Source organism: Nonomuraea sp. NPDC001636 (assembly GCF_040298265.1).
Lineage (GTDB): Bacteria > Actinomycetota > Actinomycetes > Streptosporangiales > Streptosporangiaceae > Nonomuraea.
The window spans coordinates 112,929-170,257 of sequence record NZ_JBEOZT010000017.1 but is presented as its reverse complement, the minus strand read 5'-3'; the positions used below and the strand labels follow the sequence as shown (position 1 = coordinate 170,257).

Sequence of the window (57,329 nt, the reverse complement as noted above, 5' to 3'; positions counted from 1 at the left end):
GCGCGACTGCGTCCCCCTGTCGGACCTGCTCACCGCCCTGTCGGCGCGGCTCGGCGGCCGTCCGCGCATCGCCCGCTACCTGTCCGGGGCCGCGGGGGCCGTGCGCGGCGAGCACACCGCCGACCTGTCCGTCATGCTGCGCGATGCGACGCCCCGCGTGCCCGGCCACACCGTGCTGCCCGTCGCCGCCCTCACCGCCCCCGCCCAGTGGGACGCGCCGCGTGGCGAGCAGGCCGGCGAGTGGCTGGCGGCCTTCGCCGGCGTGGCGACGGCGGCGGCGCTCGGCCTGCTGGCCCTCGGGGTCGCGCTGGAGGCCCACGGCCAGAACCTGCTGGTCGTGCTGGACCGGCGGGGCCACCCGGTCGAGCTGGTCTACCGCGACCTGGCCGACGTGCGCATCAGCCCGGCCCGGCTGGCCCGCAACGGCTTCGAAACGCCGCCGGTCAGCCCCCGGCTGCTCAGCGACGACCCCGGCGTCCTGCACGCCAAGCTGTTCGGCTCGCTCGTCGGCACCACGTTCGGCAGTCTGGTCTCCCTGCTGGGAGAGGGCGACCGTACCGCCGAGTCACGTCTGTGGGCCGTCGTGGCACGGGCCGCGCGGCGGGCGTTCGACGCGCTCCCCGACACCGCCGACGTGCGCTCCGACCGCGCGGCCCTGTTCGGCGAGCGGATCCGGGTGAAGGCCCACCTGCTCGCCCAGCTCGCGGGCGCCCCGCCCGGCGACAGCTGGACGACCCTGCCCAACCCCCTCAGCCAAGGAGCCTCCTGGACCCTCGCTCACGCACGGTGAGCGCCTGGCTCTTTTCCCGCAGGAGGAGGAGTATGGGGCATGCAGCCGGACCCTGCTGCGCGTCGATCTTCGATCACGCAGAGTTCAGGGAAGGAGCGAATCCGATGATGCAGCTCTCAGTACGGCTCGTGCCCGTGGGCGACACCACCCTGGTGGTCGCCCTGGCGGGCGAGCTCGACTCGACGACCAGCCCCATCCTGGCCGCCTTCCTCGACCCCCTGCCGCGCTCGCGGGTGAAACACGTGATCGTCGCGGCGGGCGACCTCTGGTTCTGCGACCTGAACGGCCTCGAACAGCTCGCGATCACCCACCGGGCCATGCAGGAGAAGGGCGGCCACCTGGCCGTCGCCGAGGCCCAGCCCGCGCTGTGCCGCCTCATCGCGCTCATGACCGAGCACGGCGGCACCGCGATCCCCCTGTTCGGCACGATGCCCGACGCCCTGGCCGGGACCGGCGTCGAGATCTACGAGCAGACCGGCCCGCCCAGGCCGGTCAGCCGCCACCTGGCGTGCTTCCGCCGGGCCCGCGACCCCCGCTCCGAGCAGCACCACGGCACCCGCAGGCTGCGGCCACAACGGGACGAGACGCCCATCATCCCCGACCGCCAGGAGAACCTGCCGCCGCCCGGCCGCTGGTCCGCGATCGTCGGCCGGCTGCGCGCGGCCAACGCCGACCTGCAGCGCGCGAACGACGAGCTGCGCTCGGCCAACGCCGAGCTGCGCCACACCAACGACGCGCTCACCGCCCGCGCCGCCGAGCTGCGCCGCGCCAACGACGCGCTGGTCGCCCGCACGGCCGAGCTCGACGAGGTCGGCCGGATCACCGCCTCGCTGGTCCACGGGCTGGGCGACGCAGCGGTGGTGCTCGACGCCGACCTGCGGGTGCTCATCTGGGGGGCGGGGGCCGAGGAGTTATGGGGGGTGCGGGCCGGGGAGGCGGTGGGCCGTCCGCTGGCCTCGCTGGGCACGGGGTTGCCGGTGGAGCGGATCGTCCCGCTCGTGCGCGACACGCCGGCCGGGGGCACGGCCCGGGGCGGAGCCAGGAGGGTCGCGCTCGACGTGGTCAACGGACGGGGCCGGCCGACGCGGCTCACCGTCGAGCTGTCCCGGCTGCGTCCCGGCGACGACTCCGGGCACGGCCTGATCATCGCCATGAAGGTGCCGCGCCCCGGCGACTCACATGATCGCTAGCTGACCGCCGTCGATCACCAGCTCGGTGCCGTGCACGTCGATCCGGTCGGTCGCGGTGTCCACGTAGTACATCAGGCGCTCGTCGGGGCTCCAGCCGACGCCGTTCGAGATCGTGACGCCGTCCAGCACCTTGTCGCACGTGAGGTCCTGGGCCAGGCGGTAGAGCGAGCCCGCGCCGGGGGTGTCGTCCTCGGCCTTGGTGCCGGCGAAGAAGCGGCCCGCGCGGTCGCAGGCGCCGTCGTTCATCCGGTTGCCCTCGGGCTCGGACGGCCGGGCGACCAGTTCGGTGCGGCCGTCCGCGTGCCGGGCGAAGCCGTCCCTGAGTGCCAGCATGAGGCCGCCGGAGGCGTGCGGCACGGCGACGCCGACCGGCTGGCCCAGCTCGATCGTCTCCCGCTCGTCGCCGGCCGGGTCCAGCCGGTGGACGTGGCCGGCGGGGATGTCCACCCACAGCAGGGTGCCCGTGGCGGCGTCCCACCTCGGGCCCTCCGCGAGGGCGGCGCGGGGGACGGGGACCTTCTCCAGCTTCATGCCCATGTGCCCTTTGGTCCGTGATACGGAATGGGATTCCGCGTACTGTCCGACCGTAACTGGTTGAGGTCCCTTTGGGGAGAGGGGGAAGTAGCCGACGCCACCGCCCGATGCGGGGGGCTGGCGCGGCAGGGGCGGGTGGCTTGGGGGTGGGTCAGACCTGGGCGGAGATGGCGCGGCGGAGGCCGTGGCCGACCTCTTCGAGGCGGGCGACGGACATGCGGTCCTTGATCGCGGTCACGCTCACCGCCGCCACCGGCGCGGTCTTGCCCAGGAAGACCGGCGCCGCCACGCACCGCACCCCCGGCTCGTTCTCCTCCAGGTCGAGCGCGTATCCCTGCTGCCTGACCTGGTCGAGGTGGGTGGCCAGCTTGGCGGGGTTCGTGATCGTGTTCCTGGTCCTGGCGGCCAGCGGCCCGTAGCGCTCGGCCCACGCCTTGACCGCCTCGTCCGTCGGGTACGTCCAGGCCAGCAGCGCCTTGCCCACGCCCGTGCAGTGGGCCGCGTTGCGCCCGCCGACGACCGAGGTCATGGTGATCGACCGCACCGCCTCGACCTTGTCCAGGTAGACGACCTCGTCGCCGTCGAGCATGGCCATGTGCACGGTCTCGGAGAACTCCTCGCTCAGCCGCAGCAGCAGCGGCCGGACGAGCGTGCGCAGGTCCATCGTCTCGTAGAACCGGAAGGCCGTGGCCAGCATCTCGGTGCCGAGGAAGTACGGCCCGCTCGGCTCCGGCTGGGCCGCGAAGCCCCGGTGCTTCAACGCGCCGAGCAGGCGGTGCAGCGAGCTCTTCGGCAGCCGCAGCCTGGTGGCCAGCTCGTCGAGCGTCACTCCCCTGCTGTGTCTCCCGATCTCCTGCAGGATCAGCAGGGCACGATCGACGCTCCCCACAGGGGACTGGGTCTCAGCCACTGAACTCTCCCTCGCCTGTTCCGCTGATCGGAATGCTAGCGCGTAATACGGAACACTCCGTACACGCGGTCGCACAGTGGTCGTCTCAGCGTAGTCAGCACAGCCCTGTGTCAGCACAGAGCTGCGGGAAAGGAACGGGCGGCTACGCCCGGCGGGGGTCGAGCCCGGCGACCGGGATGCGGCGGAAGGCGATGCTCTCGTACGGCCCGAAGTCGCCGGTCTCGAACAGCAGCCCCACCGTGTCGCCGTCCACCCTGACCAGGTCGGAGTAGGCGGCGGGCAGGCCCGACACGGTGTGCACCGGATGCCAGGTGACCCCGGCGTCGGTGCTCGCCCGTACCGTCATCAGGGCCCGCGCGTCGGGCGCGGCCGGGCCGGAGAACAGCAGCACGCCGGGCGGCTCGCACCACAGCACGCTGCCCTCCACGACCGGCCCCGTCAGCCCGGCCTGGGGGCGGAAGGGCAGGTCGAGCCGCTGCCCGCCGTCGGAGGAGCAGGCGTCGGCGCGGGTGCCCGGCGCGGCGGAGTCCGTCCTGGCATTGAGGTAGAGGCGGCCGTCGGGCAGCTCGGTCGCGGTGGTCTCGTTGACGTTGACGTAGCCGTCGGGGTTGTCGTCCACGTAGCCGATGCGCCAGGTACGGCCGCCGTCGTCGCTGAGCAGCGCGTGGCCGCCGTTGTAGCGGCCCTCGGTGCCGTCGTCCGAGCCGGACGGGGGCAGGGAGTGGTTGCCCGGCACCACGACGCGCCCGCTGCGGAGCCGGACGGCGTGCCCGGGGCCGGTGGCGTACCAGCGCCACTCGGGACGCTTGACCTGGGCGGTGATCTCGCGCGGGGCCGGCCAGCTGACCCCGTCGTCCGCGCTCACCTGGACGAACACCCGCCGCCCTTCAGCCGCCTGCACCTGACCCCGCCTGATCTTCTCCTCGGTCGCCGACGGGCCCTGCCGGACCGTGACGAGCAGGATCCGGCCGTCGTCCAGCACCACGGGCGCGGGGTTGCCGACGGTGCCGCGGTTCGGTTCCGTGGCGACCACCTGGAGCGGACCCCACGTCAGCCCGCCGTCGGCCGACCGCCTGAGCACCAGGTCGATGTGCCCCGAGTCGCCGGCCGACCCGCGCCGCCCCTCGGCGAAGGCGAGGAGCGTCCCGGCCCCGGTCACCACGACCGCCGGGATGCGGAAGGTGTGATAGCCCTCGGACGCCGCCCGGTACACCACCGACGTGGGGTGAGGAGTCATGCGCGAACGCTAGGCGCCGCAGGTGAACGTCTCCCGACCTCCGGCGGACGTCCCGGTGCCAGCCCGGCGGCCAGGCAGGCCAGCGGGAGAGCCGGCACGACGTACCGCACGTCGTACCCGCTCAGGAAGGACGGCGCCACGACCAGCACGGCGGCGGCCACGCCGGGCAGCAGCGCGTCCGGCCGCCGCCGTACGGCCGCCACCGCGAGCGCGCCCCCGAGCAGCGCCAGGAGCACCGGGTACGGCAGGTAGCCGAAGCGCTGGTAGGCCCGCAGCCAGCCCGCGTAGGGCTCGACGATCCGGGTGTCCGCCGGCCCGCCCTCGTACGCCCCGGCGATCCGCCGTACGGACGCGCGCAGCGGACGCTCCTCGTAGGGGAACCAGTACGGATTGACCTTCCTGTCCGACACCTTCCTGGCCGTGGTGCGCTCCCAGCGCAGCAGCCACCGCAGGTCGCGCCCGACGGCGGCCAGGTAGGCACCGGGCTGGGCGAGGACGGCCTCGCGGGCGAAGCGGCCGGCCAGCGCGTTCCGGTCGCCGGGGACGGCGTCCAGGGTGGGCCCCCACATCCAGTGGGCGGGAGAGGGCCGCCCGGCCACCGGCGTCCTCGGGCAGAGGGGGGCCAGCTCGGGCTCCGGCCTGATGACCGAGCAGTCGGCGAAGGTCATCGTGCGGGCCCACAGGAACAGGCCGTCGGCCTTGGTCAGGCCGAAGGTGCCGCTGGTGGCCCACATCCAGGAGGCGTACCCGAGCAGCGGCGCCGCGCCCGCCAGGACCAGGCAGAGCAGCGCGCGCGGCCCGGGACGGCGCAGCAGCAGGCAGGCGGCGGCCACCACGAGGACGGCCACCCCGATCGTGCGGGTGACGGCGGCCAGGCCGAGCAGCACGCCGCCGGCGGCCGCCGTGGCCGGGGTGAGCCGGCCCGACAAGGCCAGGATCCCGGCCGTGACCAGCACGGTGAACAGCGCGTCCGCCATGATCATGTGTTCCAGCAGGATCAGGAACTCGTCGTACAGCAGCGGCGCGACGGCGGCCGTCGCGCCCCAGCCGGGCAGTCCGCGCCGCCGCAGCAGGGCGTAGACGGCCACGGCGAGCGCCAGCCCGAGAGCGTGCTGCACGGCGGCCACCAGCGCCAGGCTCTTCCCGGGCCCGAGCGCGGCCAGGAAGATCGAGTACCCGAGCGGCCGGAACGTCCCGGGCACGAGGTCGCCCGCGGCCTCCAGATAGGAGAACGAGTCCGCCCAGAACCACAGCGCGGGCCGGTACCCCGCCATCGCGAGCAGCCGCAGCGCGACGGCGGGCACCAGCGCGACCAGCAGCGCCCGATGCCGCCCCAGGCCGTTTCCGGGCAGCACGAACACAGGAGACGGCGCCGGCATGGGGAAGCTCCTTCATGGGGGGCCGAGCGGGCTCCCCCGGACGGCGCGGGCATCTACCCGGTCTCTCCGTCGCGGGCCGAAAGGGTTCACGCCCGTGGCCACCGCGGGTGGCGCGAGCAGGGCATGAAAGAGTGCGAATCGAAGACGAGTGTGGGGAGGCAGCGTGGCTGAGGAGTTCGACGTCATCGTGATCGGGGCCGGTCCGGCGGGCGAGAACGTCGTCGCGCGGGCGGTGCGCGGCGGGTTGAGCGCCGCGATCGTCGAGGAGCGGCTGGCCGGCGGCGAGTGCTCCTACTGGGCGTGCATCCCGAGCAAGGCGCTGCTGCGCCCGGTCGACCTGGCCGGCGAGGTGTCCCGGGTGCCGGGGCTCTCGCTCGGACCGATCGACGTGGCCGCGGTGCTCGCCCGGCGCGACGAGGCGGTCTCGCGCTACGACGACTCCGGGCAGGTGAGCTGGGTCGAGGGCGTGCCGGCGGAGTTCGTCCGCGGCCGGGGGCGGCTCGACGGCGAGCGGCGGGTGGTCGTCACGACGCCCGACGGCGGCGAGCGGGTGCTCACGGCCCGGCAGGCGGTCGTGCTGGCCACCGGCAGCACGGCGGCGGTCCCGCCGGTGCCGGGCATGGCCGAGGCGAAGCCGTGGACCAGCCACGAGGTCACCGCCGCGACGAAGGTGCCAGAACGCCTGGTGGTGATCGGCGGCGGCGTGGTCGCCTGCGAGATGGCGCAGGCCATGCACGGGCTGGGGGCGCGGCAGACGACCGTGCTGGTGCGCGGCGGCGGGCTGCTCGGCCGGATCGAGCCGTTCGCGGGCGAGCTGGTGGCCCGGTCGTTCGGCGAGGCGGGCATCGACGTGCGCCTGCACACCGACGTGGTCAGGGTCGAGCGGCCCGAGCCGGGCGGCAAGGTGACCGTGCACCTGTCGGAGGGGCCGCCGCTGGAGGCCGACGAGCTGCTGGTGGCCACCGGCCGCAAGGTCGCCACGCGCGGAATCGGGCTGGACACGGTCGGCCTGCCCGACGACGCGCCCGTCGAGGTGGACGACAGCATGCGTGCCACCGGCGTGCCGGGCGGCTGGCTCTACGCCGTCGGCGACGTCAACGGCCGCGCGCTGCTCACCCACATGGGCAAGTACCAGGCCAGGATCTGCGGCGACGTGATCGCGGCGCGGGCGCACGGCGACGACCTGCCCGCCATGCGCGACCTGGCCGGCGGCTTCGGCGCGCCGCAGGTGGTCTTCACCGACCCGCAGGTCTGCGCGGTCGGCCGTACGGAGGCCGAGGCCAGGAAGGCCGGCTTCCGGGTGCGCGCGGTCGAGTACGACCTCGGCTCGGTCTCAGGCGCGTACCTGCTCGGCGACGGCTACCGGGGCCGTGCCAAGGCCGTGGTGGACGAGGACAGGAAGGTGCTGCTCGGCGTCACCTTCGCCGGTCCCGGCGTCGGCGAGCTGCTGCACGCCGCCACGATCGCGGTCACCGGCGAGGTGCCGCTCGACCGGCTGTGGCACGCCGTGCCGTCGTTCCCGACCGTGAGCGAGATCTGGCTGCGGCTGCTGGAGACCTACGGGTTGTAGGCGACGTCCGACGTCCCCCCGGACCATGTCGGGGGGACGGGCGGCGGGACGGCGCCCACCGTCAGCTCCGCCACGGTCTCCTCGACGCTGCCGCGCAGCTCGACGTGTGAGAGCAGGTCCGTCAGCCGCAGCACCGACAGCAGGTGCTCGGACGGGCCGACCACGATGATCCGGCCGCCCGGCTCCGCCTCCATCCGCTGGATCGCCGTGGCCAGCACGCCGATGGCGGAGGAGTCGTAGAAGACCAGGTCGGCCAGGTCGAAGACGAGGACGGGTCCGGGCGACCAGTCCCACACCGCGTTGATGTGGGCGCTGAACCTGACCCGTCCCGCGTGGTCGAGCTCGCCCGTGGCGCGCACGACCGTGCACTGCTGATGCCGGATCGTCTCGATGCTCAAACCGTTCCCGCCCACCCATGACAACTGCCCTCAGAGCGGTGTTATCACCGGTGATCGCCAGTTTTCCCGCCGAAACGGCCGACTTTCACCGGCTGTCGCAGGTCACACGGGTCAAGGGGCTCCCGCTAGTCCGAGGTGCCGGACTCCAGCGTCGGCAGGACGCCCGGCACCCGCTCGATCACCACGAGGAACGGCGAGACCGTCGGGCTCGGCAGGACCAGCTCGGTGACGTTCCCGTGGACGGTCTGCCCGAAGGGCCCGGCCACGCCGTCCCTGAGGCTGTAGACGCGCTCCACCGTGGGGGCCGCCGTGCCGAGGAGCTTCCTGGTGGCGTGCCGCAGCCAGCGCAGCTCGCTGTTGACCCGCCGCCAGGTCGCCGGGATCATGCTGGCCGCCTCCGCCTTGGTGCCCAGCCGGAGCGTGATCCGCCCGCTGGCCCCGAACGTGTCGCGCAGCACCGGGTTGACCACGAACATGCCCGCCCGCAGGACGCGCACGCCCTGCCGGTTGACGTTGGCCAGGCCGCCGCCGCTGATCAGCGACGACAGCTCGCAGCGGGAGCCGTCGAGCGTGTCGGGGTCGTAGTCGACCTCGGGCGGCTCCTCGAACACGATCTTGTTCAGCCGCAGCCCGGCCGCCCCGTCCTCCTGGATCCGGCCGGACAGGAACGTGCGCACCTCGTCGCAGACGCCGTCGCCCTCCATGACGTCCAGGGCCTCGACGCAGATCAGCCCGTCGTCCGGGATCTCCTCGGGGGTCAGGTCGAAGGCCACGCGGGCGTGCGGGTTGCGGCCGCGCAGCAGCACGCACTGGCGCAGGCGGCCCTGGGAACGGATCTGGACGCATCGGGGCGTCGTGAAGTCGGGGCCCGTCCTGCCGGTGTGCCAGCCGCTGACCGACCGCTCGTCCATGGACAGCGACATCTGCACCCGCAGCGGCCGTCCCTGCGCGGACACCTTGAAGCCGACCAGCCCGGACGTCTCGAACCTGCCCACGATCTGGCTGCCCCGGTGCAGCCGGTCGATCACCTGCAGCGCGGGGAACCGCCCGCTGGTCACGTGGACGGGCGGGATCGCGGGCAGGATCACCGGGTCGAGCTCTGTGATGGGTCCTGTTCCGGTCATCGGGCGCTCCTCGCGGGGGTCAGTGTGGTCTTGGCCAGGTCCTGGAAGTCGAATCGGGTGAGTACGGGGTCGCGGCGCTCCCACATGCGGCGCACCGCCTCGAAGAGCGGGTCGCCGTCCGGCTCGGCGTGCCGCAGGGAGACCGCCAGGGCCCGCGGATAGTCGGGGCCGAGCTCCCAGCGCGGCAGGATCTGGGTCGGCACGTCGGCGCCGCAGCGGCGCAGCCACAACCACAGGCGGGCGCGCTCGCGCTGCTCCGGGCCGAGGATCGTCTCCGCCTTGCCGTGCACGGCGACGGCCTCGGCGAGCCGGTCGCGCAGCTCCTCCGGCGTGCGCGCGAGGTGGGTGGCCCCGCAGGCGGCGCCCTCCGACCAGCCGGCCTGGATGACGGGGACGCCGAAGGCGGGCAGGTCGCTGCCGCCGAACGTGACGGCGACGTCGGTCATGCTCCACAGGATGTTCGGCGACAGCAGGCCGGAGCGCAGGCGGTCGAGGAACAGCCAGTTGGCCGACTCCTCGGCGGCCGCGTACCGCTCGGTCTCCTCGAACAGCTCGGTGTCGCGGCCCGGCATGTGGCCGAACACCGTGACGGTGGGCCGGCCGGGGTCCAGGCACAGCCTGGAGCAGCCGTAGAGGCGGAGCTGGCGGCGTTCGGTGTCGGTGCGGACCTGGTAGCCCTCCTTGGCCCGCCAGGCCGTACGCTCGGCGCTCGGCCGGATCGCCTCCCTGTTGGGCCAGATCTGGTGCTCGAAGAACTCCGCGACCCGGCCGGGCAGCTCCTCGCCGAAGGAGACGGGCGTCTCACCAGGGAAGAGCGCGTACGCCTGCAGCGACCCGGTGCCGTGCACGTGCACGACCGGGATGTCGGTGCGCACGCCGGGATCGATCCGGCTGGTCACCAGCGCGTCGGGCGGCCCCAGGTCGGCGGCGGCCCCGAACGCCTCGGCCAGCGGCCGCCACCGCGGGTCGGTGAGCACGACCAGCCGGGCCGACAGCAGCCCGCACACGGCCTTGGCGACCAGGACGGTGCGCACGACCGCCCGGACGTCCTCGTCGAACGCCTCGGCCACCACGCATCCCGTGTCGCCCGCGCCGTCCCCCCAGTACGCCCTGGCGGCCGAGACCAGTTGATCGACCTGCTCCTCGTCGTCCACGACACGACGCATGAAACCCTCCACCAAGGCCAGGAAGAATCGCCCCGGTGAACGTTGCCAGACCCTCGCGCGCGCACCCGCGCGACAACACGCTTCTTTGCCCGGCGCTGCCCGAATCTCAGACGGCCTCGACCTGGTCGATGACGAAACGGCTGTTGGGGACGGCCGGAGCGCGCCACGACGGCATGCGCAGGTCCTGGGCCGGCACGCCGTAGGTCATCCAGCGGGTCAGCGCGGTCACCGCCAGCTTCATCAGGTCCACGGTGATCCACTCGCCGGGGCACCGGTGCCCCTCGTAGTGGTCGCCGCCGCCCTGGGGGACGAAGTCGTACTCGCCGCCGTCCCATTCGGCGAACCGTTCCGGGCGGAACTCTCCTGGGCGGTCCCACAGGCGCGGGTCGTGGTCGATGCCGTACAGGTCGAGCAGTGTCCGCCGGCCCTGCGGGAAGTGCTCGCCGTTCCAGGTGAAGGGCTTGGCCACCTTGGCGGCGACGAACGGGAAGAACGGGTAGAACCGGCGCACCTCCTGGACGAAGTGCTCGACGAACTGCCCGTCGCCCTCGCGGACGCGCTCGTAGTACTCCGGGTGGGCGTGCAGGGCCATGGCCGCGAACGTCACGAACCTGGCCACCGCCACCGTGGGCCGCAGCACGTTGTGCAGCTCGACGGCCGCGGTCCTGGCCGGGAGCAGGGTGCCGTCGGGGTCGCGGTAGCCGGCGATCAGGCCGGTCACCGTGCCGGCGAAGCGGCCGGGGTCCTCGCGGGCGAAGCGGATCAGGCCGGACAGCCACAGGTCGCCCTTGATCCGGGCGTACCGGCCGCGCAGGTAGCGGGGGCCGAGCCCGCCCGCGCCCTCGATGGCCGCCTGGAGGGTGGCGGTGACCTCGGGCACCCGCGCGGGCGGCAGCGGCACGCCCGTCCAGTCGCAGACCGCCTGGCACAGCAGCCTGCTGACCTCCTCGTACAGCATGACCCGCGGCCTGCCCTGCCAGGCGCGGATGCGCTCGCGCCAGCGCCGGCCGGCCAGCTCCGCCAGCCGGTCGCGGCCCTCCCGGTTCATCAGGGACATGAACATGGCCTTGCGCGCCCGGTGGGTCTCGCCGTCGAGGGCCTGCACGCCGTTGCGGCCGAACAGCGTCGCCTGGAGCCGCCGGGGCGCGGCGCCGTCCCGGACGAACAGCTCGGGGTCGTAGAAGACCTCGGCGGCCTGCGCGCCGGTCATGCAGATGGTCGGCTGGAGCAGCAGCCGCGTCTCGAAGACGTCGGAGCCGAGCCGCCGCGCCCGGTCGCCGATGAAGCGGTACGGGTCGAGCAGCAGCGGCAGGGTGTCGTCCAGGACCGGCTTCCGGCGGGGAGCGGTGACCGGCTCACGGACCCGCGTCTGCTCGCGTGGCAACACTCGGTGAGAAGTCATGACCACGCCCTATCCCCGCAGACCCACAGGAAACGAATTCGACGGGAAACCCGGCGAACCAAATCCCGTGCTTCGGCGTCTCACCCGGGGTAGAAGCATCCACCGCCGGCGTGCGCTTCGTCTTTTTACAGAGAGCAGGTCATGGGCGGGTTTAGGATGCACCCAAAAGCCGAGATGGGGAGGTTTTTCCGCATGGGTTCCCGAATGTCGAGCATCGTGCGCCTGACCGGGGCTGCGATGGCCGCGGGAGTGGTGGCCGCGGCCATCGCGTTGCCGGCGGTCGGCGGCACCGGAGCGATGTTCGTCTCGGCATCCGAGGAACTGAACATCAAACCGGAAGACCTCAAAGAACCGCCCCTCGCCGAGAAGACGACGGTCCTCGACGCCAAGGGCAACCAGATCGCCCAGTTCTACGAGGAGTACCGCGAGAACGTCTCGCTCGACCAGGTGGCCGACATCATGAAGACGGCCATCATCTCCATCGAGGACTACCGCTTCTACGAGCACGGCGCGATCGACATCGAGGGCACCGTGCGCGCCCTCGCCAAGAACCTCAGCAGGGGCGGCATCGCCCAGGGTGGCTCCTCCATCACCCAGCAGTACGTCAAGCAGGTGCTGCTCAACTCGGCCACCACCGAGAAGGAGAAGAACGCGGCCCTCGAAGCCAGCTACGCCCGCAAGCTCAAGGAGCTGCGCTACGCGATGGCGGTCGAGGAGAAGTACAGCAAGAACGAGATCCTCGGCAAGTACCTCAACATCGCCTACTTCGGCGCCGGCGCGTACGGCGTCGAGGCGGCGGCCAAGCGGTTCTTCGGCGTGTCGGCGGCCGATCTGACGCTCTCCCAGGCGGCCACGCTGGCCGGCGCGGTCCAGGACCCCAACCGGACCGACCCCAACCTGGGCAAGGAGTCGCGCGCGCAACTGCTCAACCGGCGCAACGTGGTGCTCGACCGCATGCTGGAGCTCAAGAAGATCACGCCTGAGCAGCACGAGGAGGCCAGGGCCAAGAAGCTCGGCTACAAGGGCACCCCGCTGCCCGGCGGCTGCGGCGCCAGCCAGTACCCGTACTTCTGCATGTACGTGCGCAACGAGATCCTGAGCAACCCGGCCTTCGGCAAGACCAAGAAGGCCCGCACCCAGTTCCTCAACCGGGGCGGCCTGGAGATCAAGACCACGATCGACCCGAAGATGCAGGAGGCCGCCGAGGAGGCCATCAAGAAGCACGTCTACGCCTCCGACAACCCGGTCGCCTCCGAGGCCCTGGTCAAGCCGGGCACCGGCGAGATCAAGGCCATGGCCGCCAGCCGCAAGTACGGCAACTCCAGGCGCAAGCACGAGATGTCGTACAACGTGGTGGCCGACGCGGTGCACGGCGGCGGCGTCGGCTTCCAGGCCGGCTCGACGTTCAAGACGTTCACCCTGCTCACCGCGCTCAAGCAGGGCATGAAGATCAACGACGGCTTCAACGTGGGCAGCGGCTACACCGCCCCCAACTACTGGGCGTTCAAGAACTGCAAGGGCCAGAACGTCGGCGACCCGAGCCACACCGTCACCAACGACGAGGGCGGCGGCGGCTTCAAGTCGCTGGCCACCGGCACCTGGGGCTCGGTGAACACGTTCTTCATGACGCTGGAGCAGAAGGTCGGCCTCTGCAAGGTGGTCGAGACCGCCAAGTCGCTCGGCATCAAGCGCTCCGACGGCGGCAAGCTCCAGGAGTTCGAGACGTTCACGCTCGGCATCAACGAGATGGACCCGGTGACCGTGGCCACGGCCTACGCGGCGATCGGCGCGCGCGGCAAGTACTGCCCGCCGACGGCCATCACCCAGATCACCGACCGCAACGGCAAGGTGACCGAGTACAAGCCCAAGTGCACGCAGGCGTTCGACCCCGAGGTCGCCGACGCGGCGGCGAACATCCTGTCCGGCGTCTTCACCAAGGGCACGATGCGCGCGGTCGGCGGCATCGGCCGTCCGGCGGCGGGCAAGACCGGCACCACCGACGACCAGGCCACCGCCTGGTTCGCCGGGTTCACCCCCGACCTGGCCGGCGCGGTCAGCATCGGCGACCCGCGCGGCTCGACGACCCACAAGCTGAACGGCATCACCATCGGCGGCCAGTACTACTCCTCGGTCTTCGGCGCCTCCATCCCCGGCCCGATCTGGAACGCCACCATGAAGGCCGCGCTCAAGGGCACCCCGCCGACGGCCTTCACCCCGGTCGACTCCTCCCGCTTCGGCGGCTGCGGCCAGGGCTGCGCACCCCGCAGGCAGGAGCCCGACGACAACAGGGACCAGGGCCTCACCGACGTCAACCCCGACGGCGACTTCGGCCCCGGCCAGGGTTACCAGAACGGCGACGGCAACGGTCACGGCCGCGGCCGGGGCAGGCGCTAGAGACGGACGTCCAGGGGTATCCGGCGCGTCCCGGATACCCCTAACGGATGGTCAATATGTCGTGATCGACCTGCGGCGGGAAAACGTCCGGCGGTGACCACCGCCCCCACCTGAGCAGATTCGGCGGGCGTCCGCACACCGGGACGCACCCCCTGCAAAGGCCCTGTTAACAGCGGCGAAACATTGGTAACGTGGGAGCGCTCCCAGGATCTTTCCGCGAGGTGCTCCATGACCGAGCAGCCCACACTGGCACAGGTGGCGGCCGCTGCAGGGGTTTCCCCCGCGACCGCATCTCGAGTCCTCACGGGCTCGGTGCGGGTCAGTACCTCGACCCGCCGGCAAGTCTACGACGCCGTCTCCCGCATGGGCTACGTCCGACAACGCGCGCCCAGGGGCAGCGCCGCCAAGACGCTGACCGACGGCGTCACGGCGGTGATCTGCGACCATCTCCCCCGCCTGTTCTCCGAGCCCTACTACGCCAGGCTCCTGTCCGCCGCCGGAGCGGTGATCGCCGAGCACGGCACCCACCTCATGGTGACGACCGTGACGCCCACCTCCTCCACGCTCCCCGCGCTGTCGGGCGCCGTCCTCATCGTCGGCGCGCGCGAACGCCATCCGCTGGCCATCAAGCTGTCCACCGCCGGCATCCCGGTCCGCAACATCGGCCGGCCGCCCCACGACCTCAAGCTGCCCTACGCCGACGTGGACAACCTCGACGGCGGCCGGCAGGCGGCCGAGCACCTGCTGTTACAGGGCCGCAGGAACGTGGCGGCCATCGGCGGCCCGCCCTCCCTGCCCGCCGCCCGCGACCGGCTCGAAGGGCTCGTCCGCACCCTGCAGTCGGCCGGCGCCCCCGACGTGCCCGTGGCCTACGGCGACTTCACCGCGGCCTCGGGCACGCACGCCATGCAGTGGCTGTTACGCCACGCGCCCGGCCTCGACGCCGTCTTCGTCGCCTCCGACCTGATGGCGGCCGGCGCGATCCAGGCGCTGCGCCGGGCCGGCCGCAAGGTGCCCGCGGACGTCGCCGTGATCGGCTTCGACGACGCCCCCGTGGCCCGGCACACCGTCCCGGCGCTGACCACCATCCGCCAGCCCGTCGAGGAGCTCGCCACGGTCGCCACCCGCCTGCTCCTGACCGGGGCGACGGGGATCGACCCCGTCCTCCCCACGGAACTGGTCATCCGTGAGTCAGCTTGAGCCGGGGGACGTGCTGGCCCGGCGGTACCTGCTGCTGGACCCGCTGGCCCACGGCGGCATGTCGGTCATCTGGCGTGCCTTCGACCAGTCGTTGCAGCGGCTGGTCGCGGTCAAGGTGCTGACCGCCTCGCTGCACACCGACCACGGCGAACGCGTCCGGGTGCGCAGCGAGGCCCGCGCCGCGGCCCGGTTCATCCACCGGGACTCGATCGAGATCTACGACTACGGCGAGACCGTCACCGCGAAGGGCGGCGTGGCCGCGTACGTGGTGATGCCCCTGCTCGACGGCACCCCGCTGGCCGAGCGCATCGCCGAGGGGCCGCTGCCGTGGACGGAGGCGGCGGCCATCGCCCTGCGGCTGGCCCGCGTGCTGATCGCCGGGCACGCCCGCGGCCTGGTCCACCGGGACGTCACCGCCGAGAACGTGCTGCTCACCGCCGACGGCCCCAAACTGCTCGACTTCGGCATCGCGGCCTGGGCCGGCGACCCCGACGACGACCGCGGCACCCCGCCCTACGTCGCCCCCGAACGCCTCCTCGGCGCCCCCACCCACCCCGCCGTGGACGTGTACGCCCTGGGCGTGCTGCTGTTCGCCATGCTCACCGGGCGCACCCCGTACCCGGAGACGACGTGGGAGGAGATCGAGGCGGCGCGCCGGACCGATCCCCCGCCCCGGGTGACCGGCGTGCCGCACGGCGTCGCCTCGCTCTGCCAGAGCTGCCTGGCGCACCTGCCCGAGGAGCGGCCCACGGCCGAGGAGATCGTCGCCGCGCTGACCTCGGCGCTCGGCACGGCCGGGATCGCCCGGCAGGTGCGGCGCGGGCTGACGATGGCCGGGTCGGCGCTGCTGGCGCTCACCGTGCTGCTGTGGTTCCAGCGGTCCGAGCCGGAGCCGGTGCTGTCGCCGCAGGTCACACCGTCCGTCACGCCCTCCCTCACGCCGTCCGTCACGCCGTCCGCCGGGGCGTCGGCCTCCCGGGCGTTGCGGAGCTCGGCGGCCGGGTCGGTCACCGTCGAGCAGGCCGTGGACGGCTTCCACGACTCGCTCGAAGACGGCGAACCGTGCGACGCGACCGACGCGGACGTGGTGCTCGACCTCAAGCAGGTGCTCGACTCCCTGGTCCGCGGCCCGGCGGTCACCGGCACGGCCGAGGTGCGGCGCAAGGTCGCCGACCGGGCCAGGGAGGGCCGCCTGGCCCCCGCCTGCCGGGCGGAGCTGGAGGCCAGGCTCAAGGTGATCGACCGGGCCATGGAACCCGGCTGAGGGGCACGCCGTGATCGGCGCCCCTCGCGCCCGCCGGGACAGGCGCTGACCAAGATCGGCTGAAACTTTCACACCGCGTTGTCGGGACGGCGCCGCCCATGGTTCAATGCGCTGGCCGGGCGGGCTGATCGTGGGCGTTCCTGTGTTCCCCTGCACGAAGGAATCCCCATGAAACACTTTCGAACGGCGGCGCTCACCGCCGCCCTGGTCCTGCTGGCCACCGTCCTGATCGCGCCGCCGCAGGCGCAGGCCCACGGCGTGTCCATGTTCCCCGGCGCCAGAACCTTCCTGTGCTGGCAGGACGGCCTGCGCGAGAACGGCCAGATCCAGTCCTACAACCCGGCCTGCGCGGCGGCCGTCGCCCAGAGCGGCGCGACCCCGCTCTACAACTGGTTCGCCGTGCTGCGGTCCGACGGCGCCGGGCGCACCAGCGGCTTCATCCCCGACGGCCAGCTCTGCAGCGGCGGCACCGGCGGCCCCTACGACTTCACCGCCTACAACGCCGTCCGCTCCGACTGGCCGCTGACCCACCTGACGTCGGGCGCGAGCATCCAGATGCGGCACAGCAACTGGGCCCAGCACCCTGGCACCTTCGTCTACTACGTCACCAAGAACGGCTGGAACCCCGACGGCCCGCTCAAGTGGTCGGACCTGGAGTCGTTCGGCAGCGTCACCAACCCGCCCGCCAGCGGCGGCCCCGGCGGGCTCAACTACTACTACTGGAACGCCCAGCTCCCCTCCGGCAAGACCGGGCGGCACATCATCTACACCCACTGGATCCGCTCCGACAGCAACGAGAACTTCTACAGCTGCTCCGACGTCGTCTTCGACGGCGGCAACGGCCAGGTCACCGGCGTCGGCCCCGGCGGCGGCACGCCTTCGGGCACGCCTACGTCCACCCCGACCGTCACCCCGACGGTGACCCCGACGGTGACCCCGCCCCCCGGCGGCTGCACCGCCACCTGGAAGGCCACCGACACCGGCTGGGCCGGCCACTTCCAGGGCGAGGTGACGGTGAAGAACACCGGCACGACGTCACTGAACGGCTGGACGGTCAAGTGGACCTACCCCGGCGGCCAGGGCTTCGACGGCGCGCCATGGAACGGCGTGCTGTCCGCCCAGCCGCCGAACGTCTCCGTCAAGAACGCCTCCTACAACGGCCAGCTCGCGCCGAACGCGTCCACCACGTTCGGCTTCAACGCCACCGGCTCGATCCCGAGCCCCGCACCCGCGCTGACCTGCACGAGCCCGTGACCGGACCACGTCGCGGGAAGATCGCGGCAGGCGTCGCCCTGGCCGGCCTGGCGCTGGCCGGGGCGGCGCTGTTCGCCGCCCACCAGGAGTCGGCGCGGCTCGACCAGGAGCTCGCCGCCCAGGTGACGCTGATCCTCGAACGGGCCACGCCCGAGGAGCACCACGAGCACGGGCACGGGTTCGGGTCGCGGGTGGTGTGCGCGGTGGAGCCGTTCGGCACGGACCCGCCGGACCCCGCCGGCCTGGCCGAGGTGCGCTGGGTCTACGCCCGGCACCTGTGCGCGATCGTCGGCGAGAGCCGCGACTGGGCGATGTCCGTCCGGGCCTCGGGGCCCATCGCCGTCCGGCTGGGCGTGCCGCCGCAGGTCAAGGTGCCCGCCGCCGGACCCGGATATCCGGAGCGGGTCCGGGCTCTGATCCCCGCCCGCTACCACGACCAGGCGTTCGCCGACTTCTCGGACGAGGCCGCCATCGACGCGGCCCGCGAACGCTTCTCCCACGCCCAGGACCCGCGCTGACCGCCGTGCTGGGCCGAGCCGGTGGGCGGCGCAAACGGACGCGGCCGGCTGGGGGTTCGCCGGCCGCGTCCGTCCCATCCGGGCGGGATGGTGTCGCGGGCAGGATCAGTTGATCGGCCTCACCTCCTCCTTCGCTAGCCGGCGCAGGTGTAGCCGGACGGAACGGACGTGTCGCCGTCCGGACGACCGGCCTGGACCCCGAAAGCGGTGGCCGCGCCGGGCGAGAGCGTGCCGTTGTAGCTCAGGTTCCGCGCGGTCACGGTCCGCCCGCTGACCGTCACCGCGGCGTTCCAGAAGCCGGTCACGGTGTGACCCGCGGGCAGCGTGAACGTCACCGTCCAGCCGTTCCTGGCGGTCGTGCCGGTGTTGGTGACCGTGACGGGCTGCAGGACGTACCCGTTGCCCCACTGGCTCTGGACGGTCCCCACGGCCGTGCAGCCGCCGTCGCCGCCGCCGGCCAGGGTGGTGAAGGAGGCCGTGGGCGAGGCGGCCGACTGGTTGCCCGCCGCGTCCCTGGCCTTGACGTGCACCTGGTAGGCGGTCGAGGGCGACAGGCCGGTCAGGGTGATCGAGGTGGTGGCCGTCGCCCCGAGCGGGACGCCGGCCGAGGTGTAGACGTCGTAGCCGGTCACGCCCACGTTGTCGGTGGCGGCCGGCCAGGTCAGGGTGGCGCCGGACGAGGTGACGTTCGAGGCCGCCGGGGCGCCGGGGGCGCTCGGCGGGGTCGGGTCGGTGGTGCCGCCGCCGTAGACGGACGCCTGCCTGGCCGTGGCGGCGATGCCGTCGGCGCCGTTGAACAGCCGCTGACCCCACGAGGTGAGCCGGGTGACGTCGAAGCCGGTGACCTGGTCGAGGTACTCGACGCCGCCGCCGTTCCCGCTCCACGACCAGCCCAGGTAGCCGAGGCCGCGGCTCACGGCCTGGGCCATGATCGTGTCCTCGTCGGGGTCGCCGTCGGAGTGGTTGAACCCGAACTCGCCGATGACCAGCGGCAGCCCGGCCGTCCGGAACGCGTCCAGGTACGAGGTGATCTCGGCGGCGGTGTCGTAGACGCCGTACATGTGCACCGAGAAGATCGTGTTCTTGTCGGGGTCGGCGGCGAGGACGGACGCGGCGTTGTCCCGCATGACGTTCTGCCAGTCCTGGCCCCAGGCGGGGGCGTCCACCATCAGCGCGTGGTGGATGCCGTTGGCGCGCAGCTTGGCGATCGCGGCCTTGGTGGCCTCGGCCCAGCCGGGCGTGGTGGCGTTGTTGCCGATCGGCTCGTTGCCGATGTTGACGACGACGTAGTCCTCCTGTCCGGCCAGGGCGCTCTTGACGCTGATCCAGTAGTCGGCGGCCTGGTCGAGCGTGTACGCGCCGCTCTGCTCGCCGTACCCGGTGGTGTCGTGGTCCTCCAGCACGCAGATGAGCTTGTTCTGCTTGCACAGGGAGACCACGCCGGCCACGTCGGAGGCGGAGTTGGCGCTCCACCGGCCGCCGCTGAGCACGACGCGCACGGTGTTGGCCTTCAGCGACTTGATGTCGGCGAACGCCTTGGTCTGGGCCGGGTACCAGGTGTGGGCGTGGCTGGTGCCGCGCATCACGAACTCCTGGCCGTTGCCTTCCAGGATCTTCGTGCCGCTCACGTGGATGCCGGTGGCGGCCCGCGCCGCGGTGCCCGGCACGATCAAGGAGGCGGCCACGAGCGCGGCGGCGAGCGCCGGCGCGGTGAACAGTGATCGCATGTGCTGCCTTTCCCTGAGCCGGTGGATCCGCCCCCGCCCCTGCTCGGCAGCCGGGGCGAGGGCGGGGTCGGCAGGCTCAGGCGGGGGTGCAGGTGAGGTCGGGGGTGGACGGGGTGCCGTTGGCGATGAAGCCGAACGTGGTCGTGGCGCCGGCGGCGAGCCCGCCGTTCCACGCCTCGTTTTTGACGGACACGGACGAGCCGGTCTGGGTGAGCTTTCCGCCCCAGAGCTGGGTGATCTGGTTCGCGGACGTCCAGGCGGCCGTCCAGCCCGTGATGGCCGCGGAGCCGGCGTTCTTGACGGTCACCTCGGCCTGGTACGCGCCGCCCCAGGAGTTGGTGACCTTGAACGTGGCCGCGCAGCCGCCCTGAGGCGGGTCGGCGGTCGTGAACGACGTGCCGTCGGACGGGGTCGAGCTGTTGCCCGCCGCGTCCCTGGCCACCACCGTGACCGTGTACGCCGTCGCCGGGCTGAGCCCGCCCAGGTCGTACGAGGTGCCGGTGGCCGTGCCCGCCTTGGCGGACCCCAGGTAGACGTCGTAGCCGGTCACGCCCACGTTGTCCGTGGAGGCCGCCCAGGTGACCTTCGCGCCCGAGCCGGTGATGCCCGAGACGGACGGTTTGCCGGGCTTGGTGGGCGCCGTCTTGTCCTCGGAGTCCGTGGTGGTGAACGTCGTCTCGTCCGAGGACGCCGAGGTGTTGCCCGCCGCGTCCCTGGCCACCACGTGGGCGGCGTAGGCCGTGGCAGGGGTGAGCCCGCTCAGGTCGAAGGAGGTGCCGGTGGCCGTGCCCGCCTTGGTGGACCCCAGGTAGACGTCGTAACCGGTCACTCCCACGTTGTCCGTGGAGGCCGTCCAGCTCAGCTTCGCCGCCGTGCCCGTGATCGCGGAGACCGCGGGTCTGCCCGGCTTGCTGGGCGCTGTCGTGTCCCGCTCCTCCGGACCCGGGGGCTCACCCCAGATCTTGGTGGCGCCGCTGTAGAGGGTGATGTTCTTCGTCTGCACCGGCGTCGCGCCCGGCGTGGCCGGGATGCCCTGGTACGACCAGTCGTCGGCCGGGTTCCAGGTGCCCGCGCTGGTGATCCTGAACTGCACCTCCCTGCGGTGCTGCGACTGCCCGGCCGGGGCGATGGCCTGCCCCGAGCAGTCGATGTCCACGTAGAGCACGCTCCCGCCGGCCGAGCCGAGCGTGGGGGCCTTGCACTGCGTGTAGGCCGACGACACGCTGATCTGCGAGGCGGTCGTCGAGCCGTCGAGGGTGAAGTAGTAGCGGAACGAGCCGTCCGACAGGACCCGGGCGGGCCAGGCCGACTGGTTGCGCACGATGGCCTTGATCTCGGTGAAGTTCGTGCCGGAGGCGTTCACGCCGGCCTCGACGAAGATCTCCGGGCCGTCCGGGGTCTCGGCGGGCGGGAAGTTCGCCGCGGGCGCTCCCCCGTACTCCTTGTAGAGCCGGGCCAGGGCGCTGGTGAAGCCGGCGTTGTAGTCGGTCGCGACCTCGTTCATGACGTAGTCGTCGCGTTTGTCGGCGTAGACGTCGTCGGGGTCGGGCGGGCCGCCGACCAGCGCGCCGTACAGCGTGTGGCGGCTGTTGACCGGGTTGGTGATCTGGTCGGTCCACGAGCCGTGCGCCGTGCGGTGGTGCGGGTTCTTCGGCGGGTTGGTCCCGAACCCGATCAGGTACGAGGAGTTGCGCGGGTTGTCGCCGAGCGCGTAGTTGATCTGCCGGACCGCGAAGTCGTGGTAGCGGGCCTTGCGCACCGGGTCGGTGATCGAGTCGCTGTGCACGAGCGCGACGAACGAGGTGTTGGCCGCGTACCGCAGCGACCCCCACCGGTCCAGCACGGCCTGGCCGCCCGGCGAGTACCTGACCTTGGAGCCGTTGACGCCGACCGTCCACCAGTCGAGCCAGCGGTCGGCGTCGTCCAGGTACTTCTGCTTGCCGGTGAGCTTGTGCAGCAGCACGTACGCGCCGTACGACTTGTCGTCCCAGGCGATCGTCCACTTGTACGACTTCGTCGTGCTCTGCGGTTCGTTGCCCAGGTTGTCGTAACCGGCTTCGGCCTTGGCCAGGTAGGCGGCGTCGTTCGTGGCCCGGTAGAGCCAGATCGCCCCCCAGACCAGCTCGTCGTTGTAGCCGCTCCAGGAGTTGTAGTAGCCCTGGGCGTCGCTGATGCAGTCGCTGTACTTCTTCCTGACCGTGTCGGCGAAGGAGTACAGCTGCTTGGCGTGCGTCACCAGCTTGTCGGCATATGCCGGATCGGTCGGGCGGAAGACGATCGACGAGGCCGCCATCGCCGCCGCCGTCTCCCCCGCCAGGTCCGAGCCGCCGCAGGACGCGTCGATCTTGTAGGCGGGCCGGTTCATCTGCATGGCCTCGGCCGGGCCCCACCAGGCGTGGTCGGTGCCGCCGTTGCCGACCTGCCCGTACAGCACGTTGGCCGACGGGTGGGCCTTGACGAAGTAGTCGTTGACGAACCTCAGGTTGTTCAGCAGGTGGGTGAGCTGGCCGGAGCCCGCGTAGGCGTCGCGGTACTCCACGCCGCCCCAGGCCAGCATCGTGGCCGAGAAGGCCATCGGGAAGCCGAACTTGACGTGGTCGCCCGCGTCGTACCAGCCTCCGGTCAGGTCCAGCCCGGCGTCCTTGCCGTCGTTCAGGGCCGAGTCGCCGCGCCAGGAGACGCGGTTCCAGGCGGGCAGGTCGCCCGACTGCTGGGCCTCGTAGAACCACAGCGACTTCTGCAGCGCCTCGCCGTAGGAGAAGGCGGGCGCGGCCGCGTGGGCCACCGGCCCCACCCCTGCGAGCAGGGGCAGGACCAGCGACGCCGCGGCGATCATCGCCGTCTTTCTCACGGGAAGAGCCGCCCGTACTCGGCCAGGGCCACGGCCACGTCCACCTGCGCCCAGAAGCGGTGGTAGTTGAACGTCGGCGCCGGGCCGGTGCCCTGGAGGTAGGCGTTCACCTCGGGCCAGTCGGGGTCGTTCTTGTAGAACGACCTGATCGACATGAACGTCGAGCTGGAGTTGATCGTGTCGCCGTTCGGCATCTTGCCGGTCCAGCCCGGGGGCACGTAGACCGGGTCGTTCAGCCGCTTGTAGTCGGTCTTGGTCTCCGACACCGACACGCCCTTGGCGTCGCGGTTCTTCCACACGCCGTCCAGCAGCGCCTTGGCCATGGTCCTGGCCCCGGCGTGGTTCGCCTTGGCCGCGTAGTACATCAGGGCCTTGGCGTACGAGCCGGCCACGCCGACGTCGTTGGTGTAGTCGGCGACCGTCACGTGCAGGCCGGGGTTGGGCGGCGGCATGCCGTTGGGGTCGCTGAAGTCACCGGCGGGCTGGCCGGTCCACTTGAGCGTCGACGGCATCTGGTACGTGCCGTCCGCGTTGATCGTGGTGTTGGCCATCGCCCAGGTGACCCACTTGTCCAGCAGCGCCTTGGCGTCGGCGTTGCCCGAGGCGTAGTAGAGCTCGGCCACCCGCTCCATGGTCCACGCCTGGAACCCGAACCACTGGTTGGACGGCGGGTCGTGGTAGACGGGCTGCCAGTCGTAGGTCATGCCGTGGAACTTCGGCAGCCCGGCCGGCGGGGTGGCGTAGTGGCCCTCCCAGCTGTTGGTCGCGCCGCCCGCGATGGCGCCCTCGGCCGACTGCAGCCAGGTGTAGAACTGCAGCTGGCGGGTCAGGCTGGTGCTCCAGTCGGCCGCGCCGGTGCCGCTCTTCGGCTTCAGCTCGGCCACGTTGGCCAGCGCCCAGGCCGCGAGCGGGTTCTGGTAGCCGGAGTGGTTGTGGCTGGAGCCGATGCGCCAGGCCCAGCCCGCGCTGGTGTCGCTCGCGCCGCCCCAGGCGTAGTACCAGGACAGCAGGTAGTTGGAGGCGTCCTTGCCGGTGCCCGCGGCGCACGAGGTGCTGGTGCAGCCGGGCTTCTTGAAGTACTTGTCGTACATCGCGTACCGCAGGTAGTCGCCCATCTTGGCGGCCTTGGCGACCGACGCGGAGATCTGCGACTCCTTGCCCTGCTGCTTGGCCCACGTCTGCGCCCAGTACGCCGCCTGGACGGCCCGCGCGTCGGCGTCGGGCGCGTTGGTGTACTTCCACTGCTTGGCGTAGTTGCTGTCCTTGGTGAACAGGTCGAGGTAGCCGTTGGGGCCACCGAACTTGAACGTGTCGCAGGACGGCTGCGGGATCGTCTCGAAGACCGACTCCTCCGGGCCGCGCTGGTAGGTGTTGATGTAGGTGTTCTTGCTCGTGCCGTCGCCGCAGCGGCCGAAGCCGTAGGTGTTGTCGACGTCGAGCAGCCAGTGCATGCCGTAGACGTCACTGGTGTTGTACGCGCTCTTCAGCTCGTTGGCCAGCGGGTCCGAGCCCACGGACACCCCGGAGTCGAGCTGCGTCGGGTACTGCTTGATGTCGTTCCACTCACCGGCGTACGTGGCCGGCTTGGCGGGGTTGTAGAAGGAGTTCGTCGGCTGGTCGGCGGTCGAGGGGATGATGTACTTCTCCATCGAGGCCCACGCGTTGTTGAACTTCGCCCAGTCGCCGGTCACCTGCCCATAGGTCGCCTCCAGCCACAGGTAGTAGCTGTAGGCCTCGGACGTGGTCTCGTGCCCGTGGTCGGGCGCCTCGACCATGAACGTCTCCACCGAGTGGTACGGCACGCCGTCGGGCGAGAAGTACCCGTTGGCCGGGTCGTGCAGCTCGTTGTACATCTCGACGAACCGCTTGACGTACTCGTTGTCGCCGCCGAGGTCGTCGTCCGCCTCGCTGGCGGTGACCTTGACCGGGGTGTAGCCGGTCGCGCTCACCGTGAACTCGGCGGTGCCGCTGGTGGTGTCGGCGTCGTCCGCCGCCGCCAGGGTGACGTTCTGGACGGTGTTCCAGTTGGCCGGGGTGAAGGTGAGTGAGCCGCCGGAGCCGACGGTCAGGTCGGCGTCGCCGCTGGTGCGGGCGGTGGTGACGGTCACGTTCGCGGCGGGCGCCTGCGAGAGCTTCACGCCGAAGCTCGCGGTGCCCTTCTCCGGCACGGAGATCGTGGTCGGGCTCACCACGAGGGCGGGCCCGGTGTTCTGCGAGACGGTGATCCCGACGGGGGCCGAGGTCGTGGTCGCGCCCCCGTTGTCGGTGGCCTTCGCGGTGATCGAGTAGCTGCCCGCGGCCACGTTCTGCCAGGTGTAGCCGTACGGCGCCGAGGTGTCGGTGCCGAGCAGCGTGGAGCCCTGGTAGAAGTCGACCTTGGACACCGTGCCGTCGGTGTCGGCGGCGTCCGCGGCGATGACCACGGTGGCCGGGGCGGTGAACGTCTGGCCGGCGGTGGGCGAGGTCAGCGCGACCGTGGGCGGGGTGTTGGCGCCGCCGCAGGTCACGCCGTTCACGGTGAACGAGGTCGGGCTCGGGTTGCTGCCCGTCCAGGTGCCGTTGAAGCCCATGGTGGTGGAGGCGCCGGTGGCCAGGCTGCCGTTCCACGGCATGTTGGTCGCGGTGACGTGGGTGCCCGACTGCGTCCAGTTGGCGCTCCAGCCGGTGGGCGTGTACTTCTGGCCCGCGGTCGGGAAGTCGAAGCCGAGCGTCCACGAGGTGATCGGGTCGCCGGTGTTCTTCAGCGTCAGGTTGGCGGTGAACCCGCCCTGGCCGGGGCTGCTCGTCCACTGGTTGGCGGTGTACGTCACGTCGCAGGCGACGGCAGCGTGCGCGGGCAGCGTCGCGAGGGTCGTGGTCGTGCCCGCCGCGAGCACGAGCGTCGCGGCTCCGGCGAGCCGCCTCGACAGGCGGGAAAGGCGGGAAGGAGGTCTGTGTTTCAAGGGATCTCCATGGGAGTAGGGGGTGTGGGAGCGCTCCCAAGGGGGATTGTGGGTGACCGGCGGCGTATGTCAACGGATCGCCCGTCCGGCGGCCCCCGCGTTTCCTCTCACCAGGCTGCCGATGATGAAAGTTTCATCCACGTTACGGGGCATTCGGCGAGCATGCGGCCCGGGAACGCCCGCCGCGGAGCCGCGCTCATTTACAGGGCCGGGAGGGCGTCTCACTATGGGAGCGCTCCCAGCCAACTGACGTTCTGGAGATGATCGCTAGTGAGACTCCACAGCGGCCCACGCCGATGGGCCGTGATCATGACCGCCGCGAGCGTCGCGGCCCTCGGGCTCGTCGTCGGCCAGACCACGGCCGCCAGCGCCGCGGTGAACTGCGACGTGACCTACTCCGCCAACTCGTGGACGAGCAGCCCCGGTCAGGGCGGTTTCACCGCGAACATCACGTTGAAGAACACCGGCGACCCGATCACCTCGTGGACGCTGGGCTTCGACTTCCCCAGCACCGGCCAGCAATACACCCCGACCGGCTGGAGCGCCAACTGGACGCAGTCGGGCACGCACGTCACCGCGACGAACATGCCCTACAACGGCAGCCTGGCCACCGGCGCCTCCACCACCATGGGCTTCAACGGCACCTGGACGGGCAGCAACAACCCGCCCACCTCCTTCACCGTGAACGGCGTGACCTGCGGCGGCGTCACCCCCACCACCCCCGCGGTGATCACCTCCGCCAGCTCGGTCGCGGTCAACGAGGGCGGCACCGCCACCTTCACCGCCAAGCTGTCCTCCGCCCCCTCCTCGAACGTCACCGTCACCACCCAGCGGACCAGCGGTGACACCGACCTGACCGTCAGCGCGGGCGGCTCGCTCACCTTCACGCCCGCCAACTGGAACACCGCCCAGACGGTCACCCTGGCCGCCGCCCAGGACGCCGACACCACCGCGGGCACGGCGGCCTTCTCCGTCGGCGGCACCGGCGTCACCTCGGCCACCGTCAACGCGACCGAGGTGGACGACGACGCCGTCGTGGAGCAGGCCCTGCTCGTGACGCCCACGTCGGTGACCGTGCCCGAGGGCGGGACGGCGGCGTACACGGTCAAGCTGGCCGCGCAGCCGTCCGCGAACGTGACCGTCACCTCGACGGCGGGCAGCGGCGACGCCGACCTGACCGTCTCCGCCGGCGGCAGCCTCACCTTCACGCCCGCCAACTGGAACACCGCCCAGACGGTCACCCTGGCCGCCGCCCAGGACGCCGACACGACCAACGGCACCCGTCCCTTCACGGTCGCCGCCGCCGGCCTGACCAGCAAGACGGTCACCGCCACCGAGGCCGACGACGACGGCCAGCCGCCCACCGGCCACGTCGAGAACCCGTACGCCGGCGCCACCGGCTACGTGAACCCGCAGTGGAAGGCCAAGGCCGCGGCCGAGCCAGGCGGCGCCGCCGTCGCCAACACCTCCACCGCCGTGTGGCTGGACCGCATCGCGGCCATCGCCGGCTCCTCCGCGGCCATGGGCCTCCAGGCCCACCTGGACGAGGCCGTGGCCCAGGACGCGCTCAACGGCTCGGCCCCGCTGACCGTGCAGTTCGTCATCTACGACCTGCCCAACCGCGACTGCTCGGCGCTGGCCTCCAACGGCGAGCTGCTGATCGCCGAGAACGGCTTCAACCGCTACAAGGCCGAGTACATCGACGTGATCGCGAACATCCTGCGCGACCCCAAGTACGCCAACCTGCGCATCGTCACGATCATCGAGCCCGACTCGCTGCCCAACCTGATCACCAACACCGGCAACTTCCCGAAGTGCGCCGAGGCCAACGGGCCCGGCGGCTACGTGGACGGCGTCCGGTACGCGCTCAACAAGCTGCACGCCATCACCAACGTCTACACCTACGTGGACGCCGCCCACCACGCCTGGCTCGGCTGGGACTCGAACTTCGGCCCCGCCGTGAACCTCTTCTACAACATGGCCGCGGGCACCACGGCCGGCGTGGACAGCGTGGACGGCTTCATCGTCAACACCGCCAACTACTCCGCCACCAAGGAGCCGTACTTCACGATCAACACCCTGGTGAACGGCCAGACCGTCCGCCAGTCCAAGTGGATCGACTGGAACTACTACGTGGACGAGTCCACGTTCGCCACGGCCCTGCGCACCGCGCTGGTCAGCAAGGGCTTCAAGTCCGGGCTCGGCATGCTGGTCGACACCTCGCGCAACGGCTGGGGCGGCACCGCCCGTCCGGGTGGCGCGAGCACCTCGACGGACGTGAACACCTTCGTCAACCAGTCACGCGTCGACCGGCGCATCCACGCCGGCAACTGGTGCAACCAGAGCGGCGCGGGCCTCGGCGCCCGGCCGACGGCCAGCCCCGAGGCCGGTTTCGACGCCTACGTCTGGATCAAGCCGCCGGGCGAGTCCGACGGCGCCAGCACCGACATCCCGAACGACGAGGGCAAGAAGTTCGACCGGATGTGCGACCCGACCTACACCGGCAACAACCTCAACGGCAACAACATGTCGGGCGCCCTCGGCGGCGCCCCGCTGTCCGGCCAGTGGTTCTCCGCCCAGTTCCAGGAGCTGGTCAGGAACGCCTACCCGCCGGTCAGCTGACTCACCGAGCCGGCCGGGGGCTCCGGGGCCCCCGGCCGCCGGACGAGGGGCCCGCCTGACCCGGGCCCCTCGTCCGGTGAAGGAACCCGGGCCCCTTCACCTCGACCGGCGCCACTCGTCCCGGCGCCGGTCAGCGGTTCTCGCGCCACTCCGACACGACGTGATCGACGTCGAAGGGCATCAGGTTGAGCGGCGGCCCCGGCAGGCCCTTCCTGATCGCCTCGCGGATCTTCTCGTTGACCTCTTCGAGGATCTGCCGCACCTCGGTCTCGGACCGGGCCCCGCGGGCCTGCCGCAGCGCCTCCTCGGCCTCCTTGCGCAGCGCCAGCGTCGGGGGCAGCGGCATGGACAGCCCCTCGCTCTCCAGCTTCTGCTTGATCCACCACATCTCGTCGTGCGGCCGGTCGAGGCCGGGTAGCGGCTTGCCCGCGCCCGGCAGGTCGTCGAACTCCCCGCGCTCGGCCGCCTCGCGGATCTGCCGGTCGATCCAGCTCTCGAACGGCATGCCCACCGGCTTGCGGTCGGTCATGGACGCGGCTCCTCTCACGCCAGGTTGTGGCTCGGCGCGACCGGCCCGCGCCAGCCGAGCACGGCCTCGGTCATGCGCACGGACGCCACCGTCGCGGCGACGTCGTGCACCCGCAGGATCCGGGCGCCCTTGAGGATGGAGACGACGTTCGCGGCGATCGTCCCCTCCTTGCGCTCGCCCTGCGGGCGGTCGATGGTCTCGCCGATGAAGTCCTTGTTCGACAGCGCGACCAGGGTGGGATAGCCGATGGCGGTGATCTCCTCCAGCCGCCGGGTCAGCTCCAGGGAGTGGAAGGTGTTCTTGTTCAGGTCGTGGCCCGGGTCGATGATGATCCGGTCGGGGGCGATGCCGGCCTTGAGCGCGAAGGCGACCCGCTCGCGCAGGAAGCCGGCGACCTCGGCGACGACGTCGTCGTAGCTCGGGCGGAAGACCCGCCGGCCGGGCCCGCCGAGGCTGTGGGTGACGACCACGCTGGCGCCGGTCTCGGCCGCGACCTCGGCCAGGCCGGGTTCGCGCAGGCCGTTGGTGTCGTTGATGACGTCGGCGCCGGCCTCGACGGCCGCCCTGGCGACCTCGGGGCGGTGGGTGTCGACCGAGATGACGGCGTCGGTCGCGGCCCTGACCTCGGCGATCACCGGGACCACCCGCTCGATCTCCTCCTCGACGCCGATCGCGGCCTGGGCGGCGCTGAAGGCGAACCCGCCGATGTCCACCCAGTCGGCGCCCTCCTCGACGGCCCGCGCGCAGGCCGCGACCGCGCGGTCGAGCTCGTACGTGCGGCCCTGGTCGTGGAAGGAGTTGGGGGTCCTGTTGACGATGGCCATGATGGCGATCTGGCGTTCGAAATCGAACTCCCGCCGCCCGATGCGGCGGACCGGGGAGATGATCTCGGGGGGATTGTTTCCGCCGCTCACGTAGTGGCCCCTTCCGTCTCCTGCCGAGCCTACCCGGGGCCGTGGCAGGGCGGTCGGGCGCGCCCGCGCTCAGACCTGGAAGCGCCCGGACGGCCCGCCGCCGCCGGTGACCCGGATCCGCTTCATGGAGCTCGGGGAGGCGGAGGCGTGCGGCAGGCGCATGGTGAGCCGGACCGTGGTGCCGTCCGGGCCGGTGCGGACGTCCACGTCGTCGCACAGCCGCCGGATCAGGTAGATGCCGCGGCCGGTGTAGGAGAGGGTGGACGGCCGGACGTCCCCGTCGAGGTACGCCTGCGGGATGCCCGTCCCCTGGTCCGTCGTCTCCGCGCGGATGACGCCGTCGACCGTCCACAACGTCAGATGCCCCCGCCCGCCCGCGTGCTCCACGGCGTTGACCACGCTCTCGTGCACGGCGAGCACGAAGTCGTCGAGCCGCCCGTCGCGCAGCCCGCTGTTCTCCGCCTGCTCGGCGACCGCGCGGCGCAGCTTGGTGACGTCGTGGAGGGTGAAGACCTGGGTCAGGAGAAGGGCCATGGCGCTCCTTCGTGTCGTCACGACACACAGGCCACGCCTCTGGACCTTGCGTAGAGAACCGTCCCCTTCCCCGGCCGGGCGGTCCTACACCTCCGGATCAGGGGTGGGCGCCGACCCCCGTGGCCAGCTCCTTGACCCGGCCCAGCGGGCCGCCGTCGGGGGCGAGCGGCGGGGTCTCCATGCCGGCGCCGTCGTGCAGGCCGTCCAGCAGTTCGCGCATGGCGTCCCAGGAGGAGTGCCGCGGCCGCCAGCCCAGGACGTCCCTGGCCTTGTCGGTCTTCATGACGGGGATGCGCAGGGCCAGTTCGAGCAGGCCGGGCGAGGCGGGCACCAGCCGCAGGTGCCAGCCGGCCGACATCAGCGTCCTGGCCAGCCAGGGCGTGACCGGTATCGTCCGCGTGCCGAGGAGCTTGGCCAGGTCGGCGGGGTCGAGCACGGGTTCGGCGGCCAGGTTGAAGGCCCCCGACACCGTCCTGGTCACCGCCAGCCGGTACGCCTCGGCCGCGTCGTCGGCGTGCAGCACCTGGAGCCGCAGTCCGGGCACGTCGGGCACGAACGGGACGCGGCCGGGCCGGATCAGCCGGCGCGGCAGGAACGGCCCGGCGAACAGGCGGCGCTGCTCGGTGGCCGCCGCCCGCTGGAAGATGAACCCCGGCCGCATCCGCACCACGCGGATCGCCGGGTGGTCGTGCTCGAAGACGTCGAGCACCCGCTCGACGTACGCTTTCTCCCGGCCGTACGCGGCCCCGGGCCAGCCGTGCGTGGGCCAGCTCTCGTCCACCGGCCGGTCCTTGGGCCCCGGCGAGTACGCGCCGACCGAGGAGGCGTGGACCAGCGCGGGCACCCCGGCCTCGGCCACCGCGCGGAACACCCGCATGCTGCCCAGGACGTTCGCCCGCCAGGTCACGGCCGGGTCCCTGGTGGGCTGGAACAGCCACGCGAGGTGCACGACGGCGTCGGCGCCCTCGAAGATGCGGGACAGGTCGCCGGTGGCGACGTCGGCCTGCCGCCACTCGGTCCGGTCGATGCGCCATCCCGGCAGCCGGCGGGCCACGCCCACGATCGACGTCACGTTGTCATCCGCGGCGAGCGCGCGTACGACGCTCGTGCCGACATTGCCGGTAGCCCCGACCACCACGACTCTCATGCCCGCACCGCTGCCCGTGCCCGGGAGGGTGAAACCCCTGGTCAGGGCTGTAGCACGATCTTTATCGCGCCGTTCGCCTTCTTCTGGAACATCTCGTACGCCTGCGGCGCCTCCTCCAGCCGCATGCGGTGGGTGGTCAGGTCCATGACGCCGAGCGGGTCGGAGTCGTCGGTGACCAGCGGCATGAGCCGGTTGATCCACCGCCGCACGTGGGCCTGGCCCATCCGCAGCGTGACGCCCTTGTCGAACATGCGCAGCATCGGCATCGGGTCGGTCATGCCGCCGTAGACGCCGATGACGGAGATGACGCCGCCCCGGCGGACGGTGTCGATGGCCTGGTTGAGCGCGGCCAGCCGGTCGACGCCCGCGTGGGACATCAGCGGCGCGGCCACCGCGTCGGGCAGCAACCCGGTGAGCGTCTGAGCGATCTTGGCGGCCGGTGAGCCGTGCGCCTCCATGCCGACGGCGTCGATCACCGAGTCGGTGCCGCGCCCCGAGGTGAGCTCGCGGATCGCCCCGGGCACGTCGGAGGTCTCGCTGCCGTCCACGACCTCGATGCCGTGGCGGCGGGCCATCTCCAGGCGTTCGGTGACGCCGTCCACGCCGATCACGCGGTGGCCGAGGTGGCGGGCGATGCGGGCGCACATCTGGCCGATGGGGCCGAGGCCGAAGACGGTGACGCTGCCGCCGTCCGGGATCTCCGCGTAGTCCACGGCCTGCCAGGCCGTCGGCAGCACGTCGGACAGGAACAGGAAACGCTCGTCCGGCGGGCCCTCGGGCACCTTGATCGGGCCGAACTGGGCCTCGGGCACGCGCAGGTACTCGGCCTGGCCGCCGGGCACCTGGCCGTACAGCCTGGTGTAGCCGAACAGCGCGGCGCCCATGCCCTGCTCCTTGACCTGCGTGGTCTCGCACTGCGCGTACAGCTCCATGCCGCACATGTGGCAGTGGCCGCAGGAGATGTTGAACGGGATGACGACGCGGTCGCCGGGCCTGATGTCGGTGACGGCGGCTCCGACGGCCTCGACGACGCCCATGGGCTCGTGGCCGAGGATGTCGCCCTCGGCCATGAAGGGCCCGAGCACCTCGTACAGGTGCAGGTCGGAGCCGCAGATGCCGGAGCTGGTCACCCTGATCACCGCGTCGTTGGGCTCCTTGATGGCCGGGTCGGGGACCTCCTCGACCCGTACGTCCCGCTTGCCGTGCCAGGTGACGGCCTTCATGACGCCTCCAGATGGGATTCGGACGGCACAAATCCCGCATACCCCCACATAGAGCTCCAAACGGTTTGCCCCATAACACGGTGATAGGGGTGTTTTGACACGACCACTCCTCGTATTCGGGCTCGTACCGTGCAGACACCCCCCTGTACGCGAGGAGACGTGCACATGCTCCCCAGGAAGACCGTGACGGCGGGCATCGCGATCGCCGTCACCATGATCAGCGTCCCGGCCCTGGCCTTCGCGGCGAAGGGCGCCACGGCCCAGGACGAGACCCCCTACTCCATCGCCCGCAGCAACGCCGAAGCCGTCGCCGACCCCCCGCAGGGCCTGGTCGACGCCATGAGCCGGGACCTCGGCATCACCGGCCAGCAGGCCGAGGCCCGCCTGGTCAACGAGGCCGCCGCGGCCGGCCTCGAACCCACCCTGCGCGCCCAGTTAGGCGCCTCCTACGCCGGCTCCTGGGTGACCGGCCCCACCTCCACCCCGATCACCGCCACCACCGACCCGGCACAGGTGGCCGCCATCGCCAAGGCCGGTGTGCAGGCCCGCGTGGTGGCCCGCTCGCTGAGCAGCCTCGACGGCGTCAAGGCCAGGCTGGACGCCGCGTCGGCCAAGGCCCCCAAGACCGCCCCCGTCTGGTACGTGGACGTCGTCAACAACACCGTCGTCGTCCTCAGCTCCGACCCCGCCAAGGCCGCCGCCTGGGTGAAGGCCAGCGGCGCGGACGCCTCCGCCGTCCAGGTCGTGCGCTCGGCCGAGAAGCCCACGCTGTTCTACGACGTCCGCGGCGGCGACGCCTACTACATCGGCTCCGGCACCCGCTGCTCGGTCGGCTTCTCGGTGACCAAGGCCGGCTCGCAGGGCGGCTTCGTCAGCGCCGGCCACTGCGGCACCGCCGGGTCCAGCACGTCCGGCTCCAACCGGGTCGCCATGGGCACGTTCCGCGGCTCGTCCTTCCCGGGCAACGACTACTCCTGGGTCGAGGTCAACGGCCAGTGGACCCCGACCGGCGTGGTGTACGGCTACAGCGCCGGCATCCTGCCCGTACGCGGCTCGACCGTGGCCCAGGTGGGCTCGGCCGTCTGTCGCGCCGGATCGACCACCGGCTACCACTGCGGCTCGGTCCAGCAGCTCAACGCCAGCGTCACCTACCAGGAGGGCACCGTCTCCGGCGTGACGCGGACCAACGTCTGCGCCGAGCCCGGCGACTCCGGCGGCTCGTTCATCTCCGGCGACCAGGCCCAGGGCGTGACGTCGGGCGGCTCGGGCAACTGCAGCTCCGGCGGCACGACGTACTTCCAGCCGGTCAACGAGATCCTGTCAACCTACGGCCTGACCCTCGCCACCCAGGGCGGCGGCCCCGGCCCGACCAGCACGCCCACGGTCACCACCACCGTCGGCGGCACGTGGGCCGCGGGCACGACGTACGCGGCCGGCGCGACGGTGACGTACGGCGGCTCGACCTACCGCTGCCTCCAGGGGCACACCGCCCAGCCCGGCTGGGAGCCGCCGAACGTGCCGGCTCTCTGGCAGCGCGTCTGACCCCCTAGACGTCCAGGGCGGAGATACCCCCTCACGACCTGGACCGCGCGGCCGGGCGATGTCCCACTCCTCCGTCAGGGACATCGCCCGGCCCATGCGCTTCGGCGACCGTCAGGACGCCTCTCCGGCCAGCCGCAGGGCCTCCTCGATCAGCGTCTCCACGACGCCCGATGTCGCACCGGCAGTCCGAGATCTACAGCGGCCACCTGTCCAGCTCCCTTCGAACGGTGTGCGCGATGCCCTGACCGGTGAGCCCGGCCTCGGCGAGCAACCCGGCCCGGCTCCCGTGCGCGACGAACTCGCGCGGCAGGCCGAGGTTGACGATGTGCTGCCGGGGCCTGCACTCCTGCCGGAGCAGGGCGCCGGCCCCGCAGGCGGCCAGGCCGTCCTCGACGGTCACCACCAGCCGGGCGGCCCCGGCCGGCCCGCGCAGCCCGGCCGGGACCGGGATCACCCAGCGGGGATCGACCACGGTCACGCCGATCCCGGCGGCCGCCAACATGGCCGCCGCGCCCAGGCACGGCCCGGCCATCGGCCCGACCGCCACCAGCAGCACGTCGGGGCCGCCCGCGAAGAGCACGTCGACGTCGCCGAGCCGCCCCACGCGCGGGAGCTCGGGGCCGGCGGCCGCCTTGGGGAAGCGCAGCGCGGTGGGACCGGGGTGCTCGACCGCCTCCTCCAGCAGCTCGCACAGCCGGCGGGCGTCGCGCGGCGCGGCCACCCGCATGCCGGGCACCATGGCCAGCGCCGCCAGGTCCCACATGCCGTGGTGGCTGGGCCCGTCGGGGCCGGTGAGCCCGGCCCGGTCGAGCACGAGCGTCACCGGCAGCCGGTGCAGGGCGACGTCCATCAGCACCTGGTCGAGGGCGCGCCCGAGGAACGTCGCGTAGACGGCGACCACGGGGTGCAGGCCCGCCATGGCCATGCCCGCCGCCGAGGCCAGCGCCTGCTGCTCGGCGATGCCGACGTCGAACATGCGGCCGGGGAAGCGCCGCCCGAAGCAGGCCAGCCCGGTCGGCCCCGGCATCGCGGCGGTGACGGCCACCAGGTCGTCGCGGCGCTCGCCGAGCACGCACAGGTGGCGGGCGAACGCGTCGGTCCAGGTGGCGGTGCCGGCCGCGAGGGGACGGCCGGTGGCCGGGTCGCTGGCCGGGATCGCGTGCAGGTGCTCGTCGTGGTCGCGCTCGGCCGGGTCGTAGCCGCGGCCCTTGCGGGTGACGCAGTGGACCACGACGGGGGCGCGCAGCTCGCGGGCGGCGAGCAGGGCCGCTTCGAGCGCGGCGATGTCGTGGCCGTCGACCGGGCCCAGGTAGCGCAGGCCGAGCTGCTCGAAGACGGTCACGTCGGCGGCCGTGCGCAGACGGGCGAGGTGGTCGGCGATGCCGCCGTGGGTGGGGGCGTAGGAGCGGCCGTTGTCGTTGAGCACGACGACGACCGGCCGGTGGCGGGCGGCGCCCAGGTTGTTGAGCGCCTCCCAAGCCGGCCCGCCGGTGAGCGCGCCGTCGCCGACCACGGCGACCACCGCCCGGCCGGCGTCGCCGGTCAGCAGGCGCGCCTTGGCCAGGCCGTCGGCGTAGGCGAGCGCGGTGGAGGCGTGGGAGTTGTCGACGTGGTCGTGCACGGACTCCTCCCGGCTCGGGTAGCCGCTGAGGCCGCCGCGGCAGCGCAGGGCGTCGAAGGAGTCGCGCCGCCCGGTCAGGATCTTGTGGACGTACGCCTGGTGCCCGGTGTCGAAGACGATGGCGTCGCCGGGCGAGTCGAAGACGCGGTGGAGGGCGATCGTGAGCTCGACGACGCCGAGGTTGGAGCCGAGGTGCCCGCCCCGGGCGCTCACCTTCTCGACCAGGAAGTCGCGGATCTCGCGGGCGAGGCCGGGCAGCAGCTCGGCGGGCAGGGCGCGCAGGTCTTGGGGAGTGGAAACGTACGGCAACAGGGTCGTCATGACATCCCCTGACGGTGTTGCGGTGAGCCAAAAGAATAGTTGAAAGGCCCAAGACACTTTACACGCTCTGTATTCAAGTAGTAACTATTGGTAGTGCGTCGTCCCGACCAGAAGGAGCCGAGCGGATGCCGGTGAGCTTCACTCAGCACTACCTCGGATCGCGGATCGAGCGACGCCTCGCCGACTTCCTGGAGACGTGGCGGGCGCCCGTCTCCGATCCCGACGTCCAGACGGCCTACCGGCTGCTGACCGAGTTCATCCTCGGCGGCGGCAAACGCATCCGCCCCCTGCTGTGCTACTGGGGCTGGCGGGGCGCGGGCGGCGCCGACTGCGAGGAGATCGTCAGCGCCGCGGCGGCCCTGGAGCTGTGCCACGCCGGGCTGCTCATCCACGACGACATCATGGACGGCAGCGAGCTGCGCCGGGGCCGGGCGACCATCCACCGCAACCTCGCCGACCTCCACGACGGCCCGTCCGCGGAGGCGTTCGGGCACGCGGGCGGCATCCTGCTCGGCACGCTCAGCCTGGCCTGGTCCGACACCCTGCTGTCGTCGTGCGGCGTCGAGCCCGTCCGCCTGCGGGCCGCTCACCACCTCTTCGACGCCATGCGCACCGAGGTCATCAGCGGCCAGTACCTCGACATCCTCGCCCAGCTCCGCGCCGGCGCGAGCGTGACGGAGGCGCTCACGGTGATCCGCTACAAGACGGCCAAGTACACCGTCGAGCGGCCGTTGCAGATCGGCGGCGCCCTGGCCGGCGCCTCACCCGAGCTGCTCGACGCCTTCTCCCGGTTCGGCGTGCCGCTCGGCGAGGCGTTCCAGCTGCGCGACGACGTGCTGGGCACGTTCGGGTCGGCGGCCGAGACCGGCAAGTCGGCGCTCGACGACTTGCGCGAGGGCAAGCACACGGTGATGATCGCGCACGCCGTGGCGCACGCCTCGCCCGCGCAGCTCGGCTACCTGCGCGCCTGGCACGGCAACCCGGCGCTCACCGAGGAGCAGGCCGCCGGGCTGCGCGACATCCTCATCGACACCGGCGCGCTCGACCAGGTCGAGTCGATGATCGACGAACGCGTGGGCGAGGCCACGGCCGCCCTGGCCCGGGCGCCGATCGGGCCCGAGGCCGGCGGCGCGCTGTCCGTCCTGGCCGACCAGCTCGCGCACCGTACCAAGTAGGGGGCTCTCCGATGGGACGCGTACTGCTCGCGGCCCCGCGCGGTTACTGCGCGGGCGTCGAACGGGCCATCTTCTCCGTGGAGGAGGCGCTGCGGCGCTTCGGGCCACCGGTCTACGTGCGCAAACAGATCGTGCACAACACGTTCGTGGTGGCCGACCTCACCGAGCGCGGGGCGGTCTTCGTCGACGAGCTCGACGAGGTGCCGGACGGCGCGCTGGTGATCTTCTCGGCCCACGGCGTCTCCCCCGCGGTCCGGCAGGAGGCCGGGGGCCGCGGCCTGCGCACGATCGACGCCACCTGCCCCCTGGTCACCAAGGTGCACAAGGAGGCGGTGCGGCTGGCCGAGGCCGGCCACGAGATCGTGCTCATCGGCCACGCCGAGCACGAGGAGGTCGAGGGCACCCTCGGCGAGGCGCCCGGCCGCATCCACGTCGTCGATCCGGCCAGGCCCCACGAGGTCACCGCGAGCGGCGCGGCGCGCATGACCTGGCTGTCGCAGACCACACTGTCGGTCGACGAGACCATGGGCGCCGTCGCCGAGCTGCGCGACCGCTTCCCCCAGCTGGCCGACCCGCCGAGCGACGACATCTGCTACGCCAGCCAGAACCGCCAGGAAGCGATCACCCGCATCGCCCCCCGCTGCGACCTGGTCATCGTCGTCGGCTCGGCCAACTCCTCCAACTCCCGGCGGCTGGTCGAGGTCGCGCTGCACGCCGGCGCCCCCGCCGCCCACCTGATCGACCGCGCCGCCGACGCCGACCCGCGATGGCTCGGCGGCGTCGGCACGGTCGGGGTCAGCTCCGGCGCGTCCGTGCCCGACGTGCTGGTCGAGGACCTGCTCGGCTGGCTCGCCGGTCACGGCTACGCCGACGTGGAGCCCGTGACCGTGACCGAGGAGACGCTCACCTTCTCCCTCCCCCTGGAACTCCGTTCCTCCCGCAACCCCGGCTAGACCCCACACCGAGATTGGCGGTGCACCATGACAGAAACCACCGACTCCAGCGCGCCCTTGAACGGCAACGGGCAGCTCAGCCTCAGTACTGAGGCCGCCAAACAGCTCGCGACCACCACCAAGACACCCCCGCAGATGCAGGAGATCACCTCCAGGTGGCTGCTGCGGCTGCTGCCGTGGGTGCAGTGCTCCGGTGGCGTGTTCCGGGTCAACAGGCGCCTGACGTACACGCTCGGCGACGGGCGCATCACGTTCTCCACGACCGGCTCCGACGTGCGGGTCATCCCGGCCGAGCTGACCGAGCTGCCCATGCTGCGCGGCTTCGACGACATGGAGGTGCTCGAAGCGCTGGCCGACCGCTTCCAGCAGCGCGAGATCGAGCCGGGCGAGGCCATCGTCAGGGAGGACGACCCGGCCGACCAGCTCGTGCTGATCGCCCACGGCCGGGTCGGCAAGGTCGGGCAGGGCGCCTACGGCGACGAGCAGAACCTCGGCGTCCTGGCCGACGGCGACCACCTCGGCGAGCAGGCGCTGACCGGCGGCGGCACGTACGACTTCACCGCCACGGCCAAGACGCACACCACCGTGCTCACCCTGTCCAGGCAGACCTTCGAGCAGCTGGCCGAGCAGTCCCCGTCGCTGCGCGAGCACATCCAGAACTGGCGCGCCTCGGGCGACCACGCCCAGAACGCCTACGGCGAGGCCGCGATCGACATGTCCTCCGGCCACTCCGGCGAGGTCGCGCTGCCCGGCACGTTCGTGGACTACGAGCAGTCCCCCCGCGAGTACGAGCTGAGCGTCGCCCAGACGGTCCTGCGGGTGCACAGCCGGGTCTCCGACCTGTACAACCAGCCGATGAGCCAGCTCGACCAGCAGCTCCGCCTCACGATCGAGGCCCTGCGCGAGCGCCAGGAGCACGAGCTGATCAACAACCGGGAGTTCGGCCTGCTGCACAACGCCGACTTCAGCCAGCGCATCCGCACCCGTTCCGGCCCGCCCACGCCCGACGACCTCGACGACCTGCTCGCCGTGGTCTGGAAGGAGCCGGCCTTCTTCCTCGCGCACCCGCAGGCCATCGCCGCGTTCGGCAGGGAGTGCAGCAAGCGCGGCCTCTACCCGCAGGCCAGCGAGGTCAACGGCCACCGCATCCCGGCCTGGCGCGGCGTGCCGATCTTCCCGTGCAGCAAGATCCCGGTCACCGGCAAGCGCACCACGTCGTTCCTGCTCATGCGTACGGGCCAGGAGAACCAGGGCGTCGTCGGCCTGCACCAGACCGGCATCCCCGACGAGTACCAGCCCAGCCTGTCGGTGCGCTTCATGAACATCAACGAGAAGGCGATCATCTCCTACCTGGTCAGCGCCTACTACTCGGCCGCCGTCCTGGTGCCCGACGCGCTCGGCGTCCTGGAGGACGTCGAGCTCGGCAGGAACGGCTAGCAGCCCCTTCGTCCGTCCGGTCCAAGAATTGGTGGTGTTTGTGTTGACGGAGTCGGATCAGCGGCTGAGCCTGGATACCGCCGCGGCGCGGAAACTCGCCACGACGACCAAGACGCCTCCGCAGATGCAGGAGATCTCCTCCCGCTGGTTGCTGCGGATGCTTCCGTGGGTGGACACCGCCGGCACCTATCGGGTGAACCGGCGGCTCACCTACATGGTCGGCGGTGGCCGGGTGAGCTTCTCGCGCACCGGCGCCCGGGTGCGGGTGGTGCCGCCGAGCCTGACCGAGCTGCCGCCGCTGCACGGGCTCGACGACGACCGCCTGCTCGACACCCTCGCGGGGCTGTTCGAGCAGCGGGAGTACGCCCGCGGCGACACGATCGCGCGGGCCGGACGGCCGGCTGACGAGATCATCCTGGTCGCCGACGGCCGGGTCACCCGGTTCCAGCCGGGCGACTACGGCAACCGCCTGGTGCTCGGCACCCTCGGCGAGGGCGACCACGCCGGGACCGAGCCGCCGGGCGAGCGGGCCGTACGGCACGACACGCTGGAGGCCGCCACCAGGTGCACGGTGCTGGCCCTGCCGTGGGAGGAGCTGCGCGCGCTGGCCGAGAGCACGCCCGCCCTGCGCGACCGGCTCGACCGCCACCGCGCCCGGCGGGCGGCCCCCCAGACCAAGCACGGCGAGGCGGCCATCGAGCTGTCGGCCGGCCACCGGGGCGAGCACACGCTGCCGGGCACGTTCGTGGACTACGACCCGGGCCCGCGCGAGTACGAGCTCAGCGTCTCGCAGACCGTGCTGCGCGTGCACGCCCGGGTCGCGGACCTGTTCGGCGACCCGATGGACCAGACGGAGCAGCAGCTCAGGCTCACCGTCCAGGCGGTGCGCGAGTCGCAGGAGCGCGAGCTGGTCAACAACCGCGACTTCGGCCTGCTGCACAACGTCGACCCGAGCCAGCGCATCCGCGCCCTGACCGGGCCGCCCACCCCCGACGACCTGGACGACCTGGTCAGCCGGCGCAAGAAGTCGCGATTCTTCCTGGCCCACCCGCGGGCCATCGCGGCCTTCGGCCGGCAGTGCAGCGCGCGGGGCGTCTATCCCGACACCGCCGAGATCGAGGGCGTGCCCGTGCAGTCGTGGCGGGGGGTGCCCATCCTGCCGTGCGACAAGATCCCGATCAGCCGGGCGGGCACCACCTCGATCCTGTGCATGCGCACCGGCGAGCAGGACCAGGGCGTCGTGGGCCTGTTCCAGACCGGCGTGCCCGACGAGCGGGAGCCGGGGCTCAGCGTGAAGCTCACCGGCATCGACCGGAAGGCCGTCATGTCGTACCTGGTCAGCGCCTACTACTCGTGCGCGGTGCTGGTGCCCGACGCGCTCGGGGTGCTGGAGGACGTGGAGGTCGCGAGCTGATGGCCCAGCCGTTCGAGCTGCCCGACTTCTACATGCCGTACCCGGCGCGGCTCAACCCGCATCTGGAGGAGGCCCGTACGCACTCCAAGCTGTGGGCGCGCGAGATGGGCATGCTGGAGGGATCGGGCGTCTGGGAGGAGGCCGACCTCGACGGCCACGACTACTCCCTGATGTGCGCCTACACCCACCCCGACTGCGACGGCGCCGAGCTGTGCCTGATCACCGACTGGTACGTCTGGGTGTTCTTCTTCGACGACCACTTCCTCGACGTCTTCAAGCGCTCCGGCGACATCCGGGGCGGCAAGCGGCACCTCGACCGGCTTCCCCGGTTCATGCCGATGGGCGCCGACCTGTCCATGCCGGAGCCGGCCAACCCGGTCGAGGCGGGCCTGGCCGACCTGTGGCTGCGCACGGTGCCGGGCATGTCGGCCGACTGGCGGCGGCGGTTCGCCGAGAGCACCCGTCACCTGCTCAACGAGTCGATCTGGGAGCTGTCAAACATCAACGAGGGCCGGATCGCCAACCCGGTCGAGTACATCGAGATGCGCCGCAAGGTGGGCGGCGCGCCCTGGTCGGCGGGGCTGGTCGAGCACGCGGTGGGGGCCGAGATCCCCGCCCGGCTGGCCGGCACCAGGCCGCTGCGGGTGCTCAAGGACAGCTTCTCCGACGCCGTGCACCTGCGCAACGACCTGTTCTCCTACGAGCGCGAGGTCAGGGACGAGGGCGAGCTGAGCAACAGCGTGCTGGTGCTGGAGACGTTCCTCGGGTGCACGACGCAGGAGGCCGCCGACGCCGTCAACGACCTGCTCACCTCGCGCATGCAGCAGTTCGAGCACACCGCGCTGGGCGAGCTGGGCCCGCTCTTCGTCGAGCACGCCGTCGATCCGCTGTCGGCGATGGGCGTGCTGGCCTACGTCAAGGGGCTGCAGGACTGGCAGTCCGGCGGGCACGAGTGGCACCTGCGGTCGAGCCGCTACATGAACAAGGGCGCGAGGACGCCCCGGCCGCTCGGCGCGAAGTCGCTGATCGCCGGCACGGGGGCCAAGCGGCTGCGCAACTTCGCCCACACCGGGCGGCGGCGCGTCGGCCCGTCGCAGATCCCCGAGCTGTACGTGCCCTTCGAGCTGCGCCTGTCCCCCCACCTCGACGGGGCCCGGCGCAACGCGGTGACCTGGTGCGCGTCCATGGGCCTGCTGGAGGCCCAGCCGGGCGTCGCGGGCTCGGCGGTCTGGGACGCCGGCAAGCTGGCCGACTACGACCTGCCGTTGTGCGCGGCGGGCCTGCATCCCGACGCCACCCCGGAGGAGCTGGACCTGGCCTCCCACTGGCTGTGCTGGGGCACCTACGGCGACGACTACTTCCCCGTGGTCTTCGGCCGGTCGGGCAACCTGGCGGCGGCCAAGGTCACCGTGTCCAGGCTGGCGGCGTTCATGCCGCTGGACGGCACGCCGGTGCCGCCGCCGGTGAGCGCGCTCGAACGCGGCCTGGCCGACCTGTGGGCGCGTACGGCGGGGCCGATGCCGGCCGGCGCCCGCGCGCAGCTGCGGCGGTCGGTCGTGACGATGTGCGAGGGCTGGCTCTGGGAGCTGGGCAACGAGGCGGCCGGGCACATCCCCGACCCGGTGGACTACCTGGAGATGCGCCGGCTCACCTTCGGCTCGGAGCTGACGATGATGCTGTGCCGGCTGCGGCACGCGTACGCGCTGCCCGAGGCGCTGTACGAGAGCGGCCCGATGCGGGCGCTGGAGAACGCGGTCATGGACTGCGGGATGTTGCTGAACGACATCTTCTCGTACCAGAAGGAGATCGAGTTCGAGGGCGAGCTGCACAACTGCATCCTGGTGGTCCAGAACTTCTTCGACTGCGACTACCCGGCCGCGCTGGGCATCGTCAACGACCTGCTGACCTCGCGGATGAAGCAGTTCCAGCACATCGCCGTGCACGAGCTGCCGATCCTGTGCGACGACCTCGGGCTCGACTGCGCGGCGCGGCAGACGCTCGACGCGTACCTGGCCGACTGCCGCCACTGGCTGACCGGCGTTCTCAACTGGCACCGCGGCTGTCTGCGCTACGACGAGCCGTCCCTGCGCCGGCACCACCAGCCGCCGGCCTTCCGGCTGTCCGGCCCCCACGGGCTCGGCACGTCGGCGGCGACCCTGCTCTACAGCGGCACGTCGTACGGGCGCGGGGCGTAGAACCAGCCCATCATGCGCAGCAGGCGTCGCAGGTGCGGCGTGACGTTGCGCAGCCGGATCCACCGTTCGTCCGGGGGCAGCGCGGGCAGCGCCAGCACCCGCAGCCCGGACAGGTCGACGAAGGTCAGCTCGCCGGTGTCGACCACGATGTACGTGCTGCCCCCGCGCGAGTCGGACAGCGTGCTGGCGAGCGCGGGGCTGTTGGTGACGTCGACCTCGCCGGACAGGGCGACGGCCGGGGCTCCGGGGACGACCCGCAGCGTGATGCTGAGCTGCCCGTCCTGATAGAGCAGCCGCTCTCCGAGATCGTTCACGACGTGCGCACCCCCCAACAGCTATGGACAGGGGGTTGCCGGTGGGATGACCGTCAAGTTCCTCCCGGCCATGGTGGCCGCCCTGAGGAGGTCGCGGTTCCTTCGCCGCGCTGACGATTAACCCGAAACCAGATTACACGAAGTATGTTTCACTATGTGATGTTCAGGAGAAAATGACCGAATTGCAGCTCAATGATGAAGGGTTGCACCGGTCTCCGCAGACGCACGAAGCCGGCCCAGCACGCAGGGCTGGGCCGGCTTCGGACCGTTCTCTCGGCGGGGCCCGCACACGTCCCGCCGCGGCCGATCCGGGGGCGTTCGGCAAGGTGCCGCCACGAGTGGTCGTGGCTGCCGGAACGCCTTCGGGTCAGCCTGACGGGCGCGCGGACGGGCCGCCGCCGGTCAGCGCTCTCAGTTGTTGTCGCCGTAGTTGCTCTGGGCGTCCAGGACGTTGAGCTCGATGTCCTGGAGGTGCAGGGCGGTGAGGACGTCGATGTACTTGACGGAGTCGTTGAGGACGTCGTTGGCCAGCGTCAGGTCGTCCAGGATGGACAGCTGGCTCAGGATGGCCTTGCCACCGTTGTAGGCGTTGGGGCCGACGTCGGCCGAGGCGCTCGTGGCGGTGAACCCGAACAGCGCGCCGGCGATGGCTGCACCGGTGAGAATGCGACGCATCATTTTTTACTTCCCTTTCATCGGAATCGGCGCAGCGGTGCGCGTCATCATTTATTACCCGCCTCCCGAGTGGCAGGATTTTCGCGAATAACGATCTCGTGGGGCTGCGGCGGCCCGCAAGGAAAATATGCTAAGGCAAAGTCAAGTACCCGCACTTATTCCTTGGCCGTCGATCGGGCGAAAGACATCCCGAAATGCCCCGAAATAATGCGACTCGTCGGGCACGGCAGGTTGTTTTATCCCCATACTCCCGGAGCAGGTAATCGGGAGAAGTCGCTTGAAACGCCGTGCCGTAACGGCGGCACGGCCGGCCACGCGGGGGTGCCGAATATGCCATGAACGGACTACTGCGATTGTTGGCGATTGCATTGGCGCACACCATTGTGTGCGTTTCCCATTCGATGCCCGCGCAGGGCGCCGCAGGCTGCCATCCGCACGGGTGCCGCGCGCAGGCTCCGGCCGTCCGGACGGCGGCGGGCTCGATCGCGCTGCGGGCGGCGATAGAGATGATCGGCGTCCCGTACTCGTGGGGCGGCGGCGGTCCGGGCGGCCCCGGATTCGGAATCGGCAAAGGGGCCAGGACCTGGGGATTCGACTGCTCCGGCCTCACCGAGTACGCGTGGGCGCGGGCCGGCGTGGCCATCGGGACGACGACGTACGAGCAGTGGCGGTCCGGGATCCGGATACCGCGAGAGGAGATCCAGCCCGGGGACCTGGTGTTCTACGACAGCGACGTCGACACCCCCGGCCCCGAGCACGTGGCGCTCGCGGTGGACGGCACGCAGATCGTGCACGCGCCTTACAGCGGCGAATCCGTACGGCTCGACGCGCTGGAACGGCCGCGCTTCCTGGGCGTCGTACGCCCGAGCCCGGGCCGTTCCGACGCCTAGGCCGAGCCCGCCGGCCCGATCTGGCCGGCCGGGCCCGCGCGCCGGAGCCGGGTGCGCCTATGCGTGAGCCCCGCGGCCCAGGTCGTCCTGCAGTGATCGACCTGGGCCGCGAGGCGTTCAGAGCTCGGTGCGCACCAAGCCCGTGCCGTGGCCTCGCGAAATGCCACGGCCCGTACTTTCGGTCCACCTCAAGGCACCAGGAAGGCGACCTTGGCCGGGCGGCTCCGCGTGGTTTCCCGCGGGTCGCCGATCGTCTTCCTGCCTACGCCACGCGAGGAGGCTCAGTTGTTGTCGCCGTACTTGTCCTGGTTGTTGAGGACGTTGGCCTCGATGTCGTTCAGGTGCAGCAGGGTGAGGATGTCGATGTACTTGATGGAGTCGTTGGCGACATCGTTCAGCGCCGTCAGGTCGTCGAGGATGCTCAGCTGGCTCAGGATGCTCTGCCCGTTGTTGTACGGGTTGGGGCCGACGTCCGCGGACGCGGCGGAGGCGGAGAAGCCGAGAGCGGTGACCGCGATAGCTGCACCGGCCAGAATGCGACGGATCATGTTTGCTTTCCTCCATGGATCGGCGCTGAATTTGTGCGCCATGGTCGTTTGTGCAGGGCTGTGAGGTGCCGCAAATAACCATCGCGGCAGGCAGCGAAAATCGCAACTCGGAATGCCCTAACGAAGGTCAAGGGGACGCCTCGATTTCTTGGCACTCGGTTTCCGCGCTCATCGACGGGGCACTGCATATATCCCGGTCCTGCTGCCCGGTGAACGGACTTCTTTTGGCCTTCCGGCGGCGATGTTGGGGCGTTCGTGCCCTGCCGTTCAGGCAACGATCACCCGAAACTTGAGGAACGACCTACGACGCCGGGGCCCGAGTTCGGCGAATTTGGCGACCAGGTGAGTGGTTATCCAGGTGATCGCCTCGGAGGCGCTGTTGCGCTATTACCGGGACGCGATCGAGCCAGATGTCCCGCTGACCTGCAAGAACGCCCCCGAACCAAAACCGCCCCCTCCCGTCAAAGGACAGGAGGGGGCGGGACGCGAGGGAGCAGGGAAGGGGCCGGGCAACCCCGAGCGCAGAAGGCGGTCAGGTGATCCAGGGCGGCGGTCAGGCGGTGGTCAGGTGATCCAGGGCGGCGGTCAGGCGGTGGAGGGCGGTCAGGGATTCGCGGGCGGCGTCGAGGCCGAGCACGTCCACCAGGCGGTCGGCGAACTCGCGGTGGCCCGGGACGATCCCGGCGATCGCCTCGCGGCCCGCCTCCGTCGGCTGGAGGAGCTTGGCGCGGCGGTGGGCGGGGTTGGGCCGGTATTCGGCCAGCCCCCTCTCCACCAGCAGGTCCGCGATGCGCTGCACCCCCTGGCGGGTCATGCCCATCACCCGGGCGATCCCCGCCACCGGCAGCGGCTCCCCCAGGACGGCGCCCAGCACCTGCCACCAGGCCGCCGTCATGCCCGCCGGCTTGGCCAGCTCCTCCGCCACGTGCAGGAACTGGCCGTTGAGCCGGAACGACGCCAGCGCCAGACCGGACAGCAACTCGGCCGCCACACTCTCACTGCCGTCACCGCTCCCATCGCGCCCGCCACCGCTCCCGTCGCGGCGGGCAGGGTGGTCTTCGGGGACGGGGCTGCCGCCGGGGGTCATGCGGCCATCAGCACCTCGAACGCCGAGGCGTCGCTCTCGCCGAACAGGCGGCACCAGGCGTCGAGGACGTCGGGCCGGTAGACGTCGAGCCGGCGGAAGATCTCCCGGGCGAAGGCGACGGGCTCGGTGGGGCCGGCGGTGACGAGGTCGCCGTCGAGCACGGCGTCCGTCTCCTGGTAGCGCCCGGCTCCGGCGTAGCCCTGCTGGGCCCCCAGGTACGGCAGCGCCGCGCTGGTGTGGCCGCGGTCGTCGAGCAGGCCCTCGCGGGCGAGGCCGGCCGTCGCGCCGCAGATGGCCGCCACCGGCACCCCCGCCTCCAGGAACTCGCGCGCCTTGCGGGCGAACGGCGCCAGCTCGTCACCCGCGTCCCACAGGTCGGCCCCCGGCAGGATGAGCAGCGAGCTGCCCTCGGGCGTGAGCCGGTCGAGCGCGAGGCCGGGGGTGACCCGCAGGCCGCCCATGCTGACGACGGGCTCGCCGGTCAGGCCGACGTTGACGATCTCGTACGCCCCGGGCTCGCGCTGGAAGCGCTCGCTGCGCAGATGGGCGGTCGCGTGCCCGGTCTCCCAGTCGGCGAAGGTGTCGTAGACGGCGTGGTGGGTGATTCCCTTCATGACAACATACTGTCATTTCGACAGCATGTTGTCAATGAAGAACCGTGCGAGGATAGGCGCCATGGCACAGATCGTCGGCGGAGGACGGCCGGTCAACGACGCCGAACGGCGCGTGATCTCCTACTTGCGCGACCACGCCCCCGCCGACTGGCTGCTGCTGCACAACGTCGAGGTCCCGCGCGGCGACGACGTGTTCGAGGTCGACCTGATCGTGCTGACCGCCCACTCGCTGGTGGTCGTCGACGTCAAGGGCACCCGCGGCCGCATCGAGGTGTCCGGCACCCGCTGGTACCCGCCGCGGCGGGAGGCGTTCGGCTCTCCGGTGACCAAGCTGCGGGGCACCGCCAAGGCGCTCAAGGGCCTGCTGGTGTCCAGGGCCACCCAGCTCGAACGCGTCTACGTCGACAGCCTGGTCGTGCTCACCTCGCCCGACGCCGAGCTGGTCGACCAGGCCGGCCGCGACGCCCCCAACGTCACCGACCTGCCGGGCCTGGTGGCCACGCTGGGCGACGTCTCGCGGGTCAGGCGGGGGTGCAGCCCCGACGTGCGGCCCTACCTGACGGCGGTGCTCGACGCGCTCAACCACACCGTGCGCCGCAGCACCGCGCCGCCCAGGTTCGGCAACTGGGAGGTCGAGGAGCAGCTCGGCGGCGACGCCAAGGTCACCGAATACCGCGCGTTCAACGCCACGCTGCCGGGCAGCGAGACCGTGCTGCTGCGGGTCTACCAGGCCGACCCGCTGGCCGACCACGAGGCGCGGGCCGCCGAGCGCCAGCGCATCGCCAACGCCTACCAGTCGCTGGCCCGCATCCCGCCCCATCCGTGCGTCGTGCGCTCGCGCGACTTCTTCGCCATCGACGACGAGAGCCGGTTCGTGCTGGTGCTCGACGACGTCCACGGCGAGGCGCTGCATCTGTCGCTGGGCAAGGGCGCCCGGCTGGGCGTGATCCAGGACCTGCTGCGCGGGCTCGCGCACGCGCACGCCAACGGCGTCGTCCACCGGGCGCTCACGCCCGGGTGCGTGCTGGTCACCGACGACGGGCACGCGGTGCTGACCGGGTTCGACTACGCCAAGCCGGGGCCGCGCAACTACACGGTCGCCCACGAGCTGGGCAACGTGCTCGACGCCCATTACGTCGCGCCCGAGTGCCAGGAGCGTCCCGACCGGATGACCACCGCGTCCGACGTCTACGCGGCCGGGGCCATCGCCTACCAGCTGCTCACCGGGCAGCTCCCGACCAGCTCCGACGCCCACGGTCCCGACGTCCCCGACGTCGTGCGCCGGATGCTGGACCACGCCCCGGCCAAGCGGCCGAGCGCCGCCGAGGCGCTCGACGCGCTGCAGGGCGTGCCGTTGCAGCAGTCGCGGCTGCGGCGGCTGGTCCGCCGTCTGGTCTCCGGTCCCTGACGTCCCCCTCAGGCGGGCAGGCTGCGGCGCAGGGCGCTGGCGTGCCTGAGGTAGTCGAGGGCCAGGCCGGTGCGCCCGGCCGAGCGGTGCAGCTCGCCGAGCAATTGGGTGGCCGACGCCTCGCCGCTGCGGTCGCCGAGCTCCTGGAAGACCTCCAGCGAGCGTTCGAGGCCGGTCGAGGCGCGGGTCAGGTCGCCGCGCGCCGCCTGGAGGCCCGCGAGGCTCTGCAGCGCGTACGCCCCGCAGTGGCGGTCGCCGAGCGACTCGAAGATCTCCAGGGCGTGCCGGTGGAACGACATCGCCTGGTGCAGCCGGCCCATCTGGAGGCACACGCAGCCTTCCCTGTGGGCGTCCCCGAGCTCCTGGGCCAGCCGCATGGCCTCGCCCAGCGACTCCGCCGCCTGGACGAGGTCGCCGGAGGTCAGGCAGGCCCGGCCGATGGCCTGCCGGGCGAACGCCTCGCCGTGCCGGTCCTCGGAGGCGACGAACATGGCCAGCGCCCGGCGCAGATACCCGAGCGACCGGAGGTGCCGGCCGCGGAACTGGTTCACGGCGCCGAGCCCGCAGACGGAGGTCGCCTCGGCCCTGACGTCTCCTATTTCGTGAAATATCTGGCGGGAGAGGGTGAAGCCCTCGGCGGACTCCTCGTACCGGTCCTGGTAGAGGCTGACCTGGGCCAGGCCCCTGAGCATGGCGGCCTCGCCGTACCGGTCGCCGGCGGCGCGGGCGGCGGCCAGGGCGGCGGTGTGCGTACGGCGCCAGGTGCCGAGGTGGCAGTGCAGGTCGAGGTAGGGCACCATGGCGGCGGCCAGCCCCCAGGCCGACTCGGCCAGGCCCAGCTCGGCCGCCAGGTCCACGGCTCCGGCCAGCGCCTCGTGCTCCGACTCGAACCAGGTGATCGGGTCGGCGGTGAGCCGGTCGAGCGTGCGCGCGGGCAGCCGCCACCTGGCCGCCCTGGCCGCGGTGAGGCTGAAGACGGTGGTGGGCAGGCGGGCCATGGCGTGCTCGGTGGTGGCCGTCCAGGCCGCCAACACCCGGGCCAGCGCGCCGCGGTCGGGGCCGCGGTCGCGGGCGTGCCTGCCGACGAGGTCGGGCACGCGGTAGCGCGGCTGGCCGACGTCGTCGGTGCCGACCGGGTCCAGCAGGTGGGCGTCCACGAGCAGGTCGGTGACGTCGTGCGCGCCGTGCCGGCCGAGCGCCGCGTCCACCACCCAGCCCGGCTGCGCCCCGGCGGCGGGCCCGAGGACGCCGAGCGCGCTCAGGGTACGGGCGGCCTCCGCGGGCAGCCTGCGGTACCCGGCGTCGAGGCAGGCCCGCACCTCCTTCAGCTCGGCCAGCCAGTCCTCTTCGAGCCGCTCGCGCAGCACCGACAGCGACCAGCCGGGCCGGGCCGCCAGCCGGGCTCCGGCGGCCCTGACCGCCAGGGGCGACCCGCCGCACAGCGTGACGACGGCCAGGGCGTCGGCCGGTTCGCGGGCCACCCGCCCGGCCCCGGCGACGCCGCCGAGCAGCGTCAGCGACTCCTCCGGCGACAGCTCGCCGAGCTCGACGCGCAGCGCGCCGGGCAGCTCGGTGATCCGCCGCCTGGTGGTCACGATCACGGCGCTGTCGTTGCCGGGGAGCAATGGGCGTACCTGGGCGGCGTCGCGGGCGTCGTCCAGCAGGATCAGCATCGGGCGTTCGGCCAGCAGCGACCGCAGCAGCGCCGACCGCTCGCCGGGCGTCGGCGGCGCGCCGGTCACGCCGAGCGCCCGCAGCGCCTCGGCCAGCAGCTCGCCCGGCGCCCTGCCGCCCAGCTCCAGGTGGAGCTGCCCGGCGGGGAAGGCCGGGCGCAGGCGGTGGGCGGCGTGCACGGCCAGGGCCGACTTCCCCACGCCGGGCGGGCCGGAGATCACCGCGACCGAGAACGTCCCGGCCAGCGCGGCCAGGGGGGCGGCCCGGCCGATGAAGTCCGGCAGATCGGGCGGGAGCTGCCGCGGCACGGCCGGCGCCGCCCGGCCCTCGTCGGCCAGGATCAGCTCGTACGCGCCGCGCAGCTCGGCCCCCGGCTCGACGCCGAGCTCGTCCACGAGCTGGTCGCGGACCGCCGCGTACGTGCGCAGCGCCTCGGCCTTGCGGCCCCCGCGGTGCAGGGCGAGCAGCAGCCGGCCCCACAGGTCCTCCCGGTAGGGATGCTCGACCAGCAGGCCGCGCAGCTCGTCGGCGGCGCCGTCGTGGTCGCCGGCCTTGAGGCGCCGCTCGATCAGCGACTCGGCGGCCCGCAGCCGCAGCCGGTGGAGGTGCTCGATCCGGCGGTCCCAGACCGGGCTGCCCGGCAGGTCGCTCAGCGGCGCGCCGCGCCAGAGCGCGAGGGCCGCGCCGTACTCGCCGCGACGGGCCAGCTCCTCGAACAGGCGCAGGTCGAGCGCGCCGTCGGCGACGTCGATCGTGTAGCCGGCCCCGGCGGCGCGCAGGCCGACCGGGCCGAGCTGGGACCGCAGCGAGCTGACGTAGGTGCGCACGTTGGCCAGCGCCGAACGCGGCGGGCGCCCCGGCCAGAGCACCTCGGCGAGCCGGTCGGCGCCGACCACCTGCCCCGCCTCCAGCAGCAACGTGGCCAGCAGCATGCGGGGTTTGCCGCCGGAGATCCGTAGAGGGCGGCCGGCGGAGCGGATCTCCAGCGGGCCGAGGACGTGGAAGGTGACCGTCATGACAGCATCAGCCCCTTTACGGGAGATCTGACAGCTCTTTGTATCGGTTCTGGATGATTCTTGTGCGGCCAATGCGGACTCTGGTGTCACAGATCCCACTGGAAAGGATCACCCCATGAAGCTCAGCCGATCAATGGTCGCCGGCCTGGCATTGTTACTCGGCCTCGGCACGACGACCCCCGCCTTCGCCGACCCGGAGCCCGAGTCCGCGCAGGCGCAGCTCCTCGCGACGAACTTCCAGATGCCGTTCCCCTGCGGCCAGACCTGGACCGGCAACTCCAGCGCGAGCAGCGCCCACCAGTCGTGGGAGATCGACTTCAACAGGGGCAGCACCGCCGACGCCGACCTCGGCGACCCGGTCGTGGCCGCCGCCTCGGGAACGGTGGTGATCTCGGCGCACCAGGGCTCGACCAACGGCTACGGCAACCTCGTCAAGATCGACCACGGCGGCGGCTGGTCCACCTACTACGCCCACCTGAACACCCGGCTGGTCAGCGCCGGCCAGTCCGTCTCGCAGGGCCAGCAGGTCGGCACGGTCGGCAACACCAGCAAGCCGGGCAACAACATCAGCCCCCACCTGCACTACGAGGTGCGCCTGGGCACCAGCTACCCGTCGAACATCCAGAAGGCCGTCTTCAACGGCGTCACCTTCAGCTACCCGGTGCAGACGCTGAGCTCGAAGAACTGCGGCGGGTCCAGCAACCCGTACACGCCGCAGGAGGCCTGCGGCGCCGGCTACGACGTGATCGACTCGGCCGGGCTCGGCACCGACGGGACCGTCTACCTGCTCTACAACGGCTCCAACGGCAACAACTGCGTGGTCACCATGAAGGCGAAGTCGCTCGGCACGGCGACCGCGACGACCGCCTACCTGGAGGTGCAGGGCAGTACCAGGAAGACCGACTCCGGCAACTACGGCTACTACGCCGGCCCGGTCTACGCCGCCGCCGCGAACACGTGCGTCAAGTGGGGCGGCAAGGCCGGCGCCTCGGCCTACGACAGCCCGTTCGAGCACTGCGGCTGAGGCGGCTCAGGCGGGCGTGATCGTGTCGAGGACGTCGATCACGTACAGCATGGGCCTGTCCCCCGGGGAGCCCACGGCCAGCCGGCTGCCGACCTGGCTGCCGACCAGCGCCTCCAGCCAGGCGGGCGGCACCGAGCCGGGCCTGAGGGTGAAGGCGCTGGGACCGCCCTTCCGGTAGGACGAGTCCACCACCGTGCGGGACGGCCAGGACGCGGCCACGTACTGGATGACCACCTTGGAACCGGCCGTGACGTCCCGTCCCGAACCGTCGATGAGGGTCCGGGGCGGGGAGTCCGGCCGCAGGTCGGACGGGATCGCCGGCAGCGCCCGCCCGACGAGCCGCGCGTCGGGCGGGTAGCCGCCGAGGATGTCGAAGACCACCACCAGCGTGTCGGCCGGCGAGACGCCGGTCAGCGGCACGTTCGGGCCCATGGCCTCCGACGCCGGGCTGACCAGCATCACCCGGCTGCCGGCCGGCCTGCCGATGAGCGAGGCCCGCCAGGTCTCGGAGACCTGCCTGCCGTCGAAGACGACCGTGGTGGGCTGGTTGCCGTCGTAGGTGCTGAGATACGGCTGGTTCCCCGACCATCGCCGGATGTCCACGTCGGCGAGCACGACGTCCCCCGGGACCGTACGCCGGCCGTTGCCCATGGAGAGCACCGTGATCCGCGGCGTGCGTCCCGGCTTCCCCCGAGGTATGGCGACGACGGGCTTGCTGCCGAACGCGCCCGTCACGACGGGCTGCGAGCCGTCCTCGGCGACGCCACACGAGGTGGCCAGCATGAGTACGGCAGGCCAGAGCAGGCGCACGATTTCCCCCAAGATGCCAGATCCGAAGGGGTTACTTGCCGCAATAGCCAAAAGGAAAGCTGCGGGTCTCGCCATCTCACGACAAAGGGCGCGGGAGACTGGACCGCGTGAGCAAGCCCAACCTGGCCCGCAGGGTCGCAGAAGCAGCCGAGATCGCGTTGACCACCCGCCACTACGTGACGTTCATCGACGTCGTGACGGGGTTGCGCTGGCTGCGGTCCCGGCACGTGGACCTCTGGCGGCAGGGCCGCGCCGGCACGCTGGCCGAGCTGGCCGCGGTCGACGAGGAGCGGCTGCTCGTCACGGCCGGGCTGCTGCGGGAATGGGCGCTGGCCAAGGGGCTCAGGCCGGTGGAGACGCCGTACGTGGCCGGCACCCGCGACCGGCGCGACCTGCGCTTCACCTCCGGCCACGGGCAGGACGCCTTCCGCGTCCACTGGCTCTCGCCCGATCTGAGCGAGGCCCGGGTGCGGCGGCTCACCGAGCGGCAGAGCAAGGCCCCCGACCTGGTGGCCGTGGTCTCCGAGAACCCGTGGACGTGCGCGTCCTGCGGCGACACCGGGCCGTACCTGATCATGGAGGACGACCGGCCCCACTGCCTGAGCTGCGCCGACCTGGACCACCTGGTGTTCCTGCCGTCGGGGAACGCGGCGCTCAGCCGGCGGGCCAAGCAGGAGAGCGGGCTGTCGGCGGTGGTCGTCCGGTACAACCGGCGGCGCAAGGTCTACCAGCGCCAGGGCGTGCTGGTCGAGGAGGCCGCGCTGGCCGCGGCCGAGGAGCGCTGCCTGGCCGACGAGGAGGCACGGCTGCGCCGCCGCGAGCGCGACCAGGTGCGCAGGGCCGAGCAGGACGTCGCCTTCCAGGCGGCGATGGCGGCCGAGATCGCCCGGCTGTTCCCGGGCTGTCCGGCCGAGCGGGCCCGCGAGATCGCCGAGCACGCCGGCCGGCGCGGCAGCGGCCGGGTGGGCAGGACGGCGGCGGCCAGGGCGCTCGACGAGAACGCCATCACGCTGGCGGTGATCGCGTCGGTCCGGCACCTCGACACCGACTACGACCGCCTGCTCATGTCCGGCGTCCCCCGGATGGAGGCCAGGGACCGGATCAGGGACGCCATCGAGGCCAGGCTCACGGAGTTCCGGCGACCGCCCCGATGACCGCGCGGGCCCGCCTTCGGTACCGTCCATGCATGGACGACTGGCACACCGTACGTGCGGAACTGCGGGCCTTCGCGCTGGGCCTGCCCGAGACCCACGAGGACCATCCGTGGGGCGAGACGGTCATCAAGGTCAACAAGAAGGTCTTCCTGTTCCTCGGCCTGGACGAGCAGACGGAGAAGTGGGCCCCGACGTTCGGCGTGAAGCTGCTGTCGGAGGCGCACGGCCACGCGCTGACCGTCGAGGGCGCGGCCCCCAGCGGGTACGGCCTGGGCAGGGCCGGCTGGGTGACCGTGCCGTTCCTGTCGGCGCTGCCCGAGACCGACGTGCTGCTCGACTGGGTCGAGGAGAGCTACCGGACCATCGCCCCGAAGCGGGCGGTCAAGCTACTGGACGGCCAGCCGTAGCGCGAAGGCGACCAGCAGCACCCCGGTCACCCGCTCGACCCTGGCCCGCACCCGCGGCCTGCGCAGCAGCGCGCTCACCCGGTCGATGATCACGTTGTAGAGGCTGAACCAGAGCACGTAGAGCACGGCGATGATGCCCGACAGCAGCAGGGCCCGTCCCAGGGTGTCGCCGTGGCCGGGCAGGAACTGCGGCAGCCAGGTCACGAAGAGCAGCAGCACCTTGGGGTTGAGCAGGTTCGACAGCAGGCCCCTGCGCACGTGCACGAGCGGCGAGCCGGTCGGAAGCGCGGCGCCCTCCACGGCCTTGGCCCGGTTCCGGCTGGACAGCAGGGCGTGCACCCCGAGCCAGAGCAGGTAGCAGATGCCGAGGGCGCGCACCACGGTGAAGGCGGTGGGCGAGGCGGCCAGCAGCGCCGACAGGCCGACCGCGGCGGCGGCGGCGTGCACGGACAGGCCCAGCAGGCCGCCGAGCATGGTCAGCAGGCCGGCCACGCGGCCGTGGGCGAGGGAGTTGCGCATGATCAGGGCCGCGTCGGGGCCGGGGATCATGATCATGATCAGCGTCGTGACCGCGAAGGTCAGCAGCATGGCGGGGGTCTCCCGGAGCTGGGGGCGCGCTCCCGCCCGACCCGCCGGGTGTGCGGAGGTCGCACGGTCACGCGGGCGAACATCGTCAGTGCCTTGTGGGCACCGGCCATGATATCTGGATCAGTTTGCCGAAATACGCCAGGGACGGCGATAAGGGACCTCTGTGACGAAAGCCACCACGAGGTCCCTGATCCGTCCGGCGAAGGCCGCCTCTACTTCGCGAAGGCCGCCAGAGCGATGCCGAGGCCGCGTTCGTTCTGGCCCTGGGCCTTGGCGTCGGTGGAGTTGACCGAGAAGACCACGACCCGGCTCAGGTCCTGGGTGGCGCCGATGCCGGTGGAGCTGCCGTAGCGGGCGCCGGTCTTGCCGTACGCGACGATGCCGCCGGGCAGCACCAGCTCGGTCAGGCCCGAGGTGTAGTGGGCCGGCTCGTCGTCGGTGCCGTACATGGTCACCTTCGGCACGGCGAACATGGGCTTCAGCTGCTCGGCGGGCACGAGCCGGCCGCCGAACAGCGCCTTGGTGAACTTCTCCAGGTCGGCGGCGGTGGTGATGAGGTCGCCCGAGGCCCAGGTGGAGGTGACCTCCATCTCGGTGACGTCCACGACGTACGCGCCGCCGTAGGGGAAGGAGTCGGGGAAGCCCTTGGGGACGACCTGGTAGCCCTGGTTGTGCCGGCCGTGGATCTTGACGGACGCGCCGGGGAAGTAGCTCTGGTTCATGCCGGCCGGGCGCAGGATCCGGGCGCCGACCTCCTGCTCGTACGACCTGCCGGTGACCTGCTCGATCACCAGGCCCTCGACGAAGGTGTTGACGTTGAGGTAGTGCTGCTTGGTCCCCGGGGTGAACTCGATCGGGTTGAGCACGGCCTGGCGGACGTACTCCTGCGGGGTGATCGTCTTGAAGCGGTCGGCGTAGACCCGCTCGAAGCCGCCCTCCGACTTCGGCGCGGGCAGGCCGCTGGTGTGGTTGAGCACCTGGGCCAGCTTGACCGGCGGGTAGTCGGCGGGCAGCAGCCCCGGCAGGTAGTCCTGGACCGTGCGGTCGAGGGAGACCTTGCCCTCGGCCACGAGCTGGAGCACGACCGCCGTGGTCAGGACCTTGGTCACGCTGCCCGCCCGGAACCTGGCCCCCTCCCTGGCCGGGTGCTTCCCGCGCAGATCGGTCACGCCGGAGACGCCGTGCCAGGAGCCGGCCGAGCCGCTGACCCTGACCTCGGCCGCGGTCGCGTCGGCCGCGGGCAGCCCGGCGATGCTCTGCCGCAGCGCGGTCTCGTTGATCGGCGGCACCTGGACGGCGGCGGCGCTGTGGGCGCCCGTCTGGGCGAGGGCGGGGGCGCTGACGGTCAGGGCGGACAGAGCGGACAGGGCCAGGACGGCGGCGGCGAGACGGGTGCGCTTCATGGGGATCTCTCCAGGTCACATCGGCTTTCGATGGGACAATCCTGGCCGGAGACCCCCTGGCGGCGGATCGCCGACGACGGCGATCTTCCGGCTCGCTCTCAGGAGGGAGGGGACTCGCCCGATCAGGTGACCGCGAGCCGCCGGGCGTACCGCTCGTCCCGCCACAGCTCCTTGTCCAGCACCTCCAGCAGCGTGGTGGCCGCGTCGTGGACGTCGGCGTAGCCGATGTAGAGCGGCGCG

47 protein-coding genes (2 of these 47 cut by a window edge) are annotated in these 57,329 nt (G+C 71.9%); 20 read left to right on the top strand and 27 right to left on the bottom strand.

The window, feature by feature from the left end; translation table 11 throughout:
* Together ABT158_RS29260 and ABT158_RS29255 are read left to right on the top strand one after the other, a co-directional pair.
* Positions 1–790, top strand: partial view of an IucA/IucC family protein gene (locus ABT158_RS29260; protein ID WP_352358735.1) — the end only. Its footprint begins 812 nt before the window's first position; 790 of the gene's 1,602 nt are visible here — the last part of the coding sequence; the start codon falls outside the window, past its left edge; the stop codon is at positions 788–790.
* 104 nt (positions 791–894) lie between these two features.
* Positions 895–1,980, top strand: coding sequence for an STAS domain-containing protein (locus tag ABT158_RS29255; RefSeq protein WP_352358734.1), 1,086 nt, complete (start codon positions 895–897; stop codon positions 1,978–1,980).
* Here the strand turns inward: ABT158_RS29255 and ABT158_RS29250 are convergent.
* The 4 genes from ABT158_RS29250 to ABT158_RS29235 all read right to left on the bottom strand — a co-directional run bounded on the left by ABT158_RS29250 (position 1,966) and on the right by ABT158_RS29235 (position 6,040).
* Entirely contained in the window at positions 1,966–2,511 is a 546-nt protein-coding gene (locus ABT158_RS29250; protein ID WP_352358732.1) for an SMP-30/gluconolactonase/LRE family protein, read from the bottom strand. The genes ABT158_RS29255 and ABT158_RS29250 overlap by 15 nt on opposite strands.
* A 154-nt stretch (positions 2,512–2,665) precedes the next feature.
* Complete coding sequence (locus tag ABT158_RS29245) at positions 2,666–3,424, bottom strand: IclR family transcriptional regulator (protein WP_352358730.1); 759 nt, start codon at positions 3,422–3,424, stop codon at positions 2,666–2,668.
* 142 nt (positions 3,425–3,566) lie between these two features.
* Complete coding sequence (locus tag ABT158_RS29240) at positions 3,567–4,661, bottom strand: sialidase family protein (protein ID WP_352358728.1); 1,095 nt, start codon at positions 4,659–4,661, stop codon at positions 3,567–3,569.
* A complete protein-coding gene (locus tag ABT158_RS29235) occupies positions 4,658–6,040 on the bottom strand; it encodes a hypothetical protein (protein WP_352358726.1) in 1,383 nt (460 codons plus the stop codon). Before ABT158_RS29235 ends, ABT158_RS29240 begins: the two co-directional genes overlap by 4 nt.
* A gap of 163 nt (positions 6,041–6,203) precedes the next feature.
* Between ABT158_RS29235 and ABT158_RS29230 the strand changes: the two genes are divergently transcribed.
* Positions 6,204–7,610, top strand: coding sequence for a dihydrolipoyl dehydrogenase family protein (locus ABT158_RS29230; protein WP_352358724.1), 1,407 nt, complete (start codon positions 6,204–6,206; stop codon positions 7,608–7,610).
* On the opposite strand, the gene ABT158_RS29225 is transcribed toward ABT158_RS29230, so the two are convergent.
* The 4 genes from ABT158_RS29225 to ABT158_RS29210 all read right to left on the bottom strand — a co-directional run bounded on the left by ABT158_RS29225 (position 7,598) and on the right by ABT158_RS29210 (position 11,700).
* A complete protein-coding gene (locus ABT158_RS29225) occupies positions 7,598–8,008 on the bottom strand; it encodes an STAS domain-containing protein (protein WP_352358722.1) in 411 nt (136 codons plus the stop codon). The genes ABT158_RS29230 and ABT158_RS29225 overlap by 13 nt on opposite strands.
* Positions 8,009–8,133: 125 nt before the next feature.
* Complete coding sequence (locus tag ABT158_RS29220) at positions 8,134–9,132, bottom strand: hypothetical protein (protein WP_352358720.1); 999 nt, start codon at positions 9,130–9,132, stop codon at positions 8,134–8,136.
* The gene (locus ABT158_RS29215; RefSeq protein WP_352358718.1) at positions 9,129–10,298 is read right to left on the bottom strand and encodes a hypothetical protein; all 1,170 of its coding nucleotides are present in this window, start codon (positions 10,296–10,298) and stop codon (positions 9,129–9,131) included. The genes ABT158_RS29220 and ABT158_RS29215 overlap by 4 nt, the downstream gene beginning before the upstream one ends.
* A gap of 106 nt (positions 10,299–10,404) precedes the next feature.
* Positions 10,405–11,700, bottom strand: a complete 1,296-nt coding sequence (locus ABT158_RS29210; protein WP_352358716.1) for a cytochrome P450 — start codon at positions 11,698–11,700, stop codon at positions 10,405–10,407.
* Positions 11,701–11,892: 192 nt separating this feature from the next.
* Here ABT158_RS29210 and ABT158_RS29205 point away from each other — a divergent pair, with 192 nt between their 5' ends.
* The 5 genes from ABT158_RS29205 (at position 11,893) to ABT158_RS29185 (ending at position 18,330) form a co-directional block, all read left to right on the top strand.
* Positions 11,893–14,094, top strand: a complete 2,202-nt coding sequence (locus tag ABT158_RS29205) for a transglycosylase domain-containing protein (RefSeq protein ID WP_352358714.1) — start codon at positions 11,893–11,895, stop codon at positions 14,092–14,094.
* Positions 14,095–14,322: 228 nt separating this feature from the next.
* Positions 14,323–15,294 carry a LacI family DNA-binding transcriptional regulator gene (locus ABT158_RS29200; RefSeq protein WP_352358712.1) on the top strand — a complete coding sequence of 324 codons (972 nt, stop codon included), beginning with the start codon at positions 14,323–14,325 and terminating at the stop codon, positions 15,292–15,294.
* Positions 15,281–16,558: a serine/threonine-protein kinase gene (locus ABT158_RS29195; protein WP_352358710.1), complete on the top strand. Its 1,278-nt coding sequence runs from the start codon at positions 15,281–15,283 to the stop codon at positions 16,556–16,558. Before ABT158_RS29200 ends, ABT158_RS29195 begins: the two co-directional genes overlap by 14 nt.
* A gap of 168 nt (positions 16,559–16,726) precedes the next feature.
* On the top strand, positions 16,727–17,812 hold the full coding sequence (locus ABT158_RS29190; protein WP_352358708.1) for a lytic polysaccharide monooxygenase: 1,086 nt from the start codon (positions 16,727–16,729) through the stop codon (positions 17,810–17,812).
* Positions 17,809–18,330, top strand: coding sequence for a hypothetical protein (locus ABT158_RS29185; RefSeq protein ID WP_352358706.1), 522 nt, complete (start codon positions 17,809–17,811; stop codon positions 18,328–18,330). The genes ABT158_RS29190 and ABT158_RS29185 overlap by 4 nt, the downstream gene beginning before the upstream one ends.
* Before the next feature lie 134 nt (positions 18,331–18,464).
* On the opposite strand, the gene ABT158_RS29180 is transcribed toward ABT158_RS29185, so the two are convergent.
* The 3 genes from ABT158_RS29180 to ABT158_RS29170 all read right to left on the bottom strand — a co-directional run bounded on the left by ABT158_RS29180 (position 18,465) and on the right by ABT158_RS29170 (position 25,850).
* Positions 18,465–20,057, bottom strand: a complete 1,593-nt coding sequence (locus tag ABT158_RS29180) for a cellulase family glycosylhydrolase (protein ID WP_352358704.1) — start codon at positions 20,055–20,057, stop codon at positions 18,465–18,467.
* 76 nt (positions 20,058–20,133) lie between these two features.
* Positions 20,134–22,893, bottom strand: a complete 2,760-nt coding sequence (locus ABT158_RS29175; protein ID WP_352358852.1) for a glycoside hydrolase family 9 protein — start codon at positions 22,891–22,893, stop codon at positions 20,134–20,136.
* A gap of 11 nt (positions 22,894–22,904) precedes the next feature.
* Positions 22,905–25,850, bottom strand: coding sequence for a glycoside hydrolase family 48 protein (locus ABT158_RS29170; RefSeq protein WP_352358702.1), 2,946 nt, complete (start codon positions 25,848–25,850; stop codon positions 22,905–22,907).
* A 309-nt stretch (positions 25,851–26,159) separates the two neighbouring features.
* On the opposite strand from ABT158_RS29170, the gene ABT158_RS29165 reads away from it, so the two are divergent.
* Positions 26,160–28,472, top strand: a complete 2,313-nt coding sequence (locus ABT158_RS29165; RefSeq protein WP_352358700.1) for a glycoside hydrolase family 6 protein — start codon at positions 26,160–26,162, stop codon at positions 28,470–28,472.
* A 130-nt stretch (positions 28,473–28,602) separates the two neighbouring features.
* Here ABT158_RS29165 and ABT158_RS29160 read toward each other — a convergent pair whose 3' ends face one another.
* From ABT158_RS29160 to ABT158_RS29140, 5 genes are all read right to left on the bottom strand, one after another.
* Complete coding sequence (locus ABT158_RS29160; RefSeq protein WP_352358698.1) at positions 28,603–29,001, bottom strand: DnaJ family domain-containing protein; 399 nt, start codon at positions 28,999–29,001, stop codon at positions 28,603–28,605.
* 14 nt (positions 29,002–29,015) lie between these two features.
* Positions 29,016–29,915: a dihydropteroate synthase gene (folP, locus tag ABT158_RS29155; protein WP_352323007.1), complete on the bottom strand. Its 900-nt coding sequence runs from the start codon at positions 29,913–29,915 to the stop codon at positions 29,016–29,018.
* Positions 29,916–29,984: 69 nt separating this feature from the next.
* Entirely contained in the window at positions 29,985–30,449 is a 465-nt protein-coding gene (locus ABT158_RS29150) for an ATP-binding protein (protein WP_352358696.1), read from the bottom strand.
* A gap of 97 nt (positions 30,450–30,546) precedes the next feature.
* A complete protein-coding gene (locus ABT158_RS29145; RefSeq protein WP_352358694.1) occupies positions 30,547–31,596 on the bottom strand; it encodes an NAD-dependent epimerase/dehydratase family protein in 1,050 nt (349 codons plus the stop codon).
* Between the two features lie 41 nt (positions 31,597–31,637).
* On the bottom strand, positions 31,638–32,819 hold the full coding sequence (locus tag ABT158_RS29140) for a zinc-dependent alcohol dehydrogenase (RefSeq protein ID WP_352358692.1): 1,182 nt from the start codon (positions 32,817–32,819) through the stop codon (positions 31,638–31,640).
* A 165-nt stretch (positions 32,820–32,984) separates the two neighbouring features.
* Here ABT158_RS29140 and ABT158_RS29135 point away from each other — a divergent pair, with 165 nt between their 5' ends.
* Entirely contained in the window at positions 32,985–34,361 is a 1,377-nt protein-coding gene (locus tag ABT158_RS29135) for a carbohydrate-binding protein (protein ID WP_352358690.1), read from the top strand.
* Between the two features lie 193 nt (positions 34,362–34,554).
* On the opposite strand, the gene ABT158_RS29130 is transcribed toward ABT158_RS29135, so the two are convergent.
* Positions 34,555–36,303: a 1-deoxy-D-xylulose-5-phosphate synthase gene (locus tag ABT158_RS29130; protein WP_352358688.1), complete on the bottom strand. Its 1,749-nt coding sequence runs from the start codon at positions 36,301–36,303 to the stop codon at positions 34,555–34,557.
* Positions 36,304–36,434: 131 nt separating this feature from the next.
* Here ABT158_RS29130 and ABT158_RS29125 point away from each other — a divergent pair, with 131 nt between their 5' ends.
* From ABT158_RS29125 to ABT158_RS29105, 5 genes are read left to right on the top strand one after another with little or no spacing between them, the layout of a single operon-like run.
* The gene (locus ABT158_RS29125) at positions 36,435–37,478 is read left to right on the top strand and encodes a polyprenyl synthetase family protein (protein WP_352358686.1); all 1,044 of its coding nucleotides are present in this window, start codon (positions 36,435–36,437) and stop codon (positions 37,476–37,478) included.
* Between the two features lie 11 nt (positions 37,479–37,489).
* Complete coding sequence (locus ABT158_RS29120; protein ID WP_352358684.1) at positions 37,490–38,431, top strand: 4-hydroxy-3-methylbut-2-enyl diphosphate reductase; 942 nt, start codon at positions 37,490–37,492, stop codon at positions 38,429–38,431.
* A 27-nt stretch (positions 38,432–38,458) separates the two neighbouring features.
* On the top strand, positions 38,459–39,868 hold the full coding sequence (locus tag ABT158_RS29115; protein ID WP_352358682.1) for a family 2B encapsulin nanocompartment shell protein: 1,410 nt from the start codon (positions 38,459–38,461) through the stop codon (positions 39,866–39,868).
* Between the two features lie 43 nt (positions 39,869–39,911).
* Complete coding sequence (locus ABT158_RS29110) at positions 39,912–41,282, top strand: family 2B encapsulin nanocompartment shell protein (RefSeq protein ID WP_352358680.1); 1,371 nt, start codon at positions 39,912–39,914, stop codon at positions 41,280–41,282.
* Positions 41,282–43,477, top strand: coding sequence for a terpene synthase family protein (locus tag ABT158_RS29105; RefSeq protein ID WP_352358678.1), 2,196 nt, complete (start codon positions 41,282–41,284; stop codon positions 43,475–43,477). Before ABT158_RS29110 ends, ABT158_RS29105 begins: the two co-directional genes overlap by 1 nt.
* Here the strand turns inward: ABT158_RS29105 and ABT158_RS29100 are convergent.
* Both ABT158_RS29100 and ABT158_RS29095 read right to left on the bottom strand, forming a co-directional pair.
* Positions 43,444–43,791 (bottom strand): STAS domain-containing protein, encoded by a 348-nt coding sequence (locus tag ABT158_RS29100; protein ID WP_352358676.1) that lies wholly within the window; start codon positions 43,789–43,791, stop codon positions 43,444–43,446. The two genes, ABT158_RS29105 and ABT158_RS29100, sit on opposite strands and share 34 nt — an antisense overlap.
* A gap of 411 nt (positions 43,792–44,202) precedes the next feature.
* Positions 44,203–44,469 (bottom strand): hypothetical protein, encoded by a 267-nt coding sequence (locus ABT158_RS29095; protein ID WP_352322994.1) that lies wholly within the window; start codon positions 44,467–44,469, stop codon positions 44,203–44,205.
* 398 nt (positions 44,470–44,867) lie between these two features.
* On the opposite strand from ABT158_RS29095, the gene ABT158_RS29090 reads away from it, so the two are divergent.
* A complete protein-coding gene (locus ABT158_RS29090; RefSeq protein ID WP_352358674.1) occupies positions 44,868–45,356 on the top strand; it encodes a C40 family peptidase in 489 nt (162 codons plus the stop codon).
* 281 nt (positions 45,357–45,637) lie between these two features.
* On the opposite strand, the gene ABT158_RS29085 is transcribed toward ABT158_RS29090, so the two are convergent.
* The 3 genes from ABT158_RS29085 to ABT158_RS29075 form a co-directional block, all read right to left on the bottom strand.
* On the bottom strand, positions 45,638–45,904 hold the full coding sequence (locus ABT158_RS29085) for a hypothetical protein (RefSeq protein ID WP_352322992.1): 267 nt from the start codon (positions 45,902–45,904) through the stop codon (positions 45,638–45,640).
* 553 nt (positions 45,905–46,457) lie between these two features.
* Entirely contained in the window at positions 46,458–46,895 is a 438-nt protein-coding gene (locus ABT158_RS29080; protein WP_352358671.1) for a MarR family winged helix-turn-helix transcriptional regulator, read from the bottom strand.
* A gap of 92 nt (positions 46,896–46,987) precedes the next feature.
* Entirely contained in the window at positions 46,988–47,605 is a 618-nt protein-coding gene (locus ABT158_RS29075; protein ID WP_352358669.1) for a DJ-1/PfpI family protein, read from the bottom strand.
* Positions 47,606–47,666: 61 nt separating this feature from the next.
* Here ABT158_RS29075 and mads6 point away from each other — a divergent pair, with 61 nt between their 5' ends.
* On the top strand, positions 47,667–49,013 hold the full coding sequence (gene mads6, locus ABT158_RS29070; RefSeq protein WP_352358666.1) for a methylation-associated defense system protein kinase MAD6: 1,347 nt from the start codon (positions 47,667–47,669) through the stop codon (positions 49,011–49,013).
* Between the two features lie 8 nt (positions 49,014–49,021).
* On the opposite strand, the gene ABT158_RS29065 is transcribed toward mads6, so the two are convergent.
* Positions 49,022–51,703 (bottom strand): AfsR/SARP family transcriptional regulator, encoded by a 2,682-nt coding sequence (locus ABT158_RS29065; protein ID WP_352358664.1) that lies wholly within the window; start codon positions 51,701–51,703, stop codon positions 49,022–49,024.
* A 115-nt stretch (positions 51,704–51,818) separates the two neighbouring features.
* Here ABT158_RS29065 and ABT158_RS29060 point away from each other — a divergent pair, with 115 nt between their 5' ends.
* Positions 51,819–52,727, top strand: a complete 909-nt coding sequence (locus tag ABT158_RS29060) for a M23 family metallopeptidase (RefSeq protein WP_352358662.1) — start codon at positions 51,819–51,821, stop codon at positions 52,725–52,727.
* Between the two features lie 6 nt (positions 52,728–52,733).
* Here the strand turns inward: ABT158_RS29060 and ABT158_RS29055 are convergent, their stop codons facing one another.
* Entirely contained in the window at positions 52,734–53,537 is an 804-nt protein-coding gene (locus ABT158_RS29055) for an FKBP-type peptidyl-prolyl cis-trans isomerase (protein WP_352358660.1), read from the bottom strand.
* A gap of 107 nt (positions 53,538–53,644) precedes the next feature.
* Between ABT158_RS29055 and ABT158_RS29050 the strand changes: the two genes are divergently transcribed.
* Positions 53,645–54,691: a DUF2293 domain-containing protein gene (locus ABT158_RS29050; RefSeq protein ID WP_352358658.1), complete on the top strand. Its 1,047-nt coding sequence runs from the start codon at positions 53,645–53,647 to the stop codon at positions 54,689–54,691.
* 32 nt (positions 54,692–54,723) lie between these two features.
* The gene (locus ABT158_RS29045; protein WP_352322984.1) at positions 54,724–55,098 is read left to right on the top strand and encodes an MmcQ/YjbR family DNA-binding protein; all 375 of its coding nucleotides are present in this window, start codon (positions 54,724–54,726) and stop codon (positions 55,096–55,098) included.
* Here ABT158_RS29045 and ABT158_RS29040 read toward each other — a convergent pair.
* From ABT158_RS29040 to kynU, 3 genes are all read right to left on the bottom strand, one after another.
* Positions 55,078–55,686, bottom strand: coding sequence for a LysE family translocator (locus ABT158_RS29040; RefSeq protein ID WP_352358655.1), 609 nt, complete (start codon positions 55,684–55,686; stop codon positions 55,078–55,080). The genes ABT158_RS29045 and ABT158_RS29040 overlap by 21 nt on opposite strands.
* A 212-nt stretch (positions 55,687–55,898) precedes the next feature.
* Positions 55,899–57,089, bottom strand: coding sequence for a serine hydrolase domain-containing protein (locus ABT158_RS29035; RefSeq protein ID WP_352358653.1), 1,191 nt, complete (start codon positions 57,087–57,089; stop codon positions 55,899–55,901).
* Positions 57,090–57,211: 122 nt separating this feature from the next.
* Positions 57,212–57,329, bottom strand: partial view of a kynureninase gene (gene kynU, locus ABT158_RS29030; protein ID WP_352358651.1) — the final stretch only. The gene runs 1,079 nt beyond the window's last position; 118 of the gene's 1,197 nt are visible here — the last part of the coding sequence; its start codon lies beyond the right edge, outside the window — the gene reads right to left on this strand; it ends in the stop codon at positions 57,212–57,214.

Excerpts from the sequence above, each read along its gene's own strand:
- ABT158_RS29140 (WP_352358692.1), bottom strand. The coding sequence starts at position 32,819 with ATGAAGGCCGTCACCTGGCACGGCAAGCGGGACGTACGGGTCGAGGAG.
- ABT158_RS29045 (WP_352322984.1), top strand. The coding sequence starts at position 54,724 with ATGGACGACTGGCACACCGTACGTGCGGAACTGCGGGCCTTCGCGCTG.
- ABT158_RS29035 (WP_352358653.1), bottom strand. The coding sequence starts at position 57,089 with ATGAAGCGCACCCGTCTCGCCGCCGCCGTCCTGGCCCTGTCCGCTCTG.
- ABT158_RS29240 (WP_352358728.1), bottom strand. The coding sequence starts at position 4,661 with ATGACTCCTCACCCCACGTCGGTGGTGTACCGGGCGGCGTCCGAGGGC.
- ABT158_RS29115 (WP_352358682.1), top strand. The coding sequence starts at position 38,459 with ATGACAGAAACCACCGACTCCAGCGCGCCCTTGAACGGCAACGGGCAG.
- ABT158_RS29250 (WP_352358732.1), bottom strand. The coding sequence starts at position 2,511 with ATGAAGCTGGAGAAGGTCCCCGTCCCCCGCGCCGCCCTCGCGGAGGGC.
- ABT158_RS29135 (WP_352358690.1), top strand. The coding sequence starts at position 32,985 with ATGCTCCCCAGGAAGACCGTGACGGCGGGCATCGCGATCGCCGTCACC.
- ABT158_RS29040 (WP_352358655.1), bottom strand. The coding sequence starts at position 55,686 with ATGCTGCTGACCTTCGCGGTCACGACGCTGATCATGATCATGATCCCC.
- ABT158_RS29175 (WP_352358852.1), bottom strand. The coding sequence starts at position 22,893 with ATGATCGCCGCGGCGTCGCTGGTCCTGCCCCTGCTCGCAGGGGTGGGG.
- ABT158_RS29095 (WP_352322994.1), bottom strand. The coding sequence starts at position 44,469 with ATGATGCGTCGCATTCTCACCGGTGCAGCCATCGCCGGCGCGCTGTTC.
- ABT158_RS29190 (WP_352358708.1), top strand. The coding sequence starts at position 16,727 with ATGAAACACTTTCGAACGGCGGCGCTCACCGCCGCCCTGGTCCTGCTG.
- ABT158_RS29235 (WP_352358726.1), bottom strand. The coding sequence starts at position 6,040 with ATGCCGGCGCCGTCTCCTGTGTTCGTGCTGCCCGGAAACGGCCTGGGG.
- ABT158_RS29150 (WP_352358696.1), bottom strand. The coding sequence starts at position 30,449 with ATGGCCCTTCTCCTGACCCAGGTCTTCACCCTCCACGACGTCACCAAG.
- ABT158_RS29180 (WP_352358704.1), bottom strand. The coding sequence starts at position 20,057 with ATGCGATCACTGTTCACCGCGCCGGCGCTCGCCGCCGCGCTCGTGGCC.
- ABT158_RS29215 (WP_352358718.1), bottom strand. The coding sequence starts at position 10,298 with ATGCGTCGTGTCGTGGACGACGAGGAGCAGGTCGATCAACTGGTCTCG.
- ABT158_RS29060 (WP_352358662.1), top strand. The coding sequence starts at position 51,819 with ATGAAGCTCAGCCGATCAATGGTCGCCGGCCTGGCATTGTTACTCGGC.
- ABT158_RS29085 (WP_352322992.1), bottom strand. The coding sequence starts at position 45,904 with ATGATCCGTCGCATTCTGGCCGGTGCAGCTATCGCGGTCACCGCTCTC.
- ABT158_RS29065 (WP_352358664.1), bottom strand. The coding sequence starts at position 51,703 with ATGACGGTCACCTTCCACGTCCTCGGCCCGCTGGAGATCCGCTCCGCC.
- ABT158_RS29220 (WP_352358720.1), bottom strand. The coding sequence starts at position 9,132 with ATGACCGGAACAGGACCCATCACAGAGCTCGACCCGGTGATCCTGCCC.
- ABT158_RS29200 (WP_352358712.1), top strand. The coding sequence starts at position 14,323 with ATGACCGAGCAGCCCACACTGGCACAGGTGGCGGCCGCTGCAGGGGTT.
- ABT158_RS29255 (WP_352358734.1), top strand. The coding sequence starts at position 895 with ATGATGCAGCTCTCAGTACGGCTCGTGCCCGTGGGCGACACCACCCTG.
- ABT158_RS29165 (WP_352358700.1), top strand. The coding sequence starts at position 26,160 with ATGACCGCCGCGAGCGTCGCGGCCCTCGGGCTCGTCGTCGGCCAGACC.
- ABT158_RS29145 (WP_352358694.1), bottom strand. The coding sequence starts at position 31,596 with ATGAGAGTCGTGGTGGTCGGGGCTACCGGCAATGTCGGCACGAGCGTC.
- mads6 (WP_352358666.1), top strand. The coding sequence starts at position 47,667 with ATGGCACAGATCGTCGGCGGAGGACGGCCGGTCAACGACGCCGAACGG.
- ABT158_RS29090 (WP_352358674.1), top strand. The coding sequence starts at position 44,868 with ATGCCCGCGCAGGGCGCCGCAGGCTGCCATCCGCACGGGTGCCGCGCG.
- ABT158_RS29130 (WP_352358688.1), bottom strand. The coding sequence starts at position 36,303 with ATGACGACCCTGTTGCCGTACGTTTCCACTCCCCAAGACCTGCGCGCC.
- ABT158_RS29120 (WP_352358684.1), top strand. The coding sequence starts at position 37,490 with ATGGGACGCGTACTGCTCGCGGCCCCGCGCGGTTACTGCGCGGGCGTC.
- ABT158_RS29105 (WP_352358678.1), top strand. The coding sequence starts at position 41,282 with ATGGCCCAGCCGTTCGAGCTGCCCGACTTCTACATGCCGTACCCGGCG.
- ABT158_RS29205 (WP_352358714.1), top strand. The coding sequence starts at position 11,893 with ATGGGTTCCCGAATGTCGAGCATCGTGCGCCTGACCGGGGCTGCGATG.
- ABT158_RS29160 (WP_352358698.1), bottom strand. The coding sequence starts at position 29,001 with ATGACCGACCGCAAGCCGGTGGGCATGCCGTTCGAGAGCTGGATCGAC.
- ABT158_RS29210 (WP_352358716.1), bottom strand. The coding sequence starts at position 11,700 with ATGACTTCTCACCGAGTGTTGCCACGCGAGCAGACGCGGGTCCGTGAG.
- ABT158_RS29075 (WP_352358669.1), bottom strand. The coding sequence starts at position 47,605 with ATGAAGGGAATCACCCACCACGCCGTCTACGACACCTTCGCCGACTGG.